General features: G+C 69.9%; 51 protein-coding genes (2 of these 51 only partly in view). 26 read left to right on the top strand and 25 right to left on the bottom strand.

Translation table 11 applies throughout. The annotated features are described in order from the left end of the window. The 4 genes from MLG87_RS10965 to fsa all read right to left on the bottom strand — a co-directional run. Positions 1-862: the 5' portion of an acyl-CoA carboxylase subunit beta gene (locus MLG87_RS10965; RefSeq protein ID WP_243295213.1), read on the bottom strand. It extends 677 nt beyond the left edge of the window; the window shows 862 of its 1539 coding nt (coding positions 1-862); the start codon lies at positions 860-862; its stop codon lies off the left edge, out of view. A gap of 71 nt (positions 863-933) precedes the next feature. After that, the gene (locus tag MLG87_RS10960; protein WP_243295212.1) at positions 934-1677 is read right to left on the bottom strand and encodes a hypothetical protein; all 744 of its coding nucleotides are present in this window, start codon (positions 1675-1677) and stop codon (positions 934-936) included. Between the two features lie 86 nt (positions 1678-1763). Then, on the bottom strand, positions 1764-3623 hold the full coding sequence (locus tag MLG87_RS10955; RefSeq protein ID WP_243295211.1) for an aspartate ammonia-lyase: 1860 nt from the start codon (positions 3621-3623) through the stop codon (positions 1764-1766). A 113-nt stretch (positions 3624-3736) separates the two neighbouring features. Beyond that, the gene (fsa, locus tag MLG87_RS10950) at positions 3737-4384 is read right to left on the bottom strand and encodes a fructose-6-phosphate aldolase (protein WP_243295210.1); all 648 of its coding nucleotides are present in this window, start codon (positions 4382-4384) and stop codon (positions 3737-3739) included. Between the two features lie 64 nt (positions 4385-4448). Between fsa and thyX the strand changes: the two genes are divergently transcribed. Both thyX and MLG87_RS10940 read left to right on the top strand, forming a co-directional pair. Continuing rightward, a complete protein-coding gene (gene thyX, locus MLG87_RS10945) occupies positions 4449-5129 on the top strand; it encodes an FAD-dependent thymidylate synthase (protein ID WP_243295209.1) in 681 nt (226 codons plus the stop codon). Continuing rightward, positions 5126-6334, top strand: coding sequence for an aminotransferase class V-fold PLP-dependent enzyme (locus MLG87_RS10940; protein WP_243295208.1), 1209 nt, complete (start codon positions 5126-5128; stop codon positions 6332-6334). Before thyX ends, MLG87_RS10940 begins: the two co-directional genes overlap by 4 nt. Positions 6335-6356: 22 nt before the next feature. Here the strand turns inward: MLG87_RS10940 and MLG87_RS10935 are convergent, their stop codons facing one another. Beyond that, positions 6357-8792, bottom strand: coding sequence for a DUF5916 domain-containing protein (locus tag MLG87_RS10935; RefSeq protein ID WP_243295207.1), 2436 nt, complete (start codon positions 8790-8792; stop codon positions 6357-6359). A 117-nt stretch (positions 8793-8909) separates the two neighbouring features. On the opposite strand from MLG87_RS10935, the gene MLG87_RS10930 reads away from it, so the two are divergent. Beyond that, the gene (locus tag MLG87_RS10930) at positions 8910-9389 is read left to right on the top strand and encodes a DUF192 domain-containing protein (RefSeq protein WP_243295206.1); all 480 of its coding nucleotides are present in this window, start codon (positions 8910-8912) and stop codon (positions 9387-9389) included. Between the two features lie 179 nt (positions 9390-9568). Here MLG87_RS10930 and MLG87_RS10925 read toward each other — a convergent pair whose 3' ends face one another. Then, positions 9569-10366 carry a metallophosphoesterase family protein gene (locus MLG87_RS10925; protein WP_243295205.1) on the bottom strand — a complete coding sequence of 266 codons (798 nt, stop codon included), beginning with the start codon at positions 10364-10366 and terminating at the stop codon, positions 9569-9571. A gap of 32 nt (positions 10367-10398) precedes the next feature. Here MLG87_RS10925 and MLG87_RS10920 point away from each other — a divergent pair, with 32 nt between their 5' ends. The 3 genes from MLG87_RS10920 (at position 10399) to MLG87_RS10910 (ending at position 12439) form a co-directional block, all read left to right on the top strand. After that, on the top strand, positions 10399-11244 hold the full coding sequence (locus MLG87_RS10920) for a CE1 family esterase (protein WP_243295204.1): 846 nt from the start codon (positions 10399-10401) through the stop codon (positions 11242-11244). Then, positions 11241-12029: a sulfite exporter TauE/SafE family protein gene (locus MLG87_RS10915; protein ID WP_243295203.1), complete on the top strand. Its 789-nt coding sequence runs from the start codon at positions 11241-11243 to the stop codon at positions 12027-12029. The genes MLG87_RS10920 and MLG87_RS10915 overlap by 4 nt, the downstream gene beginning before the upstream one ends. Positions 12030-12091: 62 nt before the next feature. Further along, positions 12092-12439, top strand: a complete 348-nt coding sequence (locus tag MLG87_RS10910; protein WP_243287394.1) for a hypothetical protein — start codon at positions 12092-12094, stop codon at positions 12437-12439. A 109-nt stretch (positions 12440-12548) separates the two neighbouring features. Here MLG87_RS10910 and queA read toward each other — a convergent pair whose 3' ends face one another. Genes queA through MLG87_RS10860 form a run of 10 tightly spaced genes read right to left on the bottom strand, consistent with a single transcriptional unit; the run spans position 12549 to position 23567 of the window. Continuing rightward, entirely contained in the window at positions 12549-13613 is a 1065-nt protein-coding gene (gene queA / locus MLG87_RS10905; protein WP_243295202.1) for a tRNA preQ1(34) S-adenosylmethionine ribosyltransferase-isomerase QueA, read from the bottom strand. A gap of 10 nt (positions 13614-13623) precedes the next feature. Then, positions 13624-15429 (bottom strand): ABC transporter ATP-binding protein, encoded by a 1806-nt coding sequence (locus MLG87_RS10900; protein ID WP_243295201.1) that lies wholly within the window; start codon positions 15427-15429, stop codon positions 13624-13626. A 49-nt stretch (positions 15430-15478) separates the two neighbouring features. Continuing rightward, on the bottom strand, positions 15479-16300 hold the full coding sequence (locus MLG87_RS10895; protein WP_243295200.1) for a tetratricopeptide repeat protein: 822 nt from the start codon (positions 16298-16300) through the stop codon (positions 15479-15481). Continuing rightward, on the bottom strand, positions 16297-16983 hold the full coding sequence (locus MLG87_RS10890) for a hypothetical protein (protein WP_243295199.1): 687 nt from the start codon (positions 16981-16983) through the stop codon (positions 16297-16299). Before MLG87_RS10890 ends, MLG87_RS10895 begins: the two co-directional genes overlap by 4 nt. Further along, complete coding sequence (locus MLG87_RS10885) at positions 16980-17570, bottom strand: RNA polymerase sigma factor (RefSeq protein ID WP_243295198.1); 591 nt, start codon at positions 17568-17570, stop codon at positions 16980-16982. Before MLG87_RS10885 ends, MLG87_RS10890 begins: the two co-directional genes overlap by 4 nt. Continuing rightward, positions 17567-18592 carry a hypothetical protein gene (locus tag MLG87_RS10880; protein ID WP_243295197.1) on the bottom strand — a complete coding sequence of 342 codons (1026 nt, stop codon included), beginning with the start codon at positions 18590-18592 and terminating at the stop codon, positions 17567-17569. Before MLG87_RS10880 ends, MLG87_RS10885 begins: the two co-directional genes overlap by 4 nt. 43 nt (positions 18593-18635) lie before the next feature. Beyond that, a complete protein-coding gene (locus MLG87_RS10875; RefSeq protein ID WP_243295196.1) occupies positions 18636-20420 on the bottom strand; it encodes a hypothetical protein in 1785 nt (594 codons plus the stop codon). 11 nt (positions 20421-20431) lie between these two features. Further along, positions 20432-21148 carry a HisA/HisF-related TIM barrel protein gene (locus MLG87_RS10870; protein WP_243295195.1) on the bottom strand — a complete coding sequence of 239 codons (717 nt, stop codon included), beginning with the start codon at positions 21146-21148 and terminating at the stop codon, positions 20432-20434. Positions 21149-21192: 44 nt separating this feature from the next. Beyond that, positions 21193-21900: a ribonuclease III family protein gene (locus MLG87_RS10865; protein WP_243295194.1), complete on the bottom strand. Its 708-nt coding sequence runs from the start codon at positions 21898-21900 to the stop codon at positions 21193-21195. A 2-nt stretch (positions 21901-21902) separates the two neighbouring features. Beyond that, the gene (locus MLG87_RS10860) at positions 21903-23567 is read right to left on the bottom strand and encodes a serine/threonine-protein kinase (RefSeq protein ID WP_243295193.1); all 1665 of its coding nucleotides are present in this window, start codon (positions 23565-23567) and stop codon (positions 21903-21905) included. Positions 23568-23725: 158 nt separating this feature from the next. Between MLG87_RS10860 and MLG87_RS10855 the strand changes: the two genes are divergently transcribed. Next, entirely contained in the window at positions 23726-25147 is a 1422-nt protein-coding gene (locus tag MLG87_RS10855; RefSeq protein WP_243295192.1) for a tetratricopeptide repeat protein, read from the top strand. A 24-nt stretch (positions 25148-25171) separates the two neighbouring features. Here the strand turns inward: MLG87_RS10855 and upp are convergent, their stop codons facing one another. Next, the gene (upp, locus tag MLG87_RS10850; RefSeq protein ID WP_243295191.1) at positions 25172-25798 is read right to left on the bottom strand and encodes a uracil phosphoribosyltransferase; all 627 of its coding nucleotides are present in this window, start codon (positions 25796-25798) and stop codon (positions 25172-25174) included. A gap of 480 nt (positions 25799-26278) precedes the next feature. On the opposite strand from upp, the gene MLG87_RS10845 reads away from it, so the two are divergent. From MLG87_RS10845 to MLG87_RS10805, 9 genes are all read left to right on the top strand, one after another. Beyond that, entirely contained in the window at positions 26279-27727 is a 1449-nt protein-coding gene (locus MLG87_RS10845) for an indole-3-glycerol phosphate synthase TrpC (protein ID WP_243295190.1), read from the top strand. An 82-nt stretch (positions 27728-27809) separates the two neighbouring features. Continuing rightward, positions 27810-29087, top strand: coding sequence for a phosphopyruvate hydratase (eno, locus tag MLG87_RS10840; RefSeq protein WP_243295189.1), 1278 nt, complete (start codon positions 27810-27812; stop codon positions 29085-29087). Positions 29088-29108: 21 nt separating this feature from the next. Next, entirely contained in the window at positions 29109-29411 is a 303-nt protein-coding gene (locus tag MLG87_RS10835) for an FtsB family cell division protein (RefSeq protein WP_243295188.1), read from the top strand. Positions 29412-29673: 262 nt separating this feature from the next. Next, complete coding sequence (locus MLG87_RS10830; protein WP_243295187.1) at positions 29674-30207, top strand: diaminopimelate epimerase; 534 nt, start codon at positions 29674-29676, stop codon at positions 30205-30207. A gap of 126 nt (positions 30208-30333) precedes the next feature. Then, positions 30334-31113 (top strand): ParA family protein, encoded by a 780-nt coding sequence (locus MLG87_RS10825; RefSeq protein ID WP_243295186.1) that lies wholly within the window; start codon positions 30334-30336, stop codon positions 31111-31113. Further along, entirely contained in the window at positions 31113-31982 is an 870-nt protein-coding gene (locus tag MLG87_RS10820; protein WP_243287377.1) for a ParB/RepB/Spo0J family partition protein, read from the top strand. Before MLG87_RS10825 ends, MLG87_RS10820 begins: the two co-directional genes overlap by 1 nt. 8 nt (positions 31983-31990) lie before the next feature. Then, on the top strand, positions 31991-32845 hold the full coding sequence (accD, locus tag MLG87_RS10815; RefSeq protein WP_243295185.1) for an acetyl-CoA carboxylase, carboxyltransferase subunit beta: 855 nt from the start codon (positions 31991-31993) through the stop codon (positions 32843-32845). After that, positions 32845-34074, top strand: coding sequence for a bifunctional folylpolyglutamate synthase/dihydrofolate synthase (locus MLG87_RS10810; protein WP_243295184.1), 1230 nt, complete (start codon positions 32845-32847; stop codon positions 34072-34074). The genes accD and MLG87_RS10810 overlap by 1 nt, the downstream gene beginning before the upstream one ends. Before the next feature lie 34 nt (positions 34075-34108). Next, positions 34109-35011 carry a cation diffusion facilitator family transporter gene (locus MLG87_RS10805; protein WP_243295183.1) on the top strand — a complete coding sequence of 301 codons (903 nt, stop codon included), beginning with the start codon at positions 34109-34111 and terminating at the stop codon, positions 35009-35011. Here MLG87_RS10805 and MLG87_RS10800 read toward each other — a convergent pair whose 3' ends face one another. From MLG87_RS10800 to MLG87_RS16175, 3 genes are all read right to left on the bottom strand, one after another. After that, positions 35012-35629 carry a flavin reductase family protein gene (locus tag MLG87_RS10800; protein ID WP_243295182.1) on the bottom strand — a complete coding sequence of 206 codons (618 nt, stop codon included), beginning with the start codon at positions 35627-35629 and terminating at the stop codon, positions 35012-35014. 132 nt (positions 35630-35761) lie between these two features. Beyond that, positions 35762-36196 carry a secondary thiamine-phosphate synthase enzyme YjbQ gene (locus MLG87_RS10795; RefSeq protein WP_243295181.1) on the bottom strand — a complete coding sequence of 145 codons (435 nt, stop codon included), beginning with the start codon at positions 36194-36196 and terminating at the stop codon, positions 35762-35764. A 59-nt stretch (positions 36197-36255) separates the two neighbouring features. Next, a complete protein-coding gene (locus MLG87_RS16175) occupies positions 36256-38109 on the bottom strand; it encodes a PKD domain-containing protein (protein WP_279341236.1) in 1854 nt (617 codons plus the stop codon). Between the two features lie 149 nt (positions 38110-38258). On the opposite strand from MLG87_RS16175, the gene MLG87_RS10785 reads away from it, so the two are divergent. Further along, a complete protein-coding gene (locus tag MLG87_RS10785; RefSeq protein ID WP_243295180.1) occupies positions 38259-39293 on the top strand; it encodes a hypothetical protein in 1035 nt (344 codons plus the stop codon). On the opposite strand, the gene MLG87_RS10780 is transcribed toward MLG87_RS10785, so the two are convergent. Beyond that, positions 39290-40495: a S1C family serine protease gene (locus MLG87_RS10780; RefSeq protein ID WP_243295179.1), complete on the bottom strand. Its 1206-nt coding sequence runs from the start codon at positions 40493-40495 to the stop codon at positions 39290-39292. The two genes, MLG87_RS10785 and MLG87_RS10780, sit on opposite strands and share 4 nt — an antisense overlap. A 120-nt stretch (positions 40496-40615) precedes the next feature. Here MLG87_RS10780 and MLG87_RS10775 point away from each other — a divergent pair, with 120 nt between their 5' ends. From MLG87_RS10775 to MLG87_RS16170, 3 genes are all read left to right on the top strand, one after another. Then, complete coding sequence (locus tag MLG87_RS10775; RefSeq protein ID WP_243295178.1) at positions 40616-42169, top strand: tetratricopeptide repeat protein; 1554 nt, start codon at positions 40616-40618, stop codon at positions 42167-42169. A 73-nt stretch (positions 42170-42242) separates the two neighbouring features. Further along, positions 42243-45656 carry a methylmalonyl-CoA mutase family protein gene (locus MLG87_RS10770; RefSeq protein WP_243295177.1) on the top strand — a complete coding sequence of 1138 codons (3414 nt, stop codon included), beginning with the start codon at positions 42243-42245 and terminating at the stop codon, positions 45654-45656. Positions 45657-45719: 63 nt separating this feature from the next. Next, positions 45720-46577, top strand: coding sequence for a transglycosylase SLT domain-containing protein (locus tag MLG87_RS16170; RefSeq protein ID WP_279341235.1), 858 nt, complete (start codon positions 45720-45722; stop codon positions 46575-46577). 3 nt (positions 46578-46580) lie between these two features. Here MLG87_RS16170 and MLG87_RS10755 read toward each other — a convergent pair whose 3' ends face one another. After that, the gene (locus tag MLG87_RS10755; protein WP_243295176.1) at positions 46581-46949 is read right to left on the bottom strand and encodes an Hpt domain-containing protein; all 369 of its coding nucleotides are present in this window, start codon (positions 46947-46949) and stop codon (positions 46581-46583) included. Between the two features lie 85 nt (positions 46950-47034). Here MLG87_RS10755 and MLG87_RS10750 point away from each other — a divergent pair, with 85 nt between their 5' ends. The 5 genes from MLG87_RS10750 (at position 47035) to MLG87_RS10730 (ending at position 51141) form a co-directional block, all read left to right on the top strand. After that, on the top strand, positions 47035-47508 hold the full coding sequence (locus tag MLG87_RS10750; protein ID WP_243295175.1) for a hypothetical protein: 474 nt from the start codon (positions 47035-47037) through the stop codon (positions 47506-47508). 143 nt (positions 47509-47651) lie between these two features. Next, a complete protein-coding gene (locus tag MLG87_RS10745) occupies positions 47652-48632 on the top strand; it encodes a PstS family phosphate ABC transporter substrate-binding protein (protein ID WP_243295174.1) in 981 nt (326 codons plus the stop codon). A 134-nt stretch (positions 48633-48766) separates the two neighbouring features. Then, positions 48767-49270 carry a Spy/CpxP family protein refolding chaperone gene (locus MLG87_RS10740; RefSeq protein ID WP_243295173.1) on the top strand — a complete coding sequence of 168 codons (504 nt, stop codon included), beginning with the start codon at positions 48767-48769 and terminating at the stop codon, positions 49268-49270. A gap of 24 nt (positions 49271-49294) precedes the next feature. Beyond that, positions 49295-50434 (top strand): sensor histidine kinase, encoded by a 1140-nt coding sequence (locus MLG87_RS10735; RefSeq protein WP_243295172.1) that lies wholly within the window; start codon positions 49295-49297, stop codon positions 50432-50434. Beyond that, positions 50431-51141 (top strand): LytR/AlgR family response regulator transcription factor, encoded by a 711-nt coding sequence (locus MLG87_RS10730; RefSeq protein WP_243295171.1) that lies wholly within the window; start codon positions 50431-50433, stop codon positions 51139-51141. Before MLG87_RS10735 ends, MLG87_RS10730 begins: the two co-directional genes overlap by 4 nt. Before the next feature lie 167 nt (positions 51142-51308). Here MLG87_RS10730 and MLG87_RS10725 read toward each other — a convergent pair whose 3' ends face one another. The 3 genes from MLG87_RS10725 to MLG87_RS10715 are packed head-to-tail and all read right to left on the bottom strand — an operon-like array spanning position 51309 to position 55798. Continuing rightward, positions 51309-51683, bottom strand: a complete 375-nt coding sequence (locus MLG87_RS10725; protein WP_243295170.1) for a RidA family protein — start codon at positions 51681-51683, stop codon at positions 51309-51311. Positions 51684-51701: 18 nt separating this feature from the next. Beyond that, positions 51702-52676, bottom strand: coding sequence for an SWIM zinc finger family protein (locus MLG87_RS10720; protein ID WP_243295169.1), 975 nt, complete (start codon positions 52674-52676; stop codon positions 51702-51704). Further along, on the bottom strand, positions 52673-55798 hold the full coding sequence (locus MLG87_RS10715; protein WP_243295168.1) for a DEAD/DEAH box helicase: 3126 nt from the start codon (positions 55796-55798) through the stop codon (positions 52673-52675). The genes MLG87_RS10720 and MLG87_RS10715 overlap by 4 nt, the downstream gene beginning before the upstream one ends. An 86-nt stretch (positions 55799-55884) precedes the next feature. Here MLG87_RS10715 and rpiB point away from each other — a divergent pair, with 86 nt between their 5' ends. Continuing rightward, a protein-coding gene (gene rpiB / locus MLG87_RS10710; protein ID WP_243295167.1) for a ribose 5-phosphate isomerase B crosses the window boundary here: on the top strand, positions 55885-56080 show its start. 236 nt of this gene lie beyond the right edge of the window; only the first 196 of its 432 coding nucleotides appear in the window; the start codon lies at positions 55885-55887; its stop codon lies off the right edge, out of view.

Genomic DNA, 56080 nt, shown 5'->3' with positions numbered 1-56080 from the left:
CGCCGCGGATGATGTCGCGGATGTCGTAGGGCTTGCTGGGATCATCCGGCACCACCTTGTCCAGGTCCGGGTTCTCCAGGGGCATCTCGCGCTTGGGGGCGCGGCGGGGGGCCTCGCCCAGGTTGTTGCTGGGCAGGAAAGAGAGCAGCTCCCGGGTGTGGGCCAGGGCCGCCAGGTCGCTGGCGGTGACGAAGTGGGCCACGCCGGACTTGGCCGCGTGGGCGCTGGCGCCGCCCAGGTCCTCCTTGGTGACCTCCTCGTGGGTGACGGCCTTGATGACGTCCGGGCCGGTCACGAACATGTAGCTCGTGCCCTTCACCATGGTGATGAAGTCCGTGATGGCGGGGCTGTAGACCGCGCCGCCGGCGCAGGGGCCCATGATGAGGCTGATCTGGGGGATGACGCCCGAGGCCAGCGTGTTGCGCAGGAAGATGTCCGCGTAGCCACCGAGTGAGACCACACCCTCCTGGATGCGGGCTCCGCCGCTGTCGTTGAGGCCGATGACGGGGCAGCCCACCTTCATGGCCAGGTCCATGATCTTGCAGATTTTCTTGGCGTAGGCCTCGCTGAGGGAGCCGCCGAAGACCGTGAAGTCCTGGGCGAAGACCGCCACCGGGCGGCCGTCCACCCGGCCGAAGCCGGTCACCACGCCGTCGCCGGGGATCTTCTCCACGCCCCAGGCCCGGTGGACCATGAGGGCATCCATCTCCTCGAAGGAACCCTCGTCCAGGAAGGCGGCGACGCGTTCCCGGGCCGTGAGCTTGCCGCCCTCGTGCTGCTTCTGGACCCGCGCCTCGCCGCCGCCGGCCAGGGCCTGGGCGTGCTTGGCTTTCAGGATCTCGATCTTCTTCTCGAGGGACATGGGGACTCCAGGGTACGCAAACAGGGCGGCCAACCGGGGGATCAGCCGCCAGTTTACCTGAGATGGGGTGGCTACTTGATTCCGAGGACCTCGTTGACCAGGTGGAGGGCCAGGTCGTCCTCGATCTCATGGAGGGCTGTCACCTTCATGAACGTGCTGGAGGTGTCGGCATAGACGGCCCCGTCCCAGACGATGCCCCGGGTCTGGAGGTCCAGGATGGCGAGGCGCAGCCGGGCGCTGGTCTTAGCGGAGGAACTCGAGCTGGCACCGACGAAGGTGCCGCCGCCGGGCCCGGTGGAAACGAACCCGCCCCCTGCGTTGGTCTGGGTGCTCCACTGGCGTCCGACACCGAGGTCACGGGCCACGATGGCATAGCGGATGTCCTTGAAGGCCGGGAGCTGCGCCAGCGTGCCGATGGCCTCCTGGGTGGGGGTTCCGGCGAAACGGTTGTTGGGATCCTGTCCCCCGAGCAGCCGGGCCGGATCCAGGAGGGGCCGGGTGCCGTCCGCGGCCAGCAGGAGGGTGGCGACCTTGTCGCTGGTAAGAGAGGGCTCCTTGCACACCCCAATGAGGCGACTCGACAGCCTGCTGGAGAAGGTGTCGAGGAAGGCGCTCTTGTTCTTGTACTCATCCGCGACCGTCTTGGAGACGCTCTCGTCCAGGTCCGCGGTCGCCACGGGGAAGACGGCGATCTGCTGGCTCCGGAGGTCGGACAGCCGGAAGGCCGCATCCTGGGACGCGGGAACCACGTGGGGCGCGGCACAGCCGACCAGAGCCAGGAGCGGCACGGCCATCAGAAGGCGGAAATGCTTCATGTGAACCTCGGATAAGGGGGATCCAGGAAGCCTACACCGCCCTCCCCTGGGGAACCAGGGACCGGGATCACGGCCACCGCTGGGGCTCAGCGGATGGGCCGGGGCCGGGTCATGGCCTCCAGGCTGAAGGCCTCGTCCAGCTCGGCGGGGCTCAGGTAGGCCTTGCGGAGGATGATCTCGCGCACGGCCACGCCGGTCTCCAGGGCCTCCTTGGCCACCTCGGTGGCCCGCTTGTAGCCGATGGCCGGCATGATGGCGGTGACGATGCCGATGCTGTGCTCCACCAGGTCGCGGCAGCGGTCCCGGTTGGCGGTGACGCCCACGATGCACTTGGTGGTGAGGACGTTCACGGCGGCCGTCAGGGTGCGGAGGCTGGTGGCCAGGCTGTAGGCCAGCACGGGCTCCATCACGTTGAGCTGCAGCTGGCCGGCCTCGGCCGCCAGGGTGATGGTGAGGTCGTTGCCGATGACCGAGTAGGCCACCTGGTTCACCACCTCGGGGATCACGGGGTTCACCTTGCCGGGCATGATGCTGCTGCCGGGCTGCATGGGGGGCAGGTTGATCTCGCCGAAGCCGCAGCGGGGGCCGCTGCTGAGCAGGCGCAGGTCGTTGCACATCTTGCTGAGCTTCACGGCAGCGCGCTTGACGGCCCCGGAGAACATGACGAAGGCGCCAGTGTCCGGGGTGGCCTCCACGAGGTTCTCCGCCAGGACGACCTCCAGGCCCGTGATCTTCCGCAGCTCCTCCACCACGGCCTCCGGATAGCTCGGATCGGCGCAGATGCCTGTGCCGATGGCCGTCCCGCCCATGTTCACCTCGAGGAAGAGCCGGGCGCATTCCTGGAGGCGCAGGATGTCCTCGCCGGTGGTGACGGCGAAGGCCTCGAACTCCTGGCCGAGCGTCATGGGCACGGCGTCCTGGAGCTGGGTCCGGCCCATCTTGATGACATCGGAGAACTCGCGGCCCTTGGCGTGCAGCGCGGCCTTCAGGCGCTCCATGGCCTCCAGCAGGTTCCGCAGCATGAAGATGGTGCTGAGCCTCAGCGCCGTCGGATAGACGTCATTGGTGCTCTGGCCCAGGTTCACGTGGTCGTTGGGGTGGCAGTGGGCATAGTCGCCGCGCTTGTGGCCCAGCAGCTCCAGGGCGCGGTTGGCGATGACCTCGTTGGCGTTCATGTTGGTGGAGGTGCCCGCGCCGCCCTGGACCATGTCGGTCGGGAAGTGGCCATGCCAGTGGCCGTCGATGATTTCCTGGGAGGCCCGGTCGATGGCCGCCGCGATGGAGAGATCCAGCAGGCCCAACTGGGCGTTGGCGCGGGCCGCCGCCTGCTTGACCATGGCCAGGGCGCGGATCATGGCCGGGAAGTGGCTGGTGGGCGTGCCCGTGATGGGGAAGTTGTGGACGGCGCGCAGGGTCTGGACGCCGAAGAGGGCGTCCTCGGGCACGTCCAGGGGGCCGATGAGGTCCGATTCCCGCCGCGTCTGGCCGCTGGCGTAGGCCTGCTCGCGCCCGGTGCGCGGGGTGGCCGAGTACAGGATCCGCCGGTGGAGCACATTGGCGACCTTGCTGAGCACGGCGATGGCGGCGGCGCCGTCCTGGCCGAGGCTCTGGAGGACGGTCTCGCGGTCCAGGTCCAGGAGCACGGCGGGGGTGAGGGTGGTGGCCGTGGCCGAGTGGGGGCTGGGCGCCAGGAAGGACTGCTCGCCGGCCACATCCCCGGGGCCCAGGATCACCACGGGCTCGGGCCCATCGCCGTTGTCGCGGGTGATCTCGACACGGCCCTCCGCGATGACCGTGGCGCCCTTGCGGGGGTCGCCCTGGGTGAAGAGGCGGGTGTCCGCGGGCACTTCCCGCCGACGGGCGGCCTTGGCGATCAGGCCCAGGTCCGGGTCGGACAGGCCCGAGAAGATTTCGCAGCGGCGCAGGACAGACGTGATGGCATCCATACAGGACCTCCGGCCCGAGTGGGGCCAGGGGCCATGGTATCGAGGCCTCTTTACGATTCGGTCACGAATTGGCGGAACGACTTAACGCTCCGCTTGACGAACGAATCGGGGGGCTATCGGCCGCTCTTTTTCCAATCAGCCAGGAAGCCTTCCACGCCCTTGTCGGTGAGGGGGTGCTTCAGCATCTGGTCGAAGACCTTGGTGGGGATGGTGGCCACGTGGGCGCCGGCCAGGGCCGCGTCGGTGACATGCCGGGGCTGGCGGATGGAGGCGGCCAGGCACTGGGTGTCGAACTCGTAGTTCTCGAAGATGGCCACGATCTCGCGGATCAGCTCCATGCCGTCGAGGTTGATGTCGTCCAGGCGGCCCACGAAGGGGCTCACGTAGGTGGCGCCGGCCTTGGCGGCCATGAGGGCCTGGGTGGCGCTGAAGCAGAGGGTCACGTTGGTGTTGATGCCTTCGGAGGTCAGGGCCTTGCACGCCTTGAGGCCCTCGGCGATCAGCGGCAGCTTCACCACCACGTTCTCGTGGATCTTGGCCAGCTTCAGGCCCTCCTGGATCATGGCGGGGGCCTCCAGGCCGATGACCTCGGCGCTGATGGGGCCGTCCACGATGTCGCAGATCTCCGCGATGATGGCCTCGAAGGGCTTGCCGGTCTCCTTGGCGATGAGGCTGGGGTTGGTGGTCACCCCGTCCAGCACGCCCAGGGCGTTGATACGCTTGATCTCGTCGATGTTGGCGGTGTCGATGAAAAACTGCATGAGGGCTCCTGCGGACCTTCCATTCTCCCAGGGCCGGCGCGAAGCTGGAAGCGCGGAGTCTTCCATGACACATATCGAGATCAAGGTGCTGGACAAGGGGTTCGTCCGCCTCATCGACCACATGGGGTCGGACCTGTCCGTGGTGAACGCGGCCCGGGTGTCCTTCGGCAAGCGGAAGGAGGCCTTCGAGGCGGGGGACGCCAAGCTGATCGGCTACCTGGCCGAGCACGAGCACACCTCGCCCTTCCGCCACACGGCCATGACCCTGCACGTGAAGGCGCCCATCTTCGTGTTCCGGCAGTGGATGAAGCACCGCATCGGCTCGGAGTTCAACGAGATCAGCGGCCGCTACGTGGAGTTCCCCGAGGACGAGTTCTTCGTGCCTGCGGCCTTCCGGAAGCAGGCCAAGGTCAACAAGCAGGGCAGCGAAGGCGAGATCGACGAGGCGAACCGGGCCCGGGCCATGGAGAGCTACCTGGAGAGCTGCCGAGGGGCCGTGGCCCACTACAAGGAGCTGCTCTCCCTGGGCGTCTGTCGCGAGCAGGCCCGCTGCGTGCTGCCCGTGGGCCTCTACTCCGAGGTCTACTGGACCGTGAGCCTCCAGGCCGTGGCCCACTTCATCCGCCTGCGGACGGACAGCCACGCCCAGTGGGAGATCCAGCAGTACGCCGCCGCGGTGCGCCAGGTGGTGGAGCCCCTCTTCCCGGTGGGCCTCAAGGCCCTGCTCGCGGACCGACAGGGATGAGCGCGCCGCCCCTCGATCCTGCCCTCTTCCACCTGGACCCGGAGCGCCTCTGGATCATGCACTGCGGCGAGGGGCCGGTCCCCCGGGCGGCGCTGGACGCCGTGCAGGCCTTCATGCGCAAGGAGCTGCGGCCCTGGGAGGTGCGCTGGGAGGAGGACTTCCAGGGGATCCCGGCCGCCACCCGGGCGGAGGCCGCGGCACTGCTGGGCGGCCAGCCCGAGGACATCACCCTCACCCACAGCACCTCCTCGGGCCTGGTGGCCGTGGCCCAGGGCTTCCCCTGGCGGTCCGGCGACGAGGTGGTGGCGCCCCTGGGGGAGTTCCCGGCCAACGCCTGGCCCTGGCTGGCCCTCCAGGCCCGCGGCGTGGCGTTCCGGGAGGTGCCCCTGTGGGAGGGGCATCTCGCCGGAGCCGCCGCCTGGGCGAGCCTGCCGCCCACCGCGGAGGCGGACCCCGAGGCCCGGCTGGTGGAGGCGCTGGGGCCCCGCACGCGGATCCTGGCCCTCTCCTGGGTGCGGTTCCAGGACGGCCTGAAGCTGGACCTCCCGCGCCTCGCCAGGGCCTGCCGCGCCCGGGGCATCCACCTCGTGGTGGACGGCGTCCAGGCCGCGGGCACGGTGCCCGTGGACCTGGAGGGCCTCGCCGCCTTCGCCACCAGCGGGCACAAGGGCCTGCTGTCGCCCCAGGGCATGGGGTTCCTGTGGACGGACGAGGCCTTCCGCCGGTCGCTGGCCCCCTCGGGTTCCTGGCTCTCCGTGGAGGAAGCGACGGATTTCTCGCGGCCGTCCACGGACCTCCACCGGGCCTGGCTGCCGGACGGACGGGCGCTGGAGCCCGGGGGGCCCAACCTGCTCCACCTCTCCGCCCTGCTCGAATCCCTGCGCCTGATCAACCGGGCGGGCGTCCCGGCCATTGCCGCCCACGGCGAAGCCCTCCAGGCCCGGCTCCTGGGGGCGCTCCGGGGCTCGCACTGGGCCGCCGAGCACGACCGCCTCGGCGCCTTGCGGGAGGCCGGGCGGGTGGGATCCTTCCTGGCCTTCCACCACGGCGGCCGGGGGCCCGGCGGGATGGACGCCCTGCTGAAGGCGGGGGCCCGCCGGGGGATCTTCGCCTCCGTGCGGGAGGGCTATCTCCGCGTGGCCTTCCACGGCTTCCACACCGAGGGGGACGCAGACCGCGTGGCCGCCTGGCTCCTGGAGGCCTGACCCGCGCCCCTTGTGGACGCCCCTAGCGGAACAGCCAGCTCACCTTGGCCTGCACCACGTCGTCCGAGGGCAGGTGCCGCAGGAGGGCGAGATCCGGCCGGGGGGCCAGGCTGGCGCGGTCGTTGATGAGGGCGTCCGTGCTGGCGCCGTGGGTGTAGACGAGGAAGAAGGTGGAGCCGGGACGGAACTCCCAGCGCGTGATGAGGTTCAGGTTCCAGGTCCGGTAGCTGAAGGCCGTCTGGGGCGTGGTGCCCGCGGGCTGGTCCTCCGGAAGGCCGGGCTCGAGGGTCTCGTCGTCGACATAGTGCTTCAGGTCGCGGTAGTTCCAGTTCGCGGCCAGCCACTGGCTGAAGAGCTGGAGCGTGAGGCTGGGGTTGAAGGCGTAGGCCACCCGCACGGTCTGGTTGAGCTGGCTGAGGCGGCGCAGGCCCACGATGGGCGTGGCCGCCGGGGTTTCCAGCCACTTCAGCTCCCCCTCGTCCCGGGTGACGGAGGTCGTGACCTGGATCTCGAGGTTGGGGGCGGGCCGGAGGGTCTGGAAGAGTGTCGTGTCCGTGGAGGGCCCCCCCTCTTCCCAGGCCCGGCTGGTGTTGAGGCGGAGGTACCAGGGCCGGTTGCCGGGTGTGTCGAAGCCCAGGTTCGCGTAGGGCACGGCGGAGCGGGCCAGGTACTTCTTCTGCGGGTCCGAGTAGGTGCGCAGCTCCCGGTCGTCCTCGGCGGGCAGGTCCACGCCGCCGCCGCCCCAGAGGGCCCAGAAGCTGGTGAAGTCGGTCCGGCCCCAGGTGTTGAGGTTGCGGATGAAGGTCTGGCCGGCCTGGTCGCGGGCGTAGGTGTGGCCCAGCCCCCAGGCCCAGTTGCGGAAGGCGCCCCAGGTGCGGTCCCAGCGGCGCGAGACCTCGCCATACAGGCGCTGCTCGTCGGCGCGGCCCAGATAACCGACATCGTTGGGGTTGTAGTCGCGCCCCGCGTCGATGGCCTGGAACTCGGCGCTCCAGCCGCTGCGCCACTCCTGGTGGGCCCGGAGCCGCGCCCGCCAGCCCTGGTCCTGGGCGCCGGCGGGGCCGGTCTGGCTGCGGCTGAGGGTGGTCTCCAGCGTCCCGCCCCGGTCCTCGGTGCGGTAGACCCCGTCCAGCGCCTGGACATGGGCGGACCGGCCCGCCGCGCCCGCCTGGTCCATCTCCGAGGCGAAGGTGCCCACATAGCTCCCCCGGTCGTCCAGGAGCTGCTGGATCCGCACCACGCCGAAGTTGGTGAGCGGCGAGATCTCGCGCCGGGACCGGGTTCCGGCCGCGTCGGCCACCGTGGCCCGGGCGGGCTCCACGCTGGCGCCCAGGAGGCCCACCTTGGTGTCCGAATCGTACGTGGCGGTGTACTTCGCAGCGGCGGTGATGTCCGTGGCGTTCGGGCGATCCTGCAGGGTCTCGCCGGGGGCGAGGTCCGGATCGGACAGACCGTGTCCAATGCGTCGGCTGTAGAAGAGGTCGGGGCCGGCCACCCGGAAGAGGTCCATGCCCTCCAGGAAGAAGGGGCGCTTCTCCGGGAAGAAGGTCTCCAGGGTGCCGAGGTTCAGCACGGCCTGGTCCACCTCGACCTGCCCGAAATCCGGCCGCACGGAGAGGTCCACTTGGGCGTGGGAGTTCAGGCTCCAGTGGGCGTCGAGGCCGGCCCGGGTGTCCCAGCCTCGGTCGTCGTAGCTCCGGGCGGTCTCGAACTTCCGGGCGGTCCCCAGGTAGGGCGCATACTCCCGGCGCGGCTGGGGGGCCAGCCCCTCCAGGCCGCTCAGGTCGGGGAAGCGGCTGACGAACCCGTTGTCCCCCCGGGGCACGACCATCCAGCGGCTGGATTCCCGCACCACGCCCTGGTCCGTGCGGCTGAAGTTGATGCCCCAGGTCTGGGGTTCGGAGCTCTCCTTGAACCGGAGGAGGGACAGCGGAATCTTCAGCTCCGCGGTCCAGCCGTCGGCATCCACCGACACGGCGCTCTCCCACACGCCGTCCCAGCTCGGGTCGAAAGTGCTGTCGTTGTAGATGATCTGGTCCTTCTGCACGCCGGCCGCGTTCACCTCGAACAGGAGCGCCGTGCGCCGGTCGTGGCTGGAGTCGATGGCCACGCCGAACCAGTCGCTGGGGCTGTCCTGGTCGCGGCGGTGGACTCGGCGCACCACGTGGGCCCGGCCGCCCTCCAGCCGGCGGTTGTGGAGCATCCGGGCTCCCACGTAGAGGTACCGAGCGTCGTAGAGCACCCGCACCTCCGTACGCTGACGGGCCGGCTGCCCGCGCTGGGGCCACTCCTCGGTGAACCCCGAGGCGAAGGGCGCCCGCTTCCACGCGGGGTCGTCGAGGTGGCCGTCCAGCTGGATGGCTGCGCCGACCCGCAGGGCCTGGAGCCCGGTCTCCGGACCCGGGGCGGCCATGGCCAGGGCACCGAGGAGGAGGGCGGAACAGGTGGGAGCGCGCATGATCCTCCGAGCCGGCGGGAAGCTCCATGTTGCCACATCTTGCGAGGTATCATGGATTTTGGAAGCCTTCCGTCCCCTCCAGGCACTTCTACGGATAATGGAATCCCAGGAGTCGACATGCGCACGATCTTCGCCATCCTGCTCTCCCTGCCCCTGTGGGCGGGCGGAGGCACCGTGGCCTTCAAGCAGACGGCCTTCATGGCCGAGGTGGCCGCCACGGACCAGGAGAAGGCGAAGGGCCTGATGTACCGGCAGAGCCTGGCCAAGGACCGCTGCATGTTCTTCGTCTACGGCGAGGAGGGCTACCACGCCATCTGGATGAAGAACTGCCTCATCGCCCTGGACGTGGCCTGGGTGGACGCCGAGGGCAAGGTGGTGGAGACGGCGGAGCACGTGCCCCCGTGCAGCCCCATGCGCGGCGACGACTGCCCCACCTACGGGGGAAGTGTGCCGGCCCGCCACTTCATCGAGTTCGCCGCGGGCACCTTCAAGCGCATCGGCCTGAAGAAGGGCGATCGCCTGGGCTGGGACCTGGTCCTGGACGACGGCCGGGCCGTGCGCGGCGGCGCGCCGATGCCGAAAACCAAGAAGAAATAGAAACGCGGAACGCGAAGGGCGCGAAGGGGAAAGGCAAGGGCGCGAAGAGAAGCCCTGCTGTGTCGGCAGAAGGATGCCCAGGATGGGTCCAGGCTGCTTCGTGGACTTCGCTCGTCCGAAGGACGTCTTCGCGCCCTTCGCGTTCCGCTTTTGATGGAAGGTCTGGTTCCGGGCGCGGCCTATTCACCGTTCTTCGGCGCGCCCTTGCGGGGCGGACGGGTGAGCGTGCGCAGGGCCTCGGGAGCCGGGGGGAGTTCCGTGAGCTCCAGGGGGCTCAGGCGATCCGCCAGCAGCTTCCAGGCCCGCGCCTGGCGGGGCAGGCGCTCGGCCTGGATGACCTCGAAGCCCTGGGCATAGCTCACGAAGGGCGGCATCACCAGGGCGAAGCCCGTGTAGAGGAAGGCGGGAAGCCGCATCCAGTCCGGATCCCCGGCGGGCCCGATGCCGGGCACGGCGAAGAGGGGGTGCACGCCGCCGTTGATCCAGAAGCCCTGGGGCGAGTCGTGGCGGGGATAGACGAAGATGCGGCGGCGATGCATGAGCGTGAAGGGGCCCACCCGGTGCTGCTCGACGGGTTCGATGCCGGTGCCTTCCAGGGCCGGGCCGCAGCTGCGGTCCGGGTGGCCCACCACCTGCACCACTTGGCGTCCCCCGGCCTGGAGCTTGCGGAAGATGGTGCGCAGCTCCTCGGCCTCGTCGCCCTCCACCGTGCCCTGGCTGGGTTTGAGGTCACCCAGCAGGGCGATCTGGGCGGGGGCGTAGTCATCGATGAGGCTGAACAGCCGCTCCCAGATCTCGGTCTGCTGGGGCGGAGGCAGGGGGTCCGGGCGGCGGCGGCGGGCGGCGCCCAGGCCGAAGAAGAGGTCCGCCAGCACCAGCGTCTTCTGCCGGGGCAGCCACACCGCCCGCCGGCTGTCGAGAATCACATCCTGGTTGAGCTGGACCTGCACCGGCGCCTCCGCCTTCCATTGGAACACGGCGGGGGCCAGAATCCGGGGATGGAGGACCGGTGCGGCACGGCCAGAGCCACTACCTGAAGCTGGAATGGCAGGGCGAGGCCCGGCGGGTCCTGGTCCATGACCCTCCGGCGGCCTCGGACCAGGAGCTCCCGCTGGTGCTGGCCCTCCACGGGACCGGCGGAACGGCGCGGCTCATGGCCGCCTTTTCGGGCCTGGGTCGCCTGGCCGACGAGCGGGGTTTCCGCGTGGCCTACCCCCAGGCCCTGGGCGAGGCGGGCACGGAGGATCCCGGACTCGGCGCCGCCTGGAACGTGGGGCCGGGGCTGGGGTGTCCCGGCCACACGGAATTGGACGACGTCGGGTTCCTCGGGGCCGTGGTCGACCGCCTGAACCACCGCGGGATCGTGGATCCCCGGCGGGTCTTCGTGGCGGGCTTCTCCAACGGGGCCCGCATGGCCTATCGCCTGGCCCTGGAGGCGCCCTGGGTGGCGGCCATCGCGCCCGTGGCGGGGGCGCCGATCTGGGGCCCTTCCCCGATCCGCGCCGTGCCCACCCTGGCCTTCCATGGGACGGAGGATGGTCACATCCCCTACCAGGGTGGCGTGGGGCTGCAGGGGCGGCGGGTGCCCGTCCTGCCCGTACCTGAGGCCGCGGCCCGCTGGGCGGCCCTTATGGGATGTGACGAGGGGCCCGTCCGCGAGGCCATGGACCCCCACCACCTCGATCTCTGGTCCGGCGGTGGATGCGAGGTGGGCCTCTGGACGGTGGCCGGCATGGGCCACGCCTGGCCGGGCGGGCGGCCCTACGCGCCAGGCGCGGACCGGCCCGCCCCGGATCTCTCCGCCAGCCACCTCATCTGGGCCTTCTTCGAAGCCCATCCCCTGGAGGCGCCTTGATCGCGGATCCGAACCATTTCATACCCGGCCTGGGCACGGGCCTGGCCGGCGGCGTGCTGTCGGGCCTCTTCGGGGTGGGCGGGGGCGTGGTGATGGTGCCCCTGCTGGGCCTGTTCCTGCACCTGGACCAGCACCGCGCCCAGGGCGCCACCCTGGCGGCGATGCTCCTGCCCACGGGCCTGCCTGCCGTGCTGCAGTACCGCAGCCGGGGCATCCACACCAGCCTGCGCCTGGTGGGCGTGCTGGTGCTGGCGTTCCTCTTCGGCATCTACGGCGGCGCGCGGGTGGCGAACCTCATCCCTTCGGGGCCCCTGCGCTGGGGCTACGCGGCCTTCCTGGTGCTCCTGGCCTTCAAGACCTACTTCCGGCACGAACCCCCGGCCGTGGACCGGACCGTGGAACCCCTGGACCTGTCCTCGGGCCTCTGGTCCGCGGGCCTGCCCATCGGCCTGCTGGCGGGGGTGGTCTCGGGCCTCACGGGGCTGGGGGGCGCCGTGGTGGTGATTCCCCTGCTGGCCTCCCGCTTCCGCTTGACCCAGCACGAGGCCCAACTCACCAGCCTCATGATGCTGCTGCCCCCCATCGGCCTGCCTGGCGTCTATGTCTATGCCCAGGCCCAGGGCGGGCTGCCGTGGATGGTGATCGCCGGGGTGGCCGTGGGCTTCGCGACCGGCGCGCTGGCCGGGGCGCGGGTGGCCACGCGCATGCGGGGGGCGAAGCTGAAGCAGATCTACGCGGTGATCGTGCTTTTCATGGCCCTCCTGGTGGTCCTGCGGGGCCACTGACCGGAAGCCCGTCCAGGGGACGCACGGCGCGGCCTTGCGCTATCCTCGACCCGGAGGTTGCCGTGCCCCTGGATGCCCCGACCCCCCTCTACGTGGGGGAGCGCCTGCGAGACCTGATCCTGTGCTACGCGGGGCCCTGGGCGTTCCTGCCCTACATGCGGAACCGCGAGGACCCGGAGCTGCTCTGGCACGCGCGCCAGGGCGTCATCCTGGCCTTCGCCGAGTGCGCCCTGACCCTGGCCATGCTCATCCTGGGCCTCTTCCCCATCTTCGGCGCCGTGTCCATCCGCTTCTTCCTGCCCCTCTGGCTGCTCTGGTGCCTGGGCATGTCCGTGACGAGCATCCTGCAGGCCACCAAGGGCAAGCGGCACCGTATCCCGGTGATCCACCAGTTCATCGACTATCTATAGCTCTCCGGGGGGACCGCCCGGCCGCAGGCGGCCTCTGCGTCCCCCCGGACCCTCACGAGAAGCGCTGGCGGAGCCGGCGCTTCTCGTCACCGCTTTGAGCGGAGAACGGCTAACGGGAGGGGCGTGCGTTCAGGATCAGCATGGCGTCGCCGTAGCTGAAGAACCGGTACCGCTCGCGCACGGCCTCCGCGTAGGCCGCCTGGGCCAGGTCCAGGCCCAGGAGGGCGGACACCAGGACGAAGAGGGTGCTTTCCGGCAGGTGGAAGTTGGTGAGCAGGTGGTCGGCGGTGCGGAGGCGGTAGCCCGGCGTGATGAAGAGGCGCGTGGCGCCCTCCCGCGCGAGCCGCGCGCCGTCCCAGGCGCCTTCGAGCGTGCGCAGCGAGGTGGTGCCCACGCAGAGCACGGGCCGCGCGCGATCGCGGAAGGCCGCTTCCAGGATCCGGCCCGTGGCGTCGGGGATCTCGAAGCGCTCCTCGTGCATGGCGTGGTCTTCGAGGCGCTCGGCGGTCATGGGCCGGAAGGTGCCCAGGCCCACGTGGAGCCGCACGGGATGCCAGCCGCAGCCGCGGGCCGCCAGGGCACCGATGAGCTCCGGCGTGAAGTGCAGGCCCGCCGTGGGGGCCGCGACGGCCTCGCCCTCCCGGGCCGCGAAGACCGTCTGGTAGCGGGTCTCGTCCTCGGCCTCCGCCAGGTGGTCGATGTAGGGCGGCAGGGGCAGGCGGCCGATGCGGTCGATCTCGTCCCAGTCCAGGCCGTGCTCAGCGTGTACCCGCACGGTCCGCAGGCCCTCGGGCAGGGTGTCCAGGATGTCCAGGTGGGCCAGCTCGGTGTGGGTGACCGGGTCCACCACGGCGGCGGAAGCCCCGGGTTTGAGGCGCGCGCCCGGCTTCACCATGGCCTCGAAGCGCCCCTGGCCCAGGCTCCGCAGCAGGAGCGCCTCGCCCGCGCCGCCGCCTGCGCGGCGCAGGAAGAGGCGCGCGTGGCGGACGCGCACGTCGTTGGGGACACAAAGGCTTCCGGCGGGCACCAGGTCCGGCAGGTCGCGGATGGTGCGGTGGGACCAGGTCCCGGTCTGCGCGTCCACCACCAGCAGCCGCGCGCCGTCGCGATCCGGCGCGGGGTGTTGCGCGATGAGTTCCTGGGGCAGGTCGAAATGGAAGTCGGAGCGGAGCATCAGAGGGGCATCACGCTTCCGCGAACTGCAGCCGGTGCAGCCGCGCGTACTCGCCCTGGCGCGCCAGCAGCTCGTCGTGGGTGCCCTGCTCCACGATGCGGCCCTGCTTCATGGCGCAGATGCGGGTGGCCCGCTGGATGGTGCTGAGGCGGTGGGCGATCACCAGCGTGGTGCGGTCCTGCATGAGGGTTTCCAGGGCGGCCTGCACGGCGCGTTCGCTCTCGGTGTCGAGGGCGCTGGTGGCCTCGTCGAGGATGAGGATTGGCGGGTCCTGCAGCAGGGCCCGGGCGATGGCGAGGCGCTGGCGCTGTCCGCCGCTGAGGCTGGAGCCCGTCTCCGCCAGGGGCGTATCGTAGCCCCGGGCCAGCCCCTGGATGAAGTCGTGGGCATGGGCCTTCTTCGCGGCGGCGATGACGGATTCGCGGCTGGCCTGCTTGCCGTAGGCGATGTTGTCGTGCACCGTGTCCATGAAGAGCAGGGTCTCCTGGGTGACGATGCCGATGAGCTTGCGGAGCTCGCGGGGGTCGAAGTCTCGGAGGTCGAGGCCGTCGAGGGTGATCCGCCCGCCGGTGGGGTCGAAGAAGCGGGGCACCAGGTTCACCAGGGTGGTCTTGCCGCCGCCGCTGCCGCCCACCAGGGCCACGGTCTCGCCGGCGCGCACCTCGAGGTCGATGCCGCGCAGGACGGTGTGCTTCTCGTCATAGGCGAATTCCACGCCCTCGAAGCGCAGGAGGGCCGGACGTGCGGGCACAGGCACCGGGTCCGGATTCACGGGCAGCTCCGGATTCCGGTCGAGCATGGCATAGACCCGGTCCAGGCTGGCGGAGGCCACCTGGATCTCGTTGTTGAGCTTGGTGAGCCGCCGCAGGGGGTCGTAGAGCGCGTAGATGGCCAGGATGTACGTGAGGAAGTTCTCGGTGGTGAGGGTGCCGGACTTGAAGCGCCCGGCGGCGTAGGCGGCGAGGCCCGCCAGGAGGAAGCCCCCCACCAGCTCCATGATGGGCGTGGAGAGGGCCGAGGCCCGGGCGCTCTTCATGCCCAGCCGGTAGAGCTCCTGGTTCTGGAGCTGGAAGCGGCTCACCTCGTAGGACTCGCGGGCGAAGCCCTGGACCACGCGGATGTTGCTGAAGACCTCCTTCAGGCGCTGCAGAAGCCGGCTGGAGGCCTCCTGGTTCCGGTGGTTCACCCGGCGGATGCGCTGGCTGAGCTTCTTCACGGGCAGCACCACCAGGGGGCCGGCGAGGAAGAGGGTGAGGCTCAGCTTCCAGTCCATGTAGAGGACCGTGGCCAGCATGGTGAGGGCCACACAGATTTCGCGCACGGCCTCCGCCAGCTGGTTGCTGGCGATGCCCTGCACGGCGCCCACGTCGCTGATGCTGCGGGTGATGAGCTCGCCCACGGGGTGCTTCTGGAAGAAGGCGGGCTCCTGGGCCAGCAGGTGGGCGAAGAGGCGCTCCCGGAAGGCCTGGGTGGCGCGGATGCCGCTGCGGACCATGAGCAGGGTGCCGGCGTAGGTGAAGAGGCCCTTCAGGGCGAAGAGCAGCACCAGCACCAGGGGCACCAGCAGGCCCGTGCGCAGGGCGGAGGCCTCGGGCAGGTGCGCCATGGCCCAGGCCCGGAGGTGTTCGAGCTGGCCGAAGAGGCCCGTCTGGGCCCCGCTCAGGGCGTGCGCCTTGCCATCGTCAAACACAAACTTGATGGAGGCGATGAGGGCCCCTTGGCAGAGGCCCGCCAGGAGCAGGAGCAGCGAAGCCCCCGCGATGAGGGGGGCGTGGACCCGCAGATGGTCATTGAAGAAGCGCAGGAGTCGCGACATGGTCAGCGACCAGCTTAGCCGCTCTGGCCCATGCCACCGTCACGGGCAGCTACTCGACGGTCACGGTCACCGTGCTCTTGCCGTCGTCCAGGCTGAAGAGTTCCGTGCCCTTGGGGGCGTTCAGGGCCTGGTCCATGAGCCGCTCCAGGTCCACTCCCTTCTTCTTGGCCTGGCGCAGCTGCTCGTCCGAGAGGTAGCCGCCCACGGCCCGGGCCAGGCCCACGGTCAGGCGCACGGTCAGGGCCTCGGGCTTGGCCCGCTCCTTCACGCGGATCACCAGGAACCGGCCCTGGGCGGGGCCCGCGGCCTGGGGCTGGATCCCCATGGCCAGCAGGGCGAGGCGGCAGGCCTCGGAGGAGGCATCCACCCGGAGCCCGGCCTGGAGCACGGGCACGGCGCGGGCGTCCCGCCGCTTGGCCAGCTGGAGGGCCGCGGCGATGCGGACCTCTTCGCGGTCGTCGGACAAGGCGCCGGCCAGGCCGGCCTGGGCGGCGGGGCTGTTCCACTGGCGGATGCCCCAGCAGCGGACGCGGTTCAGCCGGGCCTCCTTGCCCAGCATCCGCTGATCGGGATGTTTCGCGAGGAAGTCGGTGTAGGCGTCGGCGGCCTCGTCCCACCGCTGGTCCTGCTCCAGGCTGGAGGCCAGCCAGTAGCGGGCGTCCGGCACCCGGGAGGAGCGGGGGAACTCGCGGATGAGCGAGCGATAGGCCTGGGCCGCCTCGTACCAGCGCTGGGCATAGCGGAGGTCGCGGCCCTGCCGGAACAGGGCGTCCGCGGGGCTCTCCACGCCCGCCAGGGCGAGGGGGACCGCGGGCTCCGGGGCGGCGGGCGCGATCAGCGCGGGCACGGCCACGAGGAGGGAGAAGGTCATGCGCCGTCTCCCCTCAGGCGCCGTTCCATGCGCTCGGACGCGCCCTCCAGATCGTGGGCCGCGGCCCACTGCCGGAGCTCACGGGCCCGCTCGGTGCTGAGGCAGTCGTCCTCGAAGGCGACCTCGGACAGCCAGGCGTGCAGGTTGGCGCGGATGGCCTCGGCCTCCTGGATGGGCGCGCCCTGGGCGGCGAGCTGATGGCTGGCCTCCAGCAGGGTCAGGGCCATCTCGCGCTCCTGGCGCCGGTCCTCCTCCCCCTTCTTGCACAGGGTCGGGTCTTGCTCGAAATCCTGGAGCAGGGTGGTGCTCTGCCGGAAGAAGGCGATCCAGGCGCGGTCCTGGGTGCGCTTGCGAGCCAGCTGCTCCAGCCGGGCCGTGTCCCGGGCCTGGGCGCGGAGGCTCTGGGTGTGCAGCACGGTGTAGGTGGCCGGGATCAGGGCCACCAGCAGAACGGCGGCGGCCGCCAGGGTCCAGGATCCGGTCCAGCGGAGGCGGGGGGGCGGGGCCAGGCTTTCGGCCAGGCCGGGGCCGTGGCTCTCCAGGGCCAGGTGGAGCTCCAGCAGCTCGGCCAGCTCGGCCTGCTGCGCCGGATCATCAGGCCAGAGCTCCGGCCGTTCGAGCAGCTCGAAGCGGCGGGCCTCTTCCTGGGGATCAAGGCGGTTGGGGTCGGGGGCGGCGGTCATGGCTGGGGTCCAAGGGTCTTGCGGAGCTTCTGGAGGCTTTGGAACAGGGTGGCTTTCACGGTGCCTTCGGCGCAGCCCAGGTCCTGGGCGATGCGTTTCACCGGGTGCTCGTGGACGTAGTAGGCGAGCACCATGGCCCGCTGGCGGGGGGTGAGGCCCTCCAGGGCCCCGCGAAGGGCCTGGATGCGCCGGCTTTGGTCCACGGATTCCCAGGGTGAAGCCTGCTGGGGATCCGGTGCGTCAAAGGTCTCGGGAGGGGGTACCTCTCTCCCCCGTCTACGGAGGTGGTCGGTCGCCGCATTAGCCGCCAGCGTAAAAAGCCAGGCAGCCACCGGCCGACCCTCTTCGAATCGCTGACAATGCTGGAGACACTTGAGAAAAACTTCCTGGACCAGCTCCTGGACCACCCCGGCCTCGCCCTGCAGGCGCCGGTGGAGGAAGGCGCAGAGGGGGCGCTCGAAGCGGGCCATGAGGTGGGCCAGGGCCTCCTCCCGGCCGGCCTTGAGCTGGGCCATCCAGAACTCCGGGGACTCTGTCTCCGGCGGAAGGGGGCCGTCAGCCGGCGGCTGGGGGAGGGCCGCGCTCATGCCTTGGGGGCTCGGGCGGGAAGGGTGAAGGAGAAATCCGGCTGCCCCAGCTTCTCCATCACCAGCTTGAGCTGCTCGGGCGTCAGCGCGCAACGCAGCCCCACGCGGCGCTGCTCCTGCAGCAGCTGCGGGGCGGCGCCGGGGGCCGCCTGCACGGCATTGGCGGCGGCCACCAGCCGCTGGAGCCACGGCGTGACCTGGTTGATCCCCTCGGGCGTGCCCGCCAGGGCCAGCTCGAAGCGGATGGCCTGCTCTTTTCCGGCCGCATCCTTCGCGGCGGGCGGCGTGATGCTCCAGAAGAGGGCATCAACTCCCTGGGGCAGGTCCTTTACGAGGGTCCCCTCCAGGTTGCGGCGCAGCCCGCCCAGCAGGGCCTCGGGCTGGAGGTAGCCCTGGAAGGGCGCCCGGGGGTTGATCCACTCGGCGGCGAGGGCCGCGTCCGGCCGGGTGGCCAGGCTGTCCTTGGCCGCCATGCGCTGGAGGGCCTCCAGAGAGCCGATCCAGACCTGGCCCTTCTCGTCGCTGGCGGCCCGGATGTGGGCCTTGGCCCCGCCGGCCTCCAGGTCGAGGATCACGTGGAGCGGCCAGTCCCGGCCCTGGAGGCGCAGGCTCCCCTCCTGGGGGAAGGATTCGGAGAGGGCCGCCACCAGCGAGGTCGGATCGGCGAACTGGTTCAGCTGGATGAGGACGTGCTCAAGGCCCTTCTGGATGTTCGACTCGCCCTCTTGCGGCACGCCGATGACATGGAAGGTCACCCGGCCCGTCTCCGTGCGCGGGTTGATGCGGGCCTTCTGGAGGAAGAGGTCCAGGGCGCGCTCCACCGAGGGATCCCTGGAGATGAGGGATTGGACCTCCTTGTGGGTGAGCATCCAGGCCGCTTCGCCGGAGAAGGAGGCCACGCTGTCGGTCGGCGCGGACTGCACCCACCCGGGAACGCGGGGCTTGGGCCGGCAGGAGGTGGCGAAAGGCAGACAGGCCAGCGCCACCGCGACGGGGATCAGGATGGCGGCGGGGCGGCGCATGGGGGGCTCCTGGATCTGGGTTACGGGACGGTCCTGGCCCCGTTTACCCGAGGGTCCGCAGGGTCACGGGCAGGTGTGGGCTGCGGAGGAGCTGCTGCTGCTCGGCCTCGGACAGCAGGCCCCAGATGCGGGCGGAGGCCTCCCGAGGCGTCTTGGGGTTCAGCAGCAGCTCGGACATGATCGCGGCGTGGGCCATGAGCACCGGATGCCCGGCGATCTGCTCCAGCACGGCGCGGGGGGTCAGCTTGTTCCGGGCGAGGCGGAGGAGGATCCCGGGATCCAGCTGGCGGTCGGACACCATGCGCCGCAGGGTCTCCTCGTCCTGGAGCACCTCCTGGGGCAGGTGGCGCATCAGCTCGCCGCCCGAGGTGCGGAGGGCGGTGATCCGATCCGAGACGTCCATGGCCAGATAGAGGGTGCGGAGGGTCTCCAGGGCCCGGCGCTTGACTTCCAGATGCTGGAGCCGCGGATCCCGCAGGATCTCGATGGCGGGCTTGAGGCCGGGCAGGTTCGCGAGCAGGCCGAGGGCCGTGGCTTCGGTCAGGTGGGGATGGTGCACCAGGGTCTCCGCCACCAGCGGATCCCCCTGCCACTTGGCGTGCGCGGCCACCTGCTCGGCCCGGTCGCGGTCCAGAGTGGGCAGGGTGGAGGCCAGCATCCGCGGCGTGAGGGCCGGGTTGTCCAGGGACAGGCGGAACACCTGGGGATCCGGGTCCTTGAGCACCTGGATGAGCTGGTCCTCCTGCGTGGCCTGGGTGGCGAGGAACACCCGCTCCTCGAGGCTGGCCCAGCGGCCGTCCTCGCCGCGCTCGGGCAGGGCGGTGGACAGCCCCGACCGCTGGCGCAGGAGGCGGTCGTAGAAGTACTTCACCACCCGGAGCAGGTGCGGGGACTGCCGCTTGGCCCAGTAGGTGACGAACTGGTACTCGCCCTCCTCCAGCTGGGAGAAGAGGCTCACGATGCGGCGCAGGGAGGCGGGCTTCGAGGCGCCCCGCTCCAGCGTCGTGACGAGGAGGCGGGAGAGGGCCAGGCGTCGCGACAGCCCCGCGGGGCAGCCCGGGGCCTCCTGGATGCCCTCCCGCACGGGCTCCCGGAAGTACCAGCGGGCTTCGGCGTACACCTCCTCGAAGAGCTCCGGCACGGCGCTCTGGCCCAGGGCCCGGAGGAGGAGCTCCTCTGAGATGAGCGGATTCTGGAGGGCGGCCAGGCGGAGGTCCGCGTCCGGGTCCACGAGAAAGCCCACCAGCTCATCCGGCTGGGCGGTCTGCTGGGCCCGGGCGAGCCGGTCCCCCTTGTTCGCCACCGGTGCCGGCGCGGGTGTGGCGGGGGCTTCCGGCAGGGCCGTGAGGGTCTCCCAATCGGGATCCTCTCCGGGCAGGGGGGGCAGCTCCTGGGTGGAGCCGGTGGCGGAGACGGACTTGGCGATCTGCTTGGCCAGGAGCTTGGCGACGGGCTTCAGCTCGGGGTTCAGCTGGGCGTAGAGCGCCTTCACCGCCTCGGAGCGATCCACCTTCTCGGCGGTGGGCGCCTGGTCCATCTCCCGCATCTGGCCGAAGAGGGAGACCACCATCTCCAGGTCGCGGCGGATGGCCTCGGGGGTGGCCTCGTTCTCCGCCAGCCCCAGGAGGATGGGCCAGTGGGCCAGCCAGTGGGGCGTGCGGGCCATGAGGGTCAGCAGGCGCGGCGAGTCCAGGGACCGGGCCAGGCCCTCCAGCATGAGGATCTGGCTTTCCGACGGCAGCTGCGGGCGCACCAGGGCCAGGTGGCGGAAGTGGATCCGTTCCGGTTCCGTTAGGCTGGCGAGGAACGCGCCTTTCGGTTCCGTCACGATTCCTCCGGTCAGGCGCAGGCGGCTTGGAGGAGGGCCAGGAGTCCGGGATCTTCGCGGAAGAGGAGGGCGTCGACCAGGGCCCCCTTGAGGCCGAGGTGGGCGGGCGCGGCGTCCAGATGCCGGAGGGAGGTGATGCTGCCGCCCATGACCAGCGGCAGGCCGGTGGCGGTGGCCAGCGCCGTGGCGGTCTCGAAGTCGGGATCGGCGCCGGGCACTTCGGGGATGTCCACGAAGAGCAGCCGCTTGAAGCCATAGGCCTTGGCGCGCAGCGCGAGGTCGAGGGCGCTGAGGTTGGCCGTGTCCACCCAGCCCGAGCGATGCACCCTCCCGCCCCGGGCGTCGATGGCCGCGGTGAGGAAGGGCTGGAAGCGGGCCATGAGCTGTTCCGACACGAGGGACGACTTGTGGAGGATCGTGCCCGCCACCAGCCAGACGGCACCGTGGTCGATGAAGAACTGGGCCTGGTCCGAGCTGCGGATGCCGCCGGCCACCTGGATGCAGACCTTCCGGCCCCGGGCATGGCAGCGCTCGAGGATCTGGGCGATGAGCTCGCGGTTGTTGCCCTTGCCCATGGCGGCATCCACGTCCACCAGCGCCATGCGCGTGGCGCCCTCGTCCAGCAGCCGGGCGGCGAGGTCCAGCGGAGCCTCCGCCGAAGGCTCGCCCTGCCCCGTGGTGGGGATGACGCGGCCATGCTGGAGGTTCAAGGTTGGGTAGATCTTCAAGCGGACACCCCGGTAGACCGGTAGATGGGAGTGTAACGCAAGGGTTACGCCTGTGAGGATCCCGTCAGCAGATCCAGGAGGTGGCGGGCGGCGTCGCTTTCGGCCCGCTTGCGGGAGGATCCCCGGGCCTCGGCGCTGCGGTCGCCCACGGCCACCCGCACGGTGAAGAGCGGAGCGTGACCGGGACCGGACTGGGAGACCAGGGTGTACGCGGGAGTGGGCAATCCTAGCCGAGCGGCGGTCTCCTGGAGGGAAGTCTTGGGATCCAGGCGGGACCACGCTTCCGGATGGGCCTGCCGGATGGGCTCAAGGAATCGGCCTTCCGCCAGGGCCAAGGCGGCGGCCTGACCATCCCTTCCCGAAGCCTGGGCGTCCAGGTAGACGGCCGCCAGCAGGGCCTCCAGTGCATCGGCCAGAGGCTTGGAACCCATGGGGGGAGCCTTCCTGGGATGCGCGGCGCTCAGGGCTCGGTCCAGGCCCAGGTCCAGCGCCCACCGGTGCAGTGAATCCGTGCACACCAGCACGCCCCGGAATTTGCTCATGGGGCCTTCCTGCCAGTCCGGCCGCTCCCGGTGGAGGAGCAGCGCCACGCAGAAATTCAGGAGGGCATCGCCCAGGAACTCCAGCCGCTGGTTATCCCGGCCTTTGGCGGCGGAGGTGTGGGTCAGCGCCTCCTGGAGCAGGGCGGGATCCGCGAACCGGTAGCCCAGCGCGGCCTCCAGGGCGGCCCGTTCTTCGGCGCGTTTCGCCATGGTCAGTCCGCCAGATCCGAAGGGAGCTTCCGATTGAAGCGGGCCTGGTTGAGGACACTCCGGAAGCGGACGTTCCGGGCGGCCATCTGGCCGAGGATGCCCTGGCGCCGCGCCTCGCGCAGCTCCTGGACGAACTCGGCGTGGCGGCCCTGATCGTAGAGCACGGTGGCCAGCCAGGCATGGGCGTTCACGTTGGTCGGATCGGCCTTGATGGCCTGCCGGAACCCGTGGATGGCCTTGTCGGGCTGGCTGTCCGCCAGCTGGATGGCCTCGCTCATGGAGACGTTGCCGAGGTTCAGGCGCTCGTGGGTCTGCAGCTTGTCGAGCTTCTCGGGCTGGTAGAGCTCGGGCCGGTCGATGGACCGGGGTTCGGCCCGGGACTCGCTGGTCCTGGCTTTGCCCGCGTTCGACTCGGTGGGCGCGGGATCCTGGGCGCGCGGCTGCGTCGGCACGGGCTCCGCCATCTGGGAGGCGCGCGAAGACGCAGGCTCGGGCTTTGCTCCCGCGGGAGCCGGGGCACCGGCGCTGGCGGGGGCGGGCGCTCCAGCGGAGGGAGGAGGCACCGTTTCCCGGGTTTCTGTGGACAGCGCGGGCACGGGAGCGGCGCTCCGATGGAGGGCCCACCAGCCCGCGCCACCGGCGCCCGCCAGAACGAGGGCCGCGAGGCCGATCCAGAGGGCTGGCTTGCCTCCCGCCGGGCGGGCCGGGGGCGGAGCCGCCACTGGCGGGCGCAGCGCGGCCGGGGCCTGCATCGTGGGCGCCGAAGAGGCGGGTGCCGGCGGCGCCACCGGTGCGGTGGGGGCGGCGGCCTGGAGAAGGGCGGTCGCCTCTTCCAGCTGGCCCGTCCAGGAGGGATCCTTCGCGGCGCGCAGGGCCTTGGCGAGGTCCTCGGCCGTCTGGAACCGCGCGTCCGGATCCTTCGCCAGGGAGCGGTCCAGCACCGAGCGGATGGCTGGGCTGATGCCCCGCAGCATCTCAACCTCGAGGGGCTCGGGCGCCTCGTTGACGATCTTATAGAGGACCGTGGGCGTGGTGTCTCCGGCGAAGGGCTTCCGTCCGCTCAGGCACTCGTAGAGCATGACGCCCACGGCGAAGAGATCGCTGCGGGGATCGGGCTTGCCGGTCCGGATGTACTCCGGCGCCATGTAGCTCACCGTGCCCATGACCATGCCCGTGGCCGTCATGTCCGAGTTGCTGATCTTGGCCACCCCGAAGTCCATGACCTTGGCGTGGAGGCGCCGCCCGTCGCGCTGGACGCGGACGTTGGTGGGCTTGATGTCGCGGTGGACGATGTGCTGCCGGTGGGCGAATCCGAGGCCATCGCAGACCTGTGCCAGCACCTCCAGCGCCTCGGAGCGGGTGAGCGACTGGTCCCGCAGCAGCTCGTCCAGGTCGTGACCCTTGACGAACTCCATGGCGATGTAGAGCACGCCCTGGTCCTCGCCGAACTCGTAGATGGTGACGAGGTTCGGGTGGTTCAGCACGCCGGCGGCGCGGGCCTCGCGGGCGAAGCGCTCCTTGGCCTCGCCGCCCTGGGCCGCGGAGGGAAGGATGGTCTTGATGGCCACCTCGCGGCCGATGGTGGGGTCCACGCCGAGGTAGACCTCGCCCATGGCGCCGTTGCCGAGAACGCGCTTGATCTCGAATTTTCCGAGCTTCTCGAACATGGGAAGGTCCCCCCGGATGGGATGAGGATGGAGGGACAGCATAGGTCCTGTCCTGCGCAGGTCCAAGGACTTGGGATAATTCGGCATCCGGAAGCCCCGTTTGGGCTGGCATCCGGGCAGGGAACATGCAAACTAGAATCCACCCTCCGGAGCCTCCGGTGCCCGAAGTCCGTCTCCGCTATTTTCTGCCAGCCCTCATGGGCTCGCTGCACCAGCAGCGTGCCGAAGGAGAGCTTGTGCTCGAGCAGAACGACGGCACACGCCGGCTGTACTGGCGAGGGGGGGACCTGGTCTACCTCCGGAGCGATGCCGTCGGGGAGCAGTTCGGGAACTTCCTCATCCGCCGCGGCGTGCTGGACATGGCTTCGCTCAAGGAGCTGCTGGCCGACGGGGAAGGCTCCCGCATGGGTGATCGCGTGGTGCAGAGCGGGCTCATGACGGTCGCCGAGCGGGACAAGCGCCTGCACGAGCTGCTGGGATCGGTCCTGCTCCACGCCATGGAGCACCCCATCCTGAAGATGTCCTGGATGCCCGGCGGGCTCGAGGACAACCTGAGCGGGGACCTCCAGTTCTGGCTCGATCATCGGCGGCTCGTGTGGGACACCTTCCAGAGCGCCAAGGTGGAACTCGAGCTGGTGGAGATGTTCCAGAGCGAGCCGGATTGGCGGTGGGAGGCCAGGCCGGATCTCCTGGAGTCCCTCAGCGACCTGTCCCTCACGCCGACCTTGGCCTATGCCCTGTCGCTGCTGGGTTCCGAGCCGCTCGGCTACGAGACCATCAGTTCCCTCTCGGGGCTCTCGCCGGGGGAGTCGGCCCGGCTGGTGGCCACCCTCTGGGCCCTGGGCGGCCTGAACCTGGTCCGGGGGGACCTGCCGCTGCTTCCCCGCGAATCCGCCCCGCCCGCGCCGACTCCGGAACTTCTGGAACCTCCCGAGCCCGTGTTCGAGTCCATTCCGGTCCTCGAACCCGAAGCGCCGCCGGAGCCGATCCTGCTGCTCGAGGAGGAGGACTTCCCGCCGCCCCGGGCCCACACGCCGCGTTCCCTGCCGCCGCCGGCGCCGGAGACAGTGGAGCGGGCCTTCAATGAACCCACGCCTTCGGTGCTGCCGCTGCTCCCTTCGAGGACGGATGAGGAATCCCTCCCCTCGACGGATCGGGCCCACCACCTCCTGGTGAAGGCCAAGTCGTACGTGATGCAGAACCGCACCAGCGAGGCCATCCGGGCCCTCGAGCAGTCCATCAAGCTCGACGGCGATTCCCCCGCGGCCTACGAAGCCTGGCTGCTGCTCGGCCGGCTGAGGCTGACCAATCCCGCCTGGTCGACCCGGGCGGTCGAGGCACTCCAGGTGGCTTCGCGCATCCGACCCAGGGCGGCCGAACCCTGGGCCCTCATGGGCGAGCTCTACCACCGGAAGGGATTCCGCGCCAACGCGCAGGGCTGTTTCCGCCGGGCCCTCGAGCTCGATCCTTCGGTGGCGGTGCCTTCCGATTACGGCGGCCAGGACGCGCCGGACGCGAATCGGGGCGAGGGGGGGCTCATGGGGCGCCTGCGCTCCATGCTCGGGCGCGAAAAGGGCTGATGGGCCCGTGCGTATTCGAAGGGTCTAGGCGGTTCCGAACAGCCGGTCTCCCGCGTCGCCGAGGCCGGGAAGGATGTAGCCCTTCTCGTTGAGCTGGCGATCCACCGCGGCGACGACGATGGTGAGGTCCGGGTGGTCCGCGTTCAAGCGCTCCAGACCTTCGGGCGCCGCGAGCAGCGCGACGAGGGAGAGGTTCACCGCGCCCGCGCCCTTGAGCTGGCGCACGGCTTCGGAAGCGCTGCCCCCGGTGGCGAGCATGGGATCCAGCACGAAGACAGGACGGTCCTCGAGCAGGGGAGGGAAGTTGCGGTAGTACGGAACGGGCACGAGGGAGTCGTGGTCCCGGTAGAGCCCCAGGTGCCCCACCTTCGCCGTCGGCAGCAGCTTGAGGAAGGAGGGGAGGAGGCCGAGGCCTGCGCGGAGGACGGGCACCAGCACGGGGTCCAGGGACTTCAGGCGCAGCGTGCTCGTGCGCTCGAGCGGGGTCTCCACCACCATCGATTCCACAGGGAGGCTGCGGGTCGATTCGGTCGCGAGGATCAGCCCCACTTCCTCGATGAGCGAACGGAAGAGGATGCCGGGGGTCTTCCGGTCGCGGATGAGGGAGAGCTTGTGATGCACCAGCGGATGGTCGAGCACGTGGATCGTCATGGGGGCCTCTCGTCGCTTCCGGCGGGACCGCGAATGCCGCTTGCACAGGGCCCGGGGCGGAAGGCGCGAGTTGAAGCGTAGCAGGCGCGGACCCGGACGAGGGACACGAACCCCCCGGGTTCCGGAGGTCTCCCGGGAGGACTCGACCCGGTCGCCAGGCGGCGAAGGTGTGCGATGCGATGGTGCGCGGATCGTGGCTGGTGGCGCGGGTTTCAGAAGGCGGCCTCGCAGCTGTCGGAGCGCGTGATGCGCGCATGGCGGCTTTCGTAGTGGCCTCGGAGATCGCCCGAGAGGGGGTCCGGGAGGGCGGAAACGAATGGGGAGCAGGTGGGGAGGTAGCGTCAAAAAAAATGAAGATTTTTTTGATTTCTCTGTTGACCTCATCCGAATCACTGGTTTGATGTTGAATCAGAGGAAAAACGACCGATCATCTTCCCCATAGGGCCAGCAGCGAGGTATCTGAGATTTGGAGCGTGGGAAATGCTAAAGAAAGTCGCCATCTTCAAGGCCCTCGACGTGGAAATCAAAAAGCAGAGGGGCCCTGTGGCGGTGAAAGATGCCTACAAGGGTCACCACTCCCTGAAGGAAGAACTCAGCCAGCCTGGAATCACGATCTTGGGTGAAGTTGCCGGGGGGGATCCCGGCCGGGGTCAGGTCCGGGATTCTTACAAGGCCTCCACCCACGCCAAGAGTCTCGCCGAAAACGGCGCCAGGGTCCTCTCGGTCGCCACGGACAAGTTCCTCTATCACGGCGACGACAAGCACCTGTCCGAGGTGCGGGCCCAGGTGAAGCTGCCCCTGATCCGCCGGGACTTCATCTTCGAGGAGTACCAGGTCGAGGAGAGCAAGATCCTCGGCGCCGACGCGATCTTCCTCATGCCCGCCTTGCTGGGCCAGGAGCGGCTCGAGACGCTGCTGAAGTTCGCCACCAGCAAGGGGCTCGACGTGGTGGTCGAGGTGACTTCGGAGGCCGAGCTCCAGCGGGCCGTGGAGGCCGGAGCCGACATCATCTGCGCCGTGGGCCGCAACCTCGATACCTGGGAGCCCTCCTGGGACCAAGCGGTGTCCCTGGTCAAGAAGATCCCCAAGAGTTGCCTGAAGCTGGTCGAGGGAGGCATCCACCGGCTGGACCAGATCAAGCAGATGGAGGCCCTGGGCGTCCACGGGCTGCTGATCGGCGACGCCCTCCTTGATGACTACTATCCCGGCAAGCGCCTGGCGCAGATCCTGGCAGGCGTGGAGCCCCCGAAAAAAGCCGCGAAGCCCAAAGGCAAGACCGGCTCTGCCGCCGATGCGGCGCATCCCCCCGCGGCTGCTGCCGCAGCCAAGGAACGCATATCCTCCCAGCGGGAAGCCGCTAGCCAATCCGGCACGAAAGGTGCTACTGGCAAACCATCTTCCCGCACGACCCCTTCCAACCTCGCCCAAAAGGGCGTAAAGGAGCCACCCATGGCCGAACTGACCAACATGGTCGCCACCCCCGCCGCCCCCGCGGCTGCGAAGCCCGCCGCCAAGAAGCCGGCTGCGAAGAAGGCTGCGCCGAAGAAGAAGGCCGCCGCCAAGAAGCCGGCCGCCAAGAAGGCCGCGCCGAAGAAGGCCGCCGCCAAGAAGCCGGCCGCCAAGAAGGCCGTGAAGAAGGCCGCGCCGAAGAAGGTTGCCGCCAAGAAGGCCGCGCCGAAGAAGGCCGCTGCCAAGAAGGCCGCGCCGAAGAAGGCCGCCGCCAAGAAGGCCGCGCCGAAGAAGGCCGCTGCCAAGAAGGCCGCGCCGAAGAAGGCCGCCGCCAAGAAGGCCGCGCCGAAGAAGGCCGCCGCCAAGAAGGTCGTCAAGAAGGCCGTGAAGAAGGCCGCGCCGAAGAAGGCCGCCGCCAAGAAGCCGGCCGCCAAGAAGACCGTGAAGAAGGCCGCGCCGAAGAAGGCCGCGAAGAAGTAGACGGATTCCACCGAATCCATCTGCACAACCTGGCTAACATCAGAGAGGCGCGCCAGCGCGCCTCTCTGAGCCGGGTGACGACATGATTACCATCGAACGGGTCTCTGCCCTCGAAGTCCTCGACAGCCGGGGGAACCCCACGGTTCTCGCCCGGGTGGAGCTCTCCGACGGGACGGTGGGACAGGCCCTCGTCCCCTCCGGCGCATCGACCGGCAGCCGCGAGGCGCTCGAGCGTCGCGACGGCGACAAGAAGCGCTACCTCGGCAAGGGCGTGCTGGGTGCTGTGGACGCGATCAACGTGGAACTGGCTCAGGCCCTCCAGGGCATGGATCCCTTCCAGCAGGCCGAGCTCGACGAGCTGATGTGCGACCTGGATGGGACCGAGAACAAGGCCCGCCTGGGCGCGAATGCCATCCTGGGCGTCTCCATGGCCATGGCGGACGCCGCGGCCAAGGCCTCGCGCCTGCCCCTCTATCGCTATCTCGGCGGCGCCTCGGCCCGCCTGCTTCCCGTGCCCATGATGAACATCCTCAATGGGGGTGCCCACGCCGACAACAACGTGGACATCCAGGAGTTCATGGTGCTGCCCGTGGGGGCTCCGACCTTCCGGGAGGCCCTCCGCTGGGGCGCCGAGGTCTACCACAGCCTGAAGGGGGTCCTGAAGGCCCGCAAGCTGTCCACCGGCGTGGGGGACGAGGGCGGGTTCGCCCCGAACCTCGGCTCCAACGAGGAAGCCCTGGAGCTCATCGGGGAAGCCGTGAAGAAGGCCGGCTACAAGCTCGGCAAGGATGTCTTCCTGGGCCTGGACTGTGCGGCCAGCGAATTCCACGACGGCAAGGCCTACGCCCTGGACGGCGCCAAGAAGACAGCTGCCCAGTTGGTGGACTATTACCAGGGCCTGGTGTCCCGGCATCCCGTCATCTCCGTCGAAGACGGCTTCGCCGAAGGCGACTGGAAGGGCTGGAAGCTCCAGACCGAGGCCATGGGGGCCGAGACCCAGCTCGTGGGCGACGACCTCTTCGTGACCAACCCGGCCATCCTGGCCAAGGGCATCCAGGAGGGCGTGGCCAACGCCATCCTGATCAAGCTGAACCAGATCGGCACCGTCACCGAGACCCTCCGGGCCGTGGACATGGCCCACAAGGCCGGCTACCGGGCGGTCATCAGCCACCGCAGCGGCGAGACCGAAGACAGCTTCATCGCCGACCTGGCGGTGGCCACCGGGGCGGGCCAGATCAAGACCGGCGCCCCCTGCCGCACGGACCGGATCGCCAAGTACAACCGCCTGCTCCAGATCGAATGGGAGCTGGGGGCCGCGGCCCGCTATGCCGGCCGGGAGGCTTTCGGGTCCCGCCTCTAGGGACGCCATCTAGGAGGCTCCATGAACGCCAACTGGCTCCTGAAGTCCTCCACCCTGTGGGGCGTGTTCGGGGCCTCGGCCTTCCTGTCCCTCATGGCGCTGCTCTTCTCCCAGGGGGGGCTGCCTGAGCTGCGGAAGCAGGAGGCCGAGCTGGCCGCGACCCGCGCCCGGCTGCTGGAGCTCAACAAGCGCAACCGCGAGCTGCTCGAGGAGGTCCAGCGCCTCGCCGCGAAGGACCCCGAGCTGATGGAGGCCCTGGCGCGCCGCCAGGGCTACGCGCGCCCTGGCGAGACCGTCTACACCTTCGGAAGCCGCGGGAAGTAGCTTGGACCTCTTTCTCGCCTCCGCGGCCGGCAACGTCTTTGGCTACCTCTGGGAGGATGAGGCTAAAGATTGCAGTGGTATGGATTGGGCCAAAATCCTTTGTCCACGGGGGACGGGGTTCGGTTTAGATGGCCTTTTTTTGATGCAAAGGCCCGGAACGGGTCCCTGGGTACTGGAGCACTGGGATACCGATGGATCCAAGTCCTTTTGTTCCAATGGTAGTAGAGCGGCCCTGGCCGTCCCGGGGGCTCCGGAAGGGCCCTTGGTCGAAGCCATCTCCAGTGGCGAGCACATCCGCCTCAGGAAAGATCGCGAAGGTGGTGTCGGCATCCGCATGCCCGAGGGCGAGGGCTTCGCGCTTCGCGAGGTCCCCATGCCGACGCCTCATCCCGCGGGCTTCGGCTGGATCGGCAATCCCCAGCTGGTGCTCCAGGTGCCCTCGGTCGCGGCGGTGGCCCTCCGCGACTACGCCCCACCGCTGCGTCACCATGCCGCGCTACCCGGCGGCACGAACGTGAACGTGGTCGAGGTGATCGCCCCCGGCGAAGCGAGGATCCGTTCCTGGGAACGCGGCGTCGAAGGGGAGACCCTCTGCTGCGGGACCGGGTGCGCCGTCGCCGCGGTCTGGCTGGCGCGCGACGGCGGACCCCAGACCTGGCGGCTGCGCACCGCCAGCGGTGAGGACGTCACCGTGACCTTCCTTCCCGAGGCAGGTGGTGGCTGGCGCGACTTGTGGCTTTCCGGCCCGGTCCGGCGGCTGGGGCACGTGCGGCCCGATCCCTCGCTCCACCCTTGATCCCCAAGGCTCTCTCGGGCTCTCTTGGCCGTGGAACCCGACCTGCTAGACTGGCGTGTTCCACACCCGAGGGGATGCCGAGATGCGAGGTTTGACCAGCGCCTGCGCGATGATGAGAGCCGTCTGATGCGAGCCCGGGTGGTGGCTCTCGCGAACCAGAAGGGCGGGGTGGGCAAGACCACCACGGCCATCAACCTCGCCGCGTCCCTCGCGATGATGGAGAAGATGGTGCTGCTGGTGGACTTTGATCCCCAGGGCCACAGCACCACGGGGCTCGGCTTCCCCAAGCCCGACCACCGCGCTGGCGCCTACGCGCTGATGAAGGGCGCGCCCGCCGAGGCCCTGATCCTCAGCACCGAAGTCCCCATGATGCAGGTCATCCCCGCAGGCAAGGATCTCGCGCAGCTGGAGTTCGAGCTCTTCGAGCTGCCCCAGCTCCAGGTGCTCAAGCAGGGGCTCGCCTCGGTCATGGATCGCTTCGACTACATCCTCATCGACCCGCCGCCCAGCCTCGGCATGATCACCCTCAATGCCCTCAGCGCCGCGGACGAGGTCATCGTGCCCATGCCCTGCGAGTTCTTCGCCCTCGACGGGCTGGCGGAGCTGACCGAGACCCTGCGCCGCATCCAGGCCGGTCCCAACCCCAACCTGCAGCTGGGCGGCATCCTGCTCACCATGGCCGAGGAGCGCACCAACCTGGGTGCCGCCGTGGCCAGCGAAGTCCGCCATGCCTTCCCGGGCAAGGTGTTCGAGACCGTGATCCCCCGCAACATCCGGCTCGCCGAGGCACCCAGCCACGGCAAGCCCGTGGCCTTCTATGACCTGCGCTCCAAGGGCGCCCAGGCCTACCTCAACCTCGCCAAGGAGTGGTTGGGGCTGGAGCTGCCCGCGAGGAGGGAAGCCTGATGACCCAGCTGAAGCGCCCGGCCCTGGGCCGCGGACTGACCTCGCTCATGAGCCAGATGGCTCCGGAGGATGCCAACCAACGGGAGCTTCCGCTGGGCAAGCTGGTGCCCAACCGGGCCCAGCCCCGCACCCACTTCGACGAGACGGCCCTGGCCGAGCTGGCGGAAAGTCTCAAGCAACACGGCATGGTCCAGCCCATCGTCGTTCGCAAGGTGGGGGAGCAGTTCGAGATCATCGCCGGCGAGCGCCGCTGGCGCGCCGCCCGCCTGGCCGGGCTCGCCATGGCCCCGGTGGTCATCAAGGAAGTGCCGGATGACCGTCTCCTGGAGTTCGCCCTGGTGGAGAACATCCAGCGCCAGGAGCTGAATCCCATCGAGGAGGCCACGGCCTACTGGCAGCTGGGCGAGCACCTGCGCCTCACCCAGGAGCAGGTGGCCGACCGCGTGGGCAAGTCTCGTCCTCAGGTGGCCAACACCCTGCGCCTGCTGCGGCTGCCCGCCGAGCTGAAGGCGGACGTGGCTCACGGCCGCCTCAGCACCGGGCACGCCAAGGTGCTGCTGGGTGTGCCCGACCCCCGGATGCAGGAGCAGCTCGCCCACGAAGTGGTGGCGCAGCAGCTCAGCGTCCGCGCTCTGGAGGCCCGCATCCAGCAGCTCCAGAAGCAGGCCAAGGCCAAGGGGGGGAAGAAGAAGCACCCCCAGGAGCTGTTCATCAAGGCCGCCGCGGAGGAGCTGACCCAGTCCTGGGGCACCCGCATCGAGATCAAGGCCAAGGGCAAGACGGGCACCCTGGTCATGCACTACGGCAGCGAAGCGGAGCTGGATCGGCTCTTCGAGGCCCTCAAGCAAGGTCCGGTCAAGGGCCGGTAGGAGTCGTCATGTCCTGGTTCGTGAAGAAGCGTCAGCAGAAGACCGCCGTCGAAGAAAAGACCGTCCGGGTCCCGGAGGGCCTCTGGATCAAGTGCGAGGCCTGCAAGGAGCTGATCTACCGCAAGGAGCTGGTCAACACCCACAACGTCTGCCCCAAGTGCGGTTACCACTTCCGGATTGGCGTGGAGGAGCGGCTCGAGAACCTCATGGACGAAGGCTGGACGGTGCTCTTCAGCGACCTGCGGAGCGGCGACCCCCTGGGCTTCGTCTCCACCAAGAGCTACAAGGACCAGCTAAAGAAGCTGGAGCAGGCGGGCGAGACCGAGGACGCCGTGGTGGTGGTGGAGGGCACCCTGTCCGGCCAGCCCGTGGTGACGGCCATCATGAACTTCGACTTCCTGGCCGCCAGCATGGGCAGCGTGGTGGGCGAGAAGCTGCGACTGGGCGCCGAGCGGGCCCTGGCGAAGCAGTGCCCCTACCTCATCGTCAGCTGCAGCGGCGGAGCCCGCATGCAGGAGGGCACCCTGTCGCTGATGCAGATGGCCAAGGTGAGCGCGGCCCTGGCCAAGCTGGACAAGGCGGGCCTGCCCTACCTGAGCATCCTCACGGATCCCACCACCGGCGGCGTGAGCGCCAGCTACGCCATGCTGGGCGACTTGAACATCGCCGAGCCCAAGGCCCTCATCGGGTTCGCGGGTCCCCGCGTCATCGAGCAGACCATCAAGCAGAGCCTGCCGGAGGGCTTCCAGCGCTCGGAGTTCCTCCAGACCCACGGCATGGTGGACAAGGTCGTCACGCGCGACCACCTCAAGGACTTCATCGCCGCCTGCCTGGCCTGGATGACGCCCTCGCCCAGGGACTGATGCGCGAAGGTCTCGAGCTCGTCTTCATCCCGCGCCTCCAGGCGCGCGGCCACATGGGGATCAAGTGCGGCCTGGAGAACATCCACGCCCTGCTCGACGGGCTGGGCCGCCCCGACGCGAACTTCCCCGTCATCCTCATCGCCGGCACCAACGGCAAGGGCAGCACCGGGGCCTTCCTGGCCCACATGCTGAAGGCCGCAGGGTTCGTGGTGGGGTGGACCACCTCGCCCCACCTGGTGGACGTCACGGAGCGGATCTGGGTGGACGGGGAGCCCATCGGCGAAGGGGCCTTGGAGCTGCTGCTGGGCGAGGCCTTCGATTCCGAGGCCCGCACCGGCGTGAATGCCACCTACTTTGAATTGATGATCACGGCGGCCCTCTCCGCCTTCCGCATGACCGGTGTGGAAGTGGCCATCCTGGAGGTGGGCATGGGCGGGCGATGGGACGCCACCAACGCCACGGATCCCATCCTCACGGTGCTCACCAGCGTGAGCCTGGACCATCAGCAGTACCTGGGGGACACGCGGGAGGCCATCGCCCGGGAGAAGCTCTGCACCGCCCGGGACGGCCGGCCCCTGGTGCTGGGGCCGACCCTCGACCCGGACTGGATCCGGCCCCTCCTGCCCTGCGAGCCGGTGCTCTGCCCGGCGGCGCGCCTCGGCCCTGCAGACATCCGCTGGGACCACTCCCGCGTGGCGGGCCAGCGGGTGGGACTGGCGGGCCTGCACCAGCTGGACAACCTGGCCACGGCCTTCGAGACGATCCACCAGCTGCGGGGGCTGGGTTTCCCCGTGCCCGAGGACCGGCTCTGGGAAGGCGTGGCGGCCACCCGCTGGCCCGGCCGGCTCTGGGCTCCGCCAGGGCTCCAGGGCGTGTGGATGGATGGCGCCCACAACCCGGATGGCGCCCGGGTCCTGGCGGATCATGCCCTGGCCTGCGGCGTGCGCCCCCACCTCTTCTTCGGCGCCATGGGCGACAAGGATCTGTCGGGCGTCGCCCGGGAGATGAAGCGCATGCGCCCCCTGTCCGTCACCTTCATCCGGGGGGAGGCGCCCCGCTATGCCACGGCGGAATCCCTGCGGGAGGCCTGGGGTCTCGAGGCCCCCATGCTCGACCTGCGGGAAGCGGCGGAGAGGCTGCGGGGGCCCGCGGAAGCTCCCCGCCTGGTGACGGGCTCCCTCTACCTCCTGGGCGACCTCCTGCGGGAGTTGGATATCCGGGCCTTCTGAGCCGCGCCTCCTGGTCCGGCCCTATGCTGGATCCATGTCCACCGGATCCACCCGCGCCATCGCCCTGGCCCTCGCCGCCAACGGAGGCATCGCCGTCTCCAAGTTCGGCGTGTTCCTCCTGACCGGCAGCTCCAGCCTCCTCACCGAAGCCATCCACTCCGCCGCCGACTGCGCGAACCAGGTGCTGCTCTTCATCGGATTGCGCCAAGGCACCCGGCCCGCGGGACCGAAGCATCCGCTGGGCCACGGGCAGGCGGCCTTCGTGGCCAGCTTCCTGGTGGCCCTGCTGCTCTTCAGCGTGGGCGGCCTCTATTCCCTGGCGGAGGGGATCCACAAGATCCGGCATCCCGAGCAGCCCCACCACCTGGGCTGGGCCGTGGCCCTGCTGGTCTTCGCCATCCTTCTGGAGGGCGCCTCCCTGCGCGGCGCTCTCCGCGCGGCCGAACCGGAACGCCGCGGCCGGTCCCTGCTGCGCTACCTGCGCCAGTCCAGCCGCACGGAGCTGGTGGTGGTGCTGGCGGAGGACATCGCCGCCCTGCTGGGCCTGGTGCTCGCCCTGGCGGCGGTGCTGCTCACCCTGGCCACGGGCAATGGTGTGTGGGACGGCATCGGGAGCGTGGCCATCGGGCTCCTCCTCATCGCCGTGGCCCTCTTCGTGGGCGTCGAGGTGGCGAGCCTGCTCATGAACGAGGCACCGCCCCTGGCCCTGCGCGCCGCCCTCCGCAGCGCCGTGGAGGAAGCGCCCGCCGTGGACCAGGTGCTGGGCCTGGTGGCCGTCGTCGTGGGCAGCGACCGGCTCATGGTGGCCCTGAAGGTGAAGTTCCACGACCAGCCCAGCGGAACGGCCCTGGTGGCGGCCATCAACGCCCTGGAGCGGGACCTCCACCAGCGCTTCCCCCAGATCCAGCACCTGTTCGTGGAGCCGGACGAGGCCTGATCAGGGCAGTTCGGAGGGGCCGAGGCTGAAGGTCTCCCCCAGGGCGCCATAGTTGGGCCCCACCACGGAGGCCAGCCGAACGACGGGCGTCCACTGGCTGGCATCCGCGCAGTCATGCTCGGCATTCCAGATGCGCTCCGCGGCGTGGGCCATCACCACGTCGAGCAGAACCAGGGAGGTGGTGGGCCCCAGGTCCAGCTCCCGGTTCAGCCGGCACTCCAGGGCCACCGGGGCGTCCCTCAGGCGGGGCGGGGCCACCAGGAGGGAGGGCTCCGTGGCCAGCCCCAGGCGTGCCACCTCGCTGATGTCCGGTTCCGCCTCGGCCCCGCTGGCGTGGAGGGGCTCCAGCAGAGGGAGGTCCGCCAGGTGGACCACCGCCTGGCCATTCGTCTTCAGGTTACGCTGGGTGTCCTTGAGGGAGCCGTCCCGGCGGCGGCTCACGGTGAAGGCCAGCATGGGCGGCCCGAAGACGCCCATGAAGCTGCTGAAGGGAGCCAGGTTCACCCGGCCCGTCTCATCCACCGTCGTGATCCAGGCGATGGGGCGGGGGATCACCAGGCTGGAGAGGATGCGGTAGGCGTCGCGCCTGGGAAGGGAGGCGAGGTCGCGGCTGATCATGGTCACTCCCCGATGATCTTGATGAGGATGCGCTTGTCCCGGCGGCCGTCGAACTCGCCAGAGGCTCCATCTCCAGGATCTGCGATAGCGGATCCTGGGAGGACGCCGCAGTGCGGCGTTCGATAGATGGAGTCATTCTCCGATGATTTTGATAAGAACACGCTTGTCCCTCCTGCCGTCGAACTCGCCGTAGAAGATCTGCTCCCAGGTGCCGAAGTCGAGCTGGCCGCCGGTGATGGCCACCACCACCTCGCGGCCCATGATCTGGCGCTTGTGGTGGGCGTCGCCGTTGTCCTCGCCCGTGCGGTTGTGGAGGTAGCCGCCCGTGGCCGGGTCGCTGCCGGCGCTGAAGGGGGCCAGCTTCTCCAGCCAGCGCAGGTAGTCCTGCTTGAGGCCGGACTCCTCGTCGTTGATGAAGACGCTGGAGGTGATGTGCATGGAATTCACCAGGCAGAGGCCCTCCCGCACGCCGCTCTCGCGGACGGCGGCGGCGACCTCGGCCGTGATGTTCACGAAGCCGGTGCGGCCGGGCAGGTGGACCGTGAGGACCTTCCGATGGCTCTTCATGGGCGAAGCATAACGAAAAACCCCGGGCCGGAGCCCGGGGTTCCTGGAAGGCGGGCGGCTCAGTAGCCGGCGATCTGGAAGTCGTCGAAGTTCACCCGGTTGGCGGATCCGTCGGTCTTGCGGATCTGGAAGCGGATGGCGCCCGTGACGTTCACGGTGAAGCTGGCCGTGGCCAGAGTCGTAGAGGAGGTGGTCACGGTGCTGCCGGCCTGGGTCCAGGTGGAGCCGCTGTTGGTGGAGTACCAGAGGCCCCAGGTGGAGTTGCCGTCGCTGCCGTACTTGGCGTGCTTCACGGAGACGGTCTTGGCGCCTGTGGCGAAGTTGAAGTTCATCGTCACCTTGCCGCTGTTGCGGGTGCGCACGCTCTGGGCGCCCACCTTGCGGTCCGCGGTGGTGTTGCCCAGGAGGGCGTCGTCCAGGGTCCAGGATCCGGTGGAGAGGGTGACGCTCCCCACGGCGTAGGCGGTCTTGGTGCCCGTGTCGAAGGTCTCCTTCAGGCTGCTGCCGGTGCTGGCGGCGAAGGCGGCGGCGATGGTGTGGCCGGCCGTGACGTTGCTGAAGGTGTAGGAGCTGAGGGCCCCCTGGTTAACGCCGTCCACCGTGACGCTGCTGATGATATAGCCGGCGGAGGGGCTGATGGTGAAGGCCTGGCTTCCGCCGCTGGCCACGGTGACGGCGCCCGTGGGGCTGATGGTGCCGCCGGTCCCGGCGCTGGCGGTGATCGTGTACGAAGCCGGCGTCACCGTGATGGTGCGGCTGGCGGAGGCGGACTTGCCCTGGTTGCTGGTGGCCGTGAAGGTGGCGGTGTAGGTGCCGGCTGTCGTGTAGGTGTGGCTGACGGGGCCCAGCACGGAGGCGGTGCCCCCGTCGCCGAAGGACCAGCTGTAGGTCATGGCGCTGCCATCGGCGATGGTGGCGCTCCCCTGGAAGCTGACGGACCCGCCCGCGGTCAGGGTGACGTTGGTGCTGGGGGAGGTGATGCCCACCACAGGCGTGGGGGCCACGGAGCCCGCGTCGCCAGCCAGGTAGGCGGTGGCGTTCAGGAAGAAGGCCTTGTTGCTGTTGAGGGTGTAGCTGTTGTGCAGGGACTTGCCGGCGGTGGTCGTGGTGCCGTCATCGGAGGGGGCGCTGTCGCTGATGGCCACCACGCGGCCCGCGCCCACGGTGCAGGTCACGATGAAGGAGCCCGTGTCCCCGCTGATCTGGGTGTGGAGGATCTCCTGCACGTTGGGGTTCTGGGCCGTGTTGAAGTTCAGGTACGAGTAGGAGTGGAAGTCCATCAGGCCCAGGCCGCCGTAGGCGCCGTGGATGATGGCCTGCTCGGCGGGGCTGGTGCCCGTGGCGAAGGCGGTGCTGGTGGTGTTGGCCAGGGTGTCCCCGGGCCCGTGGCCGGGCACGAAGGTGAAGCCGTAGGGGTTGCCGCCGTTCACGGCCACCAGGTCATTGAACACGGTGTAGGCGTCCGTGCCGCCGGTGCCGCTGTAGCGCACGGCACCCGGGTGGTTGCAGACGATGAAGAGCCCGCCCCCGTTCTGGACGAAGCTGAGGATGGCCTGCTTCTCCGCCGCTGTGAACAGCAGGTAGGGCTCGGGGATGACGTAGACGGCGTAGTTGGAGAGGTCCTGCGCGTTGGTGGCGTCGCCGTAGGTGACCCGGCCGGTGGGCGGCAACGACTGCACCTTGTAACCCGCCTTGTAGAGGTCGAAGCCCCAGGCGCTGATGCCGCCGTTCCAGTCCGTCTCGTAGACGGGGGCCGCGGGGCTGGGATCGGGCTCGCTGGCGGAGCAGATCACCCACTCGGCGGAGGTGCCCGCCTCTTCGTGGCGGGTGTGGTCGAACAGGATCTTCTTGGGGGTCTGGGCCCCGAGCGCCACGGCCAGGGCCAGGCTCAGGAGGACGCGGAAGGCACGCATGATCACCTCGTCGAGAGAAAAAAGAGTCCCTCCCATTCCATCCGGACGGGGTGTGACCGCGAGGTGAAATCGATGCACTTAACAACAATTAACATCTCGGGCCGTGGGTGCCGGCACGGCACACTGGAGGAACGCCTCCAGGACTCGACATGCTGTTCCCGCCCGCCCTCCTCCTCCTGACGCAGATGCCCGCGCCCGCGCCGGCCAAGCCGGATCCGGTGCCACCCGCCCGCATCGAGCTCACCACGCCCTTCCCGGTCCACCTGGGCAGCGTGGGTCCGCGCGAGATCCGCGAGGCGGCCTACGGCATCAAGAGCCTCCACGACCGACCCTTCCACCTGCGCGTGCTCGACTTGTCCCTGGGGCTCAGCCTGGACGAGGCCCAGCTGGCTGCGCCCCTGCAGCCCGGCGAGGTGCGCCTGGTGAAGGTGAAGGTGGATCCGACGGGCTTGGTGGGCCCCATCAAGGGCGCGGTGCGCCTGGGCACGGACGATCCGGGCCAGCCCAACTACATCCTGCGCTACGACATGATGGTGCGGCCCGAGGTGACGGTGGATGCCGAGCGCAAGAGCTTCGGCGAGGTGGCTCCCCACGAGAGCCCCGAGCTGGACTTCCGCTTCCGGCGCGAAGGGGGCGACCCACTGAAGCTGGTGCTGGCCTCGGAGATCCCGGGCCACCTCGACGCCGAGCTGGTGCCCGGGGATGGCGGGGAGGACCTGCGGCTGACCCTGCGGCCCCGGCGGCTGAAGCCGGGCGTCACGGCGGGGTTGGAGGTGCTCAAGGTGGCCACCAATGCGCCGAAACAGCCCCTCTTCACCCTCTACCTGGATTGGCGCATCGCCCTGCCCGTGGTGCCCGAGCCTTCGCGCCTGGTGTTCACGGAGCCGAAGACCACCCTGCTGGCCCTGGACCTGCGGGCCCGGGACGGGAAGCCGTTCCGCATCCTGCGTACGGAGATCCTGGGTCGTGGCTTCCAGGTGCTGGATGCGCCCGGGGGCGAGGCGGCGCGGCAGGTCCTGCGGATCCGGCGCACGGGAACGCTGTCGGAAGCCCTGCTGCTGGTCCACTGCTCGAACCTGGACGAGCCCCTCCAGGTGCCCTTGCGCTACCTGGATCCCAAGGCCCGCCCGGCCAAAGGTTCAGTGCCGCCGCCGGCCACGCCGGAGCCGCACCACCATCACTAAATGCTGGCGGACTCCTTCTTCTTCGAAGCCTTGAGGTTCAGCTTCACCTTGATGACCCGCCCGTCGCGGAGGACGTCGAAGACCACCTCGTCCGCCGGGGACTCGATCTCCAGCATGGCCATGAACTGGCCTTCGTTCTCGATCTGCCTCCCCTGGTAGCCCAGGAGGATGTCACCCATGGTCTTGACGCGGCCCGAGGCGTCCACTTCGAGGGCACGGAGGCCGGCCCGGCCGGCGGGCGAATCCGGATCCACCACCTTCACGACCAGTCCGCGCGTGATGCCGAAGATCTGCTGGGCCTCATAGCTGCCCAGGGTCTCGAAGCCCATGCGGGGGGGTTCCAGCCGGCCCTTCGCGATCAGCAGGGGCACCACCCGGTTCAGGGTGTCCACGGGGATGGCGAAACCGATGCCCACGGAAGCGCCCGTGGCAGCGGCGATGGCGGTGTTCATGCCCACCAGGCGCCCGGCGCTGTCCAGGAGCGGCCCTCCGGAGTTGCCGGGGTTCACGGCGGCGTCCGTCTGGATGACGTTCAGGATGTGGGTGTTGTAGCCCGTGCCGATCTCCCGGCCCAGGGCGGAGATGACGCCCCGCGTGAGGGTGTGATCCAGGCCGAAGGGGTTGCCGATGGCCGATACGGACTGGCCCACCTGGAGGTCGGAGCTGCGCCCGATGGGGATGGGACGCATGGCGCCCAAGGGCGCGAAGACCTGCAGCACGGAGATGTCGTAGGCGAAGCTAGTGCCGATGACCCGGCCCTTGTAGGTCTTGCCGTCCGCGAGGGTGACCTCCACCTCGTTCACGTCGCCAATCCGCTTGCCCTGGTCTTCCACGGTGATGACGTGGTGGTTGGTGACCACGTGGCCCCACTCGTCCCACACGAAGCCGGTGCCGGTGCCGGTGGGGATCTTGGTGATGTCTCGGGTTCGCAGGTCCTGGACGGGGGCGATGGCGGAGACATAGACCACGCTGGGCTTGGTCTCCTTGAAGCGCTGGATGGTGTTCCGCTCCTCGGCGCTGAGGGGGGGGCGCTTCGCGACGGCGCGGGGGGCCGCGTGGGCGCGGAAGCGCTGGATGGTGGCCTCCTCGCTGGGTGCCTGGGCCGCCGGCTGGGCCACGAGGGGCCAGGCTGCGAGGCACGCCGCGAGGCAGGCCGTGAGGGTGGCCAGGACCGATAGGAGGCGGCGAGGGCTGGGGTTCATGGCGGCTCCTCGGAGATTATGCGGCCTTGCGGGGACGCTGGGCCAACCGGGATCTGGGGTTTGCCAAGCCACCTTCCTCCTATGGGAGAGCATGAAAAACCCGTAACCTGGAATGACCCGATGCGTGAATCCACCTTCCATCCCCGCCGCCCAGCCCTGGTCCTGGGCCTGCTATTCCTCGCCGTCCTCGGCGTGGGAGGCGGCCTGGCCTGGTGGCTGGCCGCCCGGGGCCTCCGCAGTCCCCTCCGCGTGCTTCTGATCACACCGTCCCCGGGGCCAAGCGCCGGGCCGGGCGCTGACTCGGGCGAGGGACTGGGCGCAAGCCTCGACCCTGCCTCCTGCCGGGCCCTCGGGGCCTTGGTGCAGGATCACCTCGAGGCCTTTGGCCAGGCGGCCGTCACCAGCGTCACGGAGCTGCCCGCGGACCTGGAGGACCTCCGCACCCAGGCCCAGACCCTGGTGGTGGAGCTGCAGCCGTCCCGGCAGGGCGAGGCGCTGGCGCTTTCCTATCGCTATGCCTGGGGGGACGGCCTGACGAAGGGGATGCCTCCTTCCTGGAAGCGCGTCCAGGCCCCGCCGCTGAAGCCGGCGGAGGCCTTCGAAACCTTCCTGGGCGGCTTCCCGAAGCGCATCCGCGTGCCTTCGGCCTCCCCGTTGGTTCCCCAGCAGCCCGCGTGTTTCTGGGACCTGATCCAGGCCGGCGCCTGGCGCCTCAGGAACGAGCACCTGGACGAGGCCCTGGCGCTGGCGGAGCGGTCCGCCGCAGCGGAACCGTCCTGCGCCAGTGCCTGGATCCTCATCGGCAACCTCCGCTACCGGCGCATGTTGAACAACCCGGCGGCCTTCCGCCAGGAGCAGGCGGAGACGGAAAACCTCATCCAGCGCGGGTTGGACCTGGCCCCCTACCATCCCCGGGGGCTCTTCCTGCTGTCGCTGCTGAAGACGGACGGTGGCGACCAGGGCGAGGCCCTGGACCTGCTGATGCAGGCGCGACGTCGGCAACCCTACAACCCCACGCTGCTCACCGGCATCGCCTATGCGGCCCGGGGAGCCGGACTCCTGCCCCTGGCGCGGCGTGCCATGGACCTCCGGGACCGACTGGCCTTCGCGCATCTCCAGCCTCAGGCCGTGGACATCACCTGCCTCTACACCGGGGAGATCCAGCGTTTCGAGGCCAGCCTCCAGGAGCAGCCGGGCCACCTGCGCAGCACCTCCGGCGTGCTGCCCTTCTACCGGGGCTACCTGGCCCTGGTGCTGGGGGACCAGGCGCGGGCCCAGCGGGAATTCAAGACGGCGGGCACCCTGGCCAACGGCTATCCGAACATCCGCCGCCTGAGCCAGATCTACGACCTGATCCTGGAAGGCCGGAAGGACGAGGCCTGGAAGCGGCTGCGGGAGTACGACCAGGAGCGCATCGGCATGCGCGAGCCCGATGGCGAGTTCACCCTCCGGCTCGCGGAGGCCTATGCCCTGATCGGCGACCGGGCCAGCGCCATGGACATGGCGGGACGGGCCTTCGCCCGCGGGTTCGGCTGCACGGCGTGGTACGAGCGCAGCCCCATGCTGGAGCCCCTGCGCGGCCTGCCCAAGTGGAAGGCCCTCCTGCAGCACCTGAAGGAGCGGCAGAGCCTCATGGAGGACCGCTTCCCCATCGGCCTGCTCGAGGACAACTGACCTCCAGGTGAACAGCCCTTCGGGCGGGGCGCAGGCCCCGGGTAGACTGAGGGTTCGCCCGATGGGGGGATCCATGTCCACACTCGCCATGCCCGAAGCCGCCCACGTGACGGAGGGCTACACGCCCAAGCACAAGATCCGGTTCGTCACGGCCGCCAGCCTCTTCGACGGCCATGACGCGGCCATCAACATCATGCGGCGCATCATCCAGGCCACGGGCTGCGAGGTGATCCACCTGGGCCACAACCGCTCCGTGCAGGACATCGTCGAGACGGCCATCCAGGAGGACGCCCAGGGCATCGCCCTCTCCAGCTACCAGGGCGGCCACGTGGAATTCTTCAAGTACATGGTGGACCTGCTGAAGGAGCGGGGCGCCGGCCACATCCAGGTCTTCGGCGGCGGCGGCGGGGTGATCGTCCCCGAAGAGATCCGCGAGCTGGAGGCCTACGGCGTGGCCCGCATCTACAGCCCCGAGGATGGCCGCCACATGGGTCTCCAGGGCATGATCGACGACATGGTGGCGCGCTGCGACTTCGATCCGCAGGCCAAGCCCGCGGCGCTGCCCCTGGCGCGGAGGATCACCGAGATCGAGATGGGCAAGGCCGGTGCCTCCAAGATGCCCGCGAAGAAGGTGCCCGTCCTCGGCATCACCGGAACGGGGGGCGCGGGCAAATCGTCCCTCATCGATGAGCTGCTCCGCCGCTTCCTGGTGGATTTCCCCGAGAACCGCGTCGCGGTTCTCAGCGTGGATCCCACCAAGCGCAAGACCGGCGGCGCCCTGCTGGGCGACCGTATCCGCATGAACTCGCTCTATCATCCCCAGCTCCGGGATCGGGTCTTCATGCGCAGCCTGGCCACCCGCGGCGCGGCCCACCGGGCCACCAGCGAGGCCCTGGTGGCCAGCATCGCCGCCGCCAAGACCGAGGGCTACGACCTGGTCATCGTCGAGACCGCGGGCATCGGCCAGAGCGACAGCGAGATCACGGACCTGGTGGACCTGTCCATGTACGTGATGACGCCGGAATACGGCGCCGCCAGCCAGCTCGAGAAGATCGACATGCTGGACTTCGCGGATCTGGTCGTGCTGAACAAGGCCGACAAGCGTGGGGCCGAGGATGCCCTGCGGGACGTGCGGAAGCAGTACCAGCGGGCCCACAAGCGGTTCAGCGAGCCCGCCGACGACATGCCGGTCTACGCCACCTGCGCCAGCCAGTTCAACGACCCCGCCACCAACTGGCTCTTCGTGAACCTGGTGAAGGCCCTGGCGGCGAAGACGGGCGTGGCCTGGGCCCCGACGCTGGAGGCCGAGCCCGGGAGCCCCCGCCGGGCCGCCATCATCCCGCCGGAGCGGGTGCGCTACCTGGCGGAGATCGCCGACGCCGTCCAGGGCTTCAAGGCCTGGGCTCGTCGCCAGGCGGAGACCGCCGAGCTGGCCCATGCGCTCTGGACCAGCCTCCGCGCCCTGGGTGATAAGGTGCCCCCCGCCGGCGGCTTCTACGACGCGGTGCACCTCACGGAGGCCGGGGAAGGGGACCAGGGCACGGCCATTCTGGTGCTGCGCCAGCGCTACCAGGAGCACTTGGGCGAGCTGCACGCCGAGAGCCGGCGCCTCATCCACGACTGGGCCGAGCTGAAGCGCAGCTACACCGAGCCTGAGAACGTCTACGTGGTGCGCGGCAAGGAGATCCGGACCCAGAACTACACCGCCTCCCTCAGCGGCTCCATGGTGCCCAAGGTGGCTCTGCCGCCCTTCTCGGGCTGGGGCGAGCTGCTGCGCTGGCAATTGCTGGAGAACCTGCCGGGCCGCTTCCCGTACACGGCGGGCGTCTTCGAGTACAAGCGCGTGGGCGAGGACCCCACCCGCATGTTCGCCGGCGAAGGCACACCCGAGCGCACCAACAAGCGCTTCCACTACGTGAGCAAAGGCCAGCCCGCCGTGCGCCTGAGCACCGCCTTCGACAGCGTCACTCTCTACGGCGAGGACCCCCACGTCCGCCCCGACATCTACGGCAAGATCGGCAACAGCGGCGTCTCCGTCTGCACGGTGGACGACGCCAAGAAGCTCTATTCCGGCTTCGACCTGCTCTGCCCCACCACCAGCGTGAGCATGACCATCAACGGGCCCGCGCCCACCATGCTGGCCTTCTTCCTCAACGCCGCCATCGATCAGCGTGCCGAGGCCTGGCTGAAGGAGCACGGGAAGCTCGACGAGGCCCAGAAGAAGATCGACGCGATGTACGCGGCCAAGGGGATGACCCGTCCGCGCTATGGCGAGGCGCTGCCCGAGGGCAACGACGGACTGGGCCTGGCGCTCCTGGGCGCCACCGCCGACGAGGTGCTGCCGCCCGAGGTCTACGCCAAGCTGCGGACCGAGGCCCTCCAGACCGTGCGCGGCACGGTGCAGGCCGACATCCTCAAGGAGGACCAGGCCCAGAACACCTGCATCTTCAGCACGGAATTCAGCCTCAAGGTCATGGGCGACATCCAGCAGACCTTCATCGAAGAGAAGATTCGCAACTTCTACTCCGTGAGCATCAGCGGCTATCACATCGCCGAGGCCGGGGCAAACCCCATCAGCCAGCTGGCCTTCACCCTGGCCAACGGCTTCACCTTCGTCGAGTACTACCTCTCCCGCGGCATGCACATCGACGACTTCGCGCCGAACCTCAGCTTCTTCTTCAGCAACGGCCTGGATCCCGAGTACAGCGTCATCGGCCGCGTGGCGCGCCGCATCTGGGCCGTGGCCATGAAGGAGAAGTACGGCGCCAACGACCGCAGCCAGAAGCTGAAGTACCACATCCAGACCTCGGGCCGCTCCCTGCACGCCCAGGAGATCGACTTCAACGACATCCGCACCACGCTGCAGGCGCTCTACGCCATCTACGACAACTGCAACAGCCTGCACACCAACGCCTACGACGAGGCCATCACCACGCCCACGGAGGAGAGCGTACGGCGGGCCATCGCCATCCAGCTCATCATCAACCGGGAGCTGGGCGAGGCGAAGAACGAGAACCCGCTGCAGGGCTCCTTCCTCATCGAGCAGCTCACGGAGCTGGTGGAGGAGGCCGTGCTGGCGGAGTTCCGCCGCATCGCGGACCGCGGCGGCGTGCTGGGCGCCATGGAGACCATGTACCAGCGCGGCAAGATCCAGGAAGAGTCCATGCACTACGAGCACCTCAAGCACAGCGGGGAGCTGCCCATCGTGGGCGTGAACACCTTCCTGAACCCCAAGCCCGCCGAGCTGGGCGCGCCCGAGCTGATCCGCAGCACCGAGGCGGAGAAGCAGCAGCAGATCCGGAACCTCGAGGCCTTCCACGCCCGCAACGCCGACCGCGCGCCCGCGGCCCTGGCCCGCCTGAAGGAGGTCGCCCAGGTCCGCGGCAACCTCTTCCTGGCCCTGCTCGACGCCGCCAAGGTCTGCAGCCTCGGCCAGATCAGCAGCGCCCTCTACGAGGTGGGCGGGCAGTACCGCCGGAACATGTAATACGGCGAGGTGCCGACTTTACAAGCAGGCTTGTCGAATTCCGTGCACGTATCATGGAGTTCGATGGTCCGCCCGGTCCTCATCCTCCCCTTCGCCGTCCTGGTGCCAGCCCTGATGCTCGGCGCCGGGATGCCGAAGGTTTCCAGGGCCGCGAAGCCCGGCGTCACCTACCTCTACACCTACTACGACAAGCAGGGCCGGCTGGTGATCAACAACCTGCCGCCCAGCTACGTCAAGAGCCAGGGCCTGGTGCTCAAGCATGTGGGCGTGGGCAAGGTGCGCCTGGCGGTGACCTCCGCGGAGATGGCGAAGGCGCTCCGGAGCCCCGAGCTCATCGCGCTGGTGGACGAGATCGCCCAGGCCGAGGGCGTGGACATCCACCTGGCCCGGGCCATCATCCAGGCGGAGAGCGCCTTCAACTACAAGGCCCGGTCGAAGGCCGGGGCCCTGGGGCTCATGCAGCTCATGCCCTCCACGGCCGAGCGCTTCGGTGTGCTCGACCCCTTCGATCCCCGCCAGAACATCAGCGGCGGCGTGAAGTACCTGAAGTGGCTCCACGGCTACTACGAGGGCGACCTGAACAAGGTGGTGGCGGCCTACAACGCCGGCGAGGGCGCGGTGAACCGCTACAAGGGCATCCCCCCCTTCCGCGAAACCCGGGCCTACGTGCCGAAGGTCCTCGACCTCTACCAGCGCAAGGCCGTCCAGCCCGATCCGAAGCTGGCGGGCAGCATGGCCCTGCTCAAGAAGGGACGCGGCGGGTTCAAGGTGGACGAGGAGAAGACCGTGCCCGAACCCACGGTCCAGCAGCGGGCCGCCACGCGCATCTACCAGTGGACCGACGCCACGGGCCGGGTGCAGATCAGCGATCAGCCGCCGCCCAAGGGCACGGTCGGCGTGAAGTCCTTCGGGGAGCCCTGAAGCCTACTTGGCCTGGCCCTCGCGCACATAGGCCTCCAGGGCCGCGAGGCTCTCCTGGAACAGGGCTTCCAGGCGGGGGCGCAGATCGGGGCCGGCCTCCACGGAGCCCTTGCGGCCCAGGGCCTCCAGGTCCGCCGCCAGGGCCCGGAGCGCCTTGGCGCCCAGGGCGCCGGCCCCGCCCTTGAGGGCGTGGGAGGCCCGGGAGAAGGCCTCGGCATCGTCCTGGCCTGCCGCCGCGAGGATGTCCTCGATGCGCCCCTGGGTGTCGTCCCGGAAGATGCCGATCATCTCGACCACCAGCCCATGCTGGCCGTCGTCCAGCTCCACCAGGTTCTGGAGCGTCGTCAGATCGAGCAGGTCCGATAGGGCCACGGGAACTCCTGCCCTCATGCTGAACCAGGGGAGGCCCATCCGTCCAATGGGATGCGTCCGGAAGCGGCGGTAGTAGGCTGGGGTCATGACCGAAGCCGTCCCCATGTCCGCGGCGGAAACCGCCCTGTCCCTGCTGTTCCGCAAGCTGCATCCCCACCTGGAGGACGCCGCCCACGCCTTGGCCCGGGGGGCCGCCCGCCGGGACCTGGAGCGCCTCCATCTCAAGCTTCTCGCGGCGCGGCTGAAGACCGTGGCGCTCCTGGAGGCGGAGCTCGAAGGACTGGCCGAGGACGCCCCGCTGGCGGAGGTGCTGGAGACCCTGGCTGCCAACCTCACTCCGGTGGGGGAAAGCTACCGCCAGAGCCTGATCCTCACCCAGCTCTGCCTGGAGGAGGCTCCGGCGGACCTGCTGCCCCACGCGCCCGAGGGCTGCGTGTCCGGCTCGACCTGGGGCCCCCGCATGGCGGAGTTCATGACCCGCCTGGAGGATCCCGCCTTCCAGGCCCACCGGCGATGGGAGGGCATCGAGGAGGACATCGGGGAAACCGAGGAAGGGTGATCCCCGGTCTGCGGTCCCGGCCTGGTAAAAAGCCAAAAAGAATAATCCTGAAATACAGTAAGCTGGAACTTTCCGGGATCTTGTAAAGATCCTACAAGTCCGCTTCCTCATGATTCACGCGCTTGCATTAGGCAGGAGTTTCCGTGCGCCCATTCTTGCTCGCCATCGCCACCAGCACCCTGCTCCTCGGCCAGGGCGTGGTCCAACACGCCTCCAAGCTGGATCCCGGCCTGCCCTCCTACGCTGCGACCCAGAATGTGAACGCCACGATTGAAAGCGTCGGGGCCGACTCCCTGACGGATGTCTGGGAGGAGTGGAAGACCGGGTTCCGGGCGGTGCAGCCCCAGGCGCAGTTCCGGGTCGTCAACGGCCTGTCCACCACCGCCGTGAAGGCGCTGATGGACGGCACGGTCCCCATGATCCACATGGCCCGGGAGCTCACCCTCGACGAGCACCAGGCCTTCGAGAAGAAGTTCGGCTACGCGCCCACCAAGCTGGTGGTCTGCTACGACGCCTTCATCGTCTTCGTGAACGCCGGCAACCCCATCAAGGACATCGGGATGGACCAGCTCGACGCGGCCTTCTCCACCACCCGCAACGCCGGCTACCACAAGGACTCGGCCGTGGACACCTGGGGCGACCTGGGCGTCCGGGGCGACTACGCCAAGCGCCCCATCCACCCCTACATGCGGGCGGAGGGCACGGCTTCGCGCTCGGCCATCCGCGACCTGGTGCTCCTGAAGGGCAAGTACAAGACCACCGTCCATGACGAGGTGGACTGGCCGAGCATCGCGGAAGCCGTGATGACCGACGGCAACGGCCTCGGGATCGCCACGCTCTCCAACTGGCTGTCGCGGAACAAGACGCTGGCGGTGACGCCGCTGCAGGCCAAGGACCCCGTGCCGCCCACCCAGGAGAACGTGGTGTCGGGCAAGTACCCCCTGTCCCGGACCTACTACTTCTACCTGAACCGGGCTCCCGGCAAGGCCCTCGCGCCGGCCCTCTCGGAGTTCCTGCAGTTCATCCTGTCCCGCCAGGGCCAGACGGCCGTGACGCAGGCCTCCCTCTACCCGCTGCCCGCCGAGATCGCCCAGCTCTACCGGAAGCGGCTGCGGAGCAACTGAGCGCCATTCGACCCCCCGAAGCTGCGATTCGGCCCCCTTCTTCTGCCGCTCGGAGTCCGGGCTCCACCATTCCCCTTCGGGGGGCATCTCCTGGTGTGACGGATGACCCGTCCCCGAGCCTCCAGGAGCTTCCCATGATCTCCCATCCCTTCCGATTCACCGCGCTCGCCGCCGCCGTGCTGGTGCTCGGCACCTCCCTCGCCGCGCAGGGCCGGGGCCCTGGCTTTGGACCCGGCTTCGCGTCTGGTCGGGGCCTCCGGGCCCTCCACCTCACCGAGGCCCAGCAGACCCAGGTGAAGGCCATCCATGAGCGCCACCAGTCGGCCATCCAGGCCAAGGTGGAAGCCGCCCAGGCGGCCCACCAGGCCCTGCGGGAGGCCATGGCCAGTGCGTCCACCGATGCCAAGACCCTCCAGGCCCTGCACGAGAAGGCCTCCGCCGCCCAGTTCGCCGTGATGCTGGAGCACCGCGCCGTCCGGCAGGAGATCGTCCCTCTGCTGACGCCTGAGCAGAAGGCCCAGTTCGAGAAGATGCCCCAGGGGCCGGGCATGGGACGCGGCGCGGGCATGGGACCTCGCCACGGCCGCGGCCCCGGCGCCGGCCCGGGCATGAATCCCGATTGCCCGATGGCCCAGTAGCGCCGCCGATTATCCTGAAGCTCCATGCGCGCTTCTGCAGTCTTCCAGGCCACCTGGCAGCGGACGCGGCGCCCCCGGACCTGGGGCGCCGCGCTGCTGTTCGGCCTCGCCTGGAACGGGGCGAGGCTGCTCCTGGGGGGGCCCGGACCGGACCTCCTGGACCTGCTGGCGCCCTCGCTGTGGGTGGTGGTCTTCCTGGTGCTCGCGCCGCTGCCCTGGCAGTGGAGCAGCGACGGGGCGCCCATGGCCTCACCCCTGCGGGGTGCGGTCCAGGCCCTGCCCTGGATGGCGGCCCTCACCTTCGCCGTGCTGCTGGCCCTGGCGGCCGCGGGCGCCTCGCCCATGCCCATGGGCCGGGGGCCTGGGCCTGGCCGGGGTGTCGGCATGATGGAACATGGCAGCCCCCGACGGGGTCCCGGTCCGATGCCCGGCCCGATGATGGGTCCGGGCGCCGAAGGACGTGGGTTCCCCATCCATCCGCGCTTCTGGGCCCTCGGTGTGGCCCACCTGTGCTTCGGCCTCCTGCTGGGCTGGGTGCTGGCGGATCGCGAGCGGGCCGAGCTCCAGGAGGTGGCCGCGCGCCGCGCCGCCAAGGAGGCCCAGACCCGTGCCCTCCAGGGGCAGATGAACCCGCACGTGCTCTTCAACGCCATCAGCGGGCTCACGGAGCTGGTGCGCGAGGATCCGGCGGCTGTGGAAGCCGCGCTGGTGAACCTGTCGGACCTGTTGCGGACCCTGCTGGACCAGGGCTCGCGCCTGCGGGTGCCCCTGGGCGACGAGCGCCGCCTCGTGGCGCACCACCTGGCCCTGGAGCGCATCCGCCTGGGCCGGCGCCTTCGGGAGCGCTGGGACTGGCCCGCCGGGCTGGATGCCACGGAGGTCCCGCCGCTCATGATCCAGCCCCTCGTCGAGAACGCCCTGAAGCACGGTGTGTCGAAGGCCGTCGGGGGCGGCGAGCTGGAGGTCGTGGTGCGCGGCGAGGGGACCCATCTCCACATCCGCGTGGCCAACACCGGCCCGGCGCCGGACGGCGAGGGGAAGGGCGTGGGGCTGTCGAATCTGCGGGAGCGCCTGGATCTGCTGGGCGCCGGTCCGGATGCCCTGCGGCTGCGCCGGGAGGGCGACTGGACCATCGCCGAGCTGGACCTGGAGGTGGCGCCGTGAAGCCGCTGCGCGTGCTCGTGGCCGAGGACGAGCCCTTCAACCTGAAGCGCCTGAGCCGCCTCCTCCGCGAGGCCGGCTGCGAGGTGGTCGCCGAGCTCGAGGACGGCCCCTCCGTGCTCGCTTGGCTGGACCGCGGCGAGGCCGTGGACGCCCTCTTCATGGACATCCAGATGCCGGGTCTCACGGGTCTGGACGTGTCCGCGGACCTGCCCCGGGACCTCCCCGTGGTGTTCGTGACGGCCTACGCGGAGCATGCCGTGAAGGCCTTCGAACAGGCCGCGGCGGACTACCTGCTCAAGCCCGTCACCGCCGAACGGCTCGGCGCCACCCTCCAGCGCCTGCGGACGCGGCTGGACCGGGAGGGCCCCCGCCCGGGCGGTCCCTTCCGCTTCCCCGTGCGCGCGGGGGACGGTCTGGTGCTCGTGGACCTGACCAAGACCACGCACTTCGCCTTCGAGGAAGAGGCCGTGTGGGCCTACGCCGGAGACCGCCTGCGCACCACCTGGAAGACCCTCGCCGAGGCGGAGACGGCCCTGGGCCCCCGGGTGGTGCGCGGCCACCGGCACCTGCTGATCCGGCCCGAGGCGGTGGTGGGCGTCCGCACCGGGGACTTCGGCCGCCTCCTCGTGCGCCTCGCCGGAGGCGCCGAGGTGGAGGTCAGCCGAGGCGCCGCGCCGGCCCTCAAGGCGAGGCTGGGCTTGGGCTAGGTGGGTCTCCTAGACTTCCGCGATCAGCTCGATTTCCACCGGGGGTCCCACTCCGCGAGCCGGAGGCGAGTGGGAGCACAGGGCGGGGCCCTGTGCGTTCGTGGGCTGCCAGGGCCGCGTGCGCCGAGGCGCAGCCGAGCGCCCAGCGGCCAAGGGAGAGTCAGGGCCTACACTTCGGCGATCAGCTCGATCTCGACCTTCGCGCCGCGGGGCAACGCGGCCACGGCCACGGTGCTGCGGGCGGGCTTGGCGGCGCCCAGGGCCTTCTCGTAGACGGCGTTGAAGGCCGCGAAATCGCCCATGTCCGTGAGAAAGACCGTCGTCTTCACCACGCGGTCCCAGCCGGTGTTGGCGGCGGCGAGCACGGCGCTGAGGTTCTTCAGCACCTGCTCGGCCTGGGCCTCGATGGGGCCGGTGACCATCTCCATGGTTTCCGGGATGAGGGGGATCTGGCCGGAGGTGAACAGGTGGCCGCCGGAGATCTGGGCCTGGCTGTAGGGGCCGATGGCGGCGGGAGCGTTCGACGTGGAGATGGCGCGCATGGGAACTCCTGGAACAGACTATTGTCCTTGTTTTTTGCCCCAGCGCCGCTTCTTGTGGCGCCAGTTCCGGCCGGCCTTGGCCGGGGGCGGCAGGGGCGTGTCGAAGGGCGAGGCGGGCTGCTCGGGCTCGCCCTCGCCTTCGCCGTCATCGAGGCGGCGCGGGCCTTCTTCGATCTGCTGCAGCACCCACTGGGCCGTGCGATGCATGAGGGCCGCCAGGCAGAGGCTGGTCTCGATGCGGGCGTGGGGCAGGGGGCCCAGCTGGGTGAACACGGAGGGGTCGGGCGGGATCACGCGCGGGATGGCGATCTCGGGGAGGGGCATGGGCAGGGCGTCATAGGCCTCCTCGGGGAGATGACGCCACGGCTCGGGCTGGGCCTGCTCCCGCTTGAGGAGATCCGCCACCGTCGTCTGCTTCTTGGGAGGGCGACCGCGCTTCTTGGGGGCGGCCACGGCGGCGGCCTCCAGGGCGGCCTGGAGGGCCTGCATCACCTCGTCGCGGCTCTTGCCGCGCAGGTCGAAGAGCAGCCAGGGATCGCGGTCCAGGGCCTCGGCCATCACGTAGCAGACGGCGGCCACGTGCTTGCAGGGGTTGGCCCAGTCCGGGCAGTCGCAGTGGGTCTGCAGCTCCTTGGGCACGCGGGGGTAGAGGCTGGCGCCCGCCTCGCGGAAGGTCTCGTCCAGGCCCTGGGGCATCTCGCCTGCGAGGAGGGAGGCCACGAAGCGGCTCTCCTGCGCGATGCGGGCCAGGGCCTTCTCCCACTGGGCGGCGGTGAGGGCGGGCAGGCCCAGGGTCACGTTGTAGGTCTTGCGACCGTGGACGCGGGCCTGGATCTCGCCGGGCTGGACGCCGAAGTGCGACACGTGGCCGTCCTCCGCGTACTTCTTCCCACGGGGCAGGCGGTTCTCGTAGTCGTCCCCGAGCTTCTCGAGGCCCTGGATCCAGAGGCGGCCCCACCAGGTGGTGCCGAAGCGGTCGGCGTGGCTGATCATGGCGCCACCTCCTTCGCCTTGCGGCGGACCGGCCGCGGGGCCTGGTCTTCCCCGCCGCCTTCATCGGCATCCATCAGCTCGGCGTCCGGGTCCAGCGCCACCAGGCGGCGCAGGGCGTCGTCATCCAGCTCCGTGAGCCAGCCCTCGCCCGTGCCCACCACGCGGTCCGCGAGGTCGCGCTTGGATTCCAGCAGGGCGTCGATCTTCTCCTCCAGGGTGCCGATGGTGACGAGCTTGTGCACCTGCACGTTCTTGGTCTGGCCGATGCGGTAGGTGCGGTCCGTGGCCTGGTCCTCCACGGCTGGGTTCCACCAGCGGTCGAAGTGGAAGACGTGGGTGGCGGCGGTGAGGTTCAGGCCCACGCCGCCGGCCTTGAGGCTCAGCAGCAGCACCGGCGAGGAGTCGGGATCCTCCTGGAAGCTGCGGACCAGCTCGTCGCGGCCTTCCCGCGTGGTGCCGCCGTGGAGGAAGGGCGGCTCGAAGCCCAGGGCGTCCTGGAGGTGGACCTGCAGGCGGTCGCCCATCTCCTTGAACTGCGTGAAGACCAGGGCGCGCTCGCCGGCCTCGACGACCTCCTCGAGCATCTCCGTGAGGCGGTCCAGCTTGCCGCTGCGGCCGCGGTACGGCCCCTGGGCCTTCAGGAACTGGCTGGGGTGGTTGCAGATCTGCTTGAGGTGGGTGAGCAGGGCCAGGATGCGGCCCCGGCGCTCGATGCCCGTGGCGGCCTCCAGTTCTTCGTCCATCTTTTCGACGCGGTACTGGTAGAGCTCCGCCTGCTCGCGGCTCAGCGTGGTGAAGACCTTCATCTCCTGCTTGTCCGGCAGGTCCTGGATGATGGCGCGGTCGCTCTTGAGGCGGCGCAGGATGAAGGGGCCGATGCGCTGGCGCAGCTCCTGGGCGGCGTCGGGATCCCGGTACTTCTCGATGGGCGTGGCGAAGCCCTCCTTGAAGTGGGACTCGCTGCCCAGGTAGCCGGGCAGGGCGGCGCTGAGGATGGACCAGAGCTCCGTGAGCCGGTTCTCGATGGGCGTGCCCGTGAGGGCCAGGCGGAAGCTGCCCCGCAGGCGCCGGACGGCCTTGGCCTGGGCCGAACCCGCGTTCTTGATGGCCTGGGCCTCGTCCACCACCACCATGCCCCAGGCGCGGGCGGAGAACGTGTCCTCCTCGCGGCGCACCACGCCGTACGTGGTGAGCACGAGGGTGTGCGGCTTGAAGGTGCCGGGCAGCGGGTCGCGGTTGTTGCCGTGGTGCACGAAGACCGGCAGGCTGGGCGCGAACTTGGCCAGCTCCCGCTCCCAGTTGCCCAGCAGCGAGGTCGGGCAGACCAGCAGCGTCGCCGGACCGTGCTGGGGGCTCTGCTCCTGGCGGTGCAGCAGCAGGGCCAGCACCTGGATGGTCTTGCCCAGGCCCATGTCGTCGGCCAGGATGCCGCCCAGGCCCAGGCGCGACAGGCCCTCGAGCCAGGCCAGGCCGCGCAGCTGGTAAGGGCGCAGCTGGCCGTGGAAGCTGGCGGGTTGGGTGATGGGCTTGTCGGGGAGGATCTTGAGATCCTCGAGGGCGGCGCCGAAGTCGCCGGCCACCTCCACCTCGATGGCCTCGCTCACGCCGGGAATCCGGGCGGTGCCCGTGAGGGCGGCGGCCAGGGCCTCGCCCTTGGTCATGCTCTCGAAGCCGGCGCCCCGGCTGGCCTGGAGGACCGTGGAGATCTGCTTGAGGGTCTCGGGATCCAGGGCCACCCACTTGCCCTTCCAGGCCACCAGCGGGTGCTTGAGGCTGGCCATCTGGGCGAAATCCTCGACGCTCAAGGCGTCGTCGCCCAGCATGAGCGACCAGTCGGCGCTGACGCTGCCCTCCAGGCCCACCTGGGTGGCGGGAGCCGATTCGATGACGCTGCGGGCGCCCAGGCGCACCTTGGCGCGCAGCCGCTTGGCGCCGCCGAAATCCGCCAGGGCCTCGGGGATGTGGACGAGGAAGCCGGCCTCCTTCAGCTGGGCCGCGCCCCGGGTCAGGAAGCTCCAGGCCTCGGTGGGGCGCAGCAGCAGGTCCTCGGGGCGCTGTCCCGCGAGGGCCCGCTCCAGCGCGGGGAAGAAGGGCACGGCGCGGGCCAGGCCCCGCAGGAGGATCTGGCGCGCCTGGAGCACCTCGGGCTCGGTGCTGGGCTCCCAGAGCTTGGCGACGCCGATGTCCACGCCCGCTTCGGTCTCCAGGCCCACCTTCAGGATCCAGCCTTCCTCCGCAAGGCGGTCGGCCTCCTGCACGGCCTGGCTGTGGGTGGGCACGGGCGGGGCCTCCAGGGCCAGGCGGGGCCGCAGCCACTGGGGACGGGCGCCCTCGCTCCACTGGGCCAGCTGTTCGCCCAGGGTGCGCTCGGTGATGCCGATGGTGGGGAACTCCGGCAGCTGATGGGACAGGGCCACCATGAGGCGCTCGTCCCAGGGCAGGCGGTCCCGCTTGTGCCCCCGCAGCCGGTGGATGAGGCCCAGGCGGGGATCATCGCCGGCCCGCAGGCCGCCGGCCACGAAGCGCATGATGAAGTCGGCCCCGTCCTCCAGGAAGGCCGACAGCACCGCGTCCACGGAGGGCGGCATGGCCAGGTCGTCCTCGATGTCGAAGGCGTCCAGCTCGCCCAGGGCCACGGTCTTGGTGAAGGCCCAGGTGTCGTTCTCGGGGAAGGCCAGGGCCGCGGGCGGCATGGCCTCCGCCAGCTGGCGCAGGGCGGTGCGATCCGAGGGGCTGGTGAGGCTCACGCCCCAGCGGGCCTTCCAGGGGTTCCCGCGGGTGTCCAGCTGGGGCAGCAGGGCGCCGCGGACCACCAGGGACTGGAGCAGGCGCAGGGCCGTGGCCCAGTAGCGCAGGGTGGGGCCGGCGTGGGCCGGGCGGAGGGCCAGGGAGGAGAGCCAGGGGTAGGCCCGCTGCCAGCGGAGGGGCACCGCGTGCATCTCCACCAGGGTGGCGTCCGGCAGGAAGATCTGGGCCTTGGCGGGGGTGAGGCGCTCGCGGCCCTGCAGCTCGCCCGGGAGGGTCCGGAGGGCGCGGGCCCACTCGGCGGGTTCCACCGCCTCGGGCATGCAGAGCAGGAAGCCCCGGTCCTGGGGGCGGTACTGGAGGAAGGGGTTCAGCATGAAGCGGCGGACTCTAGATATCGGACGGCGCGCGCGCTGGCCGATGTAGGCTTGGGGCTATGGGGCGCGGCCCAGGGAGCAGGACGATGAGACTCGGCTTTGCAAGCGATCATGCGGGGTTCGACCTGAAGGAACGGCTGAAGGCGTGGGCCCTGGGTCAGGGACATGAGGTGGTGGATTTCGGCACGGATGGGACGGCCTCGGTGGACTACCCGGATTTCGCGCACCGGGCGGCGCAGGGCATGGATCAATGGGAGCGCCTGGTGCTGGTCTGCGGCTCCG

Origin of the sequence: Geothrix mesophila (assembly GCF_022808835.1) — a bacterium.
Classification (GTDB): domain Bacteria; phylum Acidobacteriota; class Holophagae; order Holophagales; family Holophagaceae; genus Geothrix; species Geothrix paludis.
Note: the sequence above shows the minus strand (reverse complement) of the source record. Positions and strands in the feature narration are given on the sequence as shown.

What these genes read in the sequence shown, in the direction of transcription:
- MLG87_RS10715 (WP_243295168.1), bottom strand. Translation starts at nt 55,798, where the DNA reads ATGCTGAACCCCTTCCTCCAGTACCGCCCCCAGGACCGGGGCTTCCTG.
- MLG87_RS10880 (WP_243295197.1), bottom strand. Translation starts at nt 18,592, where the DNA reads ATGCGCCGCCCCGCCGCCATCCTGATCCCCGTCGCGGTGGCGCTGGCC.
- MLG87_RS10740 (WP_243295173.1), top strand. Translation starts at nt 48,767, where the DNA reads ATGATCTCCCATCCCTTCCGATTCACCGCGCTCGCCGCCGCCGTGCTG.
- fsa (WP_243295210.1), bottom strand. Translation starts at nt 4,384, where the DNA reads ATGCAGTTTTTCATCGACACCGCCAACATCGACGAGATCAAGCGTATC.
- MLG87_RS10725 (WP_243295170.1), bottom strand. Translation starts at nt 51,683, where the DNA reads ATGCGCGCCATCTCCACGTCGAACGCTCCCGCCGCCATCGGCCCCTAC.
- MLG87_RS10780 (WP_243295179.1), bottom strand. Translation starts at nt 40,495, where the DNA reads ATGAACCCCAGCCCTCGCCGCCTCCTATCGGTCCTGGCCACCCTCACG.
- MLG87_RS10750 (WP_243295175.1), top strand. Translation starts at nt 47,035, where the DNA reads ATGACCGAAGCCGTCCCCATGTCCGCGGCGGAAACCGCCCTGTCCCTG.
- MLG87_RS10770 (WP_243295177.1), top strand. Translation starts at nt 42,243, where the DNA reads ATGTCCACACTCGCCATGCCCGAAGCCGCCCACGTGACGGAGGGCTAC.
- MLG87_RS10800 (WP_243295182.1), bottom strand. Translation starts at nt 35,629, where the DNA reads ATGATCAGCCGCGACCTCGCCTCCCTTCCCAGGCGCGACGCCTACCGC.
- MLG87_RS10900 (WP_243295201.1), bottom strand. Translation starts at nt 15,429, where the DNA reads ATGTCGCGACTCCTGCGCTTCTTCAATGACCATCTGCGGGTCCACGCC.
- MLG87_RS10820 (WP_243287377.1), top strand. Translation starts at nt 31,113, where the DNA reads ATGACCCAGCTGAAGCGCCCGGCCCTGGGCCGCGGACTGACCTCGCTC.
- MLG87_RS10860 (WP_243295193.1), bottom strand. Translation starts at nt 23,567, where the DNA reads ATGTTCGAGAAGCTCGGAAAATTCGAGATCAAGCGCGTTCTCGGCAAC.
- MLG87_RS10805 (WP_243295183.1), top strand. Translation starts at nt 34,109, where the DNA reads ATGTCCACCGGATCCACCCGCGCCATCGCCCTGGCCCTCGCCGCCAAC.
- MLG87_RS10795 (WP_243295181.1), bottom strand. Translation starts at nt 36,196, where the DNA reads ATGAAGAGCCATCGGAAGGTCCTCACGGTCCACCTGCCCGGCCGCACC.
- MLG87_RS10845 (WP_243295190.1), top strand. Translation starts at nt 26,279, where the DNA reads ATGCTAAAGAAAGTCGCCATCTTCAAGGCCCTCGACGTGGAAATCAAA.
- MLG87_RS10735 (WP_243295172.1), top strand. Translation starts at nt 49,295, where the DNA reads ATGCGCGCTTCTGCAGTCTTCCAGGCCACCTGGCAGCGGACGCGGCGC.
- MLG87_RS10940 (WP_243295208.1), top strand. Translation starts at nt 5,126, where the DNA reads ATGAGCGCGCCGCCCCTCGATCCTGCCCTCTTCCACCTGGACCCGGAG.
- MLG87_RS16175 (WP_279341236.1), bottom strand. Translation starts at nt 38,109, where the DNA reads ATGCGTGCCTTCCGCGTCCTCCTGAGCCTGGCCCTGGCCGTGGCGCTC.
- MLG87_RS10955 (WP_243295211.1), bottom strand. Translation starts at nt 3,623, where the DNA reads ATGGATGCCATCACGTCTGTCCTGCGCCGCTGCGAAATCTTCTCGGGC.
- MLG87_RS10865 (WP_243295194.1), bottom strand. Translation starts at nt 21,900, where the DNA reads ATGGCGAAACGCGCCGAAGAACGGGCCGCCCTGGAGGCCGCGCTGGGC.
- upp (WP_243295191.1), bottom strand. Translation starts at nt 25,798, where the DNA reads ATGACGATCCACGTGCTCGACCATCCGCTGGTGCATCACAAGCTCTCC.
- MLG87_RS10960 (WP_243295212.1), bottom strand. Translation starts at nt 1,677, where the DNA reads ATGAAGCATTTCCGCCTTCTGATGGCCGTGCCGCTCCTGGCTCTGGTC.
- accD (WP_243295185.1), top strand. Translation starts at nt 31,991, where the DNA reads ATGTCCTGGTTCGTGAAGAAGCGTCAGCAGAAGACCGCCGTCGAAGAA.
- MLG87_RS10935 (WP_243295207.1), bottom strand. Translation starts at nt 8,792, where the DNA reads ATGCGCGCTCCCACCTGTTCCGCCCTCCTCCTCGGTGCCCTGGCCATG.
- MLG87_RS10825 (WP_243295186.1), top strand. Translation starts at nt 30,334, where the DNA reads ATGCGAGCCCGGGTGGTGGCTCTCGCGAACCAGAAGGGCGGGGTGGGC.
- MLG87_RS10775 (WP_243295178.1), top strand. Translation starts at nt 40,616, where the DNA reads ATGCGTGAATCCACCTTCCATCCCCGCCGCCCAGCCCTGGTCCTGGGC.
- thyX (WP_243295209.1), top strand. Translation starts at nt 4,449, where the DNA reads ATGACACATATCGAGATCAAGGTGCTGGACAAGGGGTTCGTCCGCCTC.
- MLG87_RS10885 (WP_243295198.1), bottom strand. Translation starts at nt 17,570, where the DNA reads ATGAGCGCGGCCCTCCCCCAGCCGCCGGCTGACGGCCCCCTTCCGCCG.
- eno (WP_243295189.1), top strand. Translation starts at nt 27,810, where the DNA reads ATGATTACCATCGAACGGGTCTCTGCCCTCGAAGTCCTCGACAGCCGG.
- MLG87_RS10890 (WP_243295199.1), bottom strand. Translation starts at nt 16,983, where the DNA reads ATGACCGCCGCCCCCGACCCCAACCGCCTTGATCCCCAGGAAGAGGCC.
- MLG87_RS10720 (WP_243295169.1), bottom strand. Translation starts at nt 52,676, where the DNA reads ATGATCAGCCACGCCGACCGCTTCGGCACCACCTGGTGGGGCCGCCTC.
- MLG87_RS10810 (WP_243295184.1), top strand. Translation starts at nt 32,845, where the DNA reads ATGCGCGAAGGTCTCGAGCTCGTCTTCATCCCGCGCCTCCAGGCGCGC.
- MLG87_RS10895 (WP_243295200.1), bottom strand. Translation starts at nt 16,300, where the DNA reads ATGACCTTCTCCCTCCTCGTGGCCGTGCCCGCGCTGATCGCGCCCGCC.
- MLG87_RS10835 (WP_243295188.1), top strand. Translation starts at nt 29,109, where the DNA reads ATGAACGCCAACTGGCTCCTGAAGTCCTCCACCCTGTGGGGCGTGTTC.
- MLG87_RS10785 (WP_243295180.1), top strand. Translation starts at nt 38,259, where the DNA reads ATGCTGTTCCCGCCCGCCCTCCTCCTCCTGACGCAGATGCCCGCGCCC.
- MLG87_RS10930 (WP_243295206.1), top strand. Translation starts at nt 8,910, where the DNA reads ATGCGCACGATCTTCGCCATCCTGCTCTCCCTGCCCCTGTGGGCGGGC.
- queA (WP_243295202.1), bottom strand. Translation starts at nt 13,613, where the DNA reads ATGCTCCGCTCCGACTTCCATTTCGACCTGCCCCAGGAACTCATCGCG.
- MLG87_RS16170 (WP_279341235.1), top strand. Translation starts at nt 45,720, where the DNA reads ATGGTCCGCCCGGTCCTCATCCTCCCCTTCGCCGTCCTGGTGCCAGCC.